General features: G+C 60.9%; 47 protein-coding genes, 2 tRNA genes, 1 other RNA gene and 4 pseudogenes (1 of these 54 running past the window's edge). 18 read left to right on the forward strand and 36 right to left on the reverse strand.

The window, feature by feature from the left end:
- Nucleotides 1–153 precede the first annotated feature (153 nt).
- From pnp to rlmE, 15 genes are all read right to left on the reverse strand, one after another.
- Nucleotides 154–2,259: a polyribonucleotide nucleotidyltransferase gene (gene pnp, locus FFS13_RS17225; protein ID WP_137820288.1), complete on the reverse strand. Its 2,106-nt coding sequence runs from the start codon at nucleotides 2,257–2,259 to the stop codon at nucleotides 154–156.
- A gap of 176 nt (nucleotides 2,260–2,435) precedes the next feature.
- Nucleotides 2,436–2,705, reverse strand: coding sequence for a 30S ribosomal protein S15 (rpsO, locus tag FFS13_RS17230; RefSeq protein WP_137820289.1), 270 nt, complete (start codon nucleotides 2,703–2,705; stop codon nucleotides 2,436–2,438).
- Between the two features lie 116 nt (nucleotides 2,706–2,821).
- On the reverse strand, nucleotides 2,822–3,739 hold the full coding sequence (gene truB / locus FFS13_RS17235; protein ID WP_137820290.1) for a tRNA pseudouridine(55) synthase TruB: 918 nt from the start codon (nucleotides 3,737–3,739) through the stop codon (nucleotides 2,822–2,824).
- Between the two features lie 4 nt (nucleotides 3,740–3,743).
- On the reverse strand, nucleotides 3,744–4,157 hold the full coding sequence (rbfA, locus tag FFS13_RS17240; RefSeq protein WP_137820291.1) for a 30S ribosome-binding factor RbfA: 414 nt from the start codon (nucleotides 4,155–4,157) through the stop codon (nucleotides 3,744–3,746).
- 124 nt (nucleotides 4,158–4,281) lie between these two features.
- Nucleotides 4,282–6,792, reverse strand: a complete 2,511-nt coding sequence (gene infB / locus FFS13_RS17245; RefSeq protein WP_137820292.1) for a translation initiation factor IF-2 — start codon at nucleotides 6,790–6,792, stop codon at nucleotides 4,282–4,284.
- A gap of 25 nt (nucleotides 6,793–6,817) precedes the next feature.
- Nucleotides 6,818–8,299, reverse strand: a complete 1,482-nt coding sequence (gene nusA, locus FFS13_RS17250) for a transcription termination factor NusA (RefSeq protein ID WP_137820293.1) — start codon at nucleotides 8,297–8,299, stop codon at nucleotides 6,818–6,820.
- Nucleotides 8,300–8,346: 47 nt separating this feature from the next.
- On the reverse strand, nucleotides 8,347–8,805 hold the full coding sequence (gene rimP / locus FFS13_RS17255) for a ribosome maturation factor RimP (protein WP_119956194.1): 459 nt from the start codon (nucleotides 8,803–8,805) through the stop codon (nucleotides 8,347–8,349).
- Between the two features lie 130 nt (nucleotides 8,806–8,935).
- A tRNA-Met gene (locus FFS13_RS17260) sits at nucleotides 8,936–9,010 on the reverse strand.
- Nucleotides 9,011–9,109: 99 nt separating this feature from the next.
- Nucleotides 9,110–9,195: transfer RNA gene (locus tag FFS13_RS17265), tRNA-Leu, on the reverse strand.
- A 10-nt stretch (nucleotides 9,196–9,205) separates the two neighbouring features.
- Nucleotides 9,206–9,589 carry a preprotein translocase subunit SecG gene (gene secG, locus FFS13_RS17270; protein WP_137820338.1) on the reverse strand — a complete coding sequence of 128 codons (384 nt, stop codon included), beginning with the start codon at nucleotides 9,587–9,589 and terminating at the stop codon, nucleotides 9,206–9,208.
- Nucleotides 9,590–9,593: 4 nt separating this feature from the next.
- Nucleotides 9,594–10,349, reverse strand: coding sequence for a triose-phosphate isomerase (gene tpiA / locus FFS13_RS17275; protein ID WP_137820294.1), 756 nt, complete (start codon nucleotides 10,347–10,349; stop codon nucleotides 9,594–9,596).
- A gap of 65 nt (nucleotides 10,350–10,414) precedes the next feature.
- Nucleotides 10,415–11,752: a phosphoglucosamine mutase gene (glmM, locus tag FFS13_RS17280; protein WP_137820295.1), complete on the reverse strand. Its 1,338-nt coding sequence runs from the start codon at nucleotides 11,750–11,752 to the stop codon at nucleotides 10,415–10,417.
- Nucleotides 11,753–11,768: 16 nt separating this feature from the next.
- Nucleotides 11,769–12,620, reverse strand: a complete 852-nt coding sequence (folP, locus tag FFS13_RS17285; protein ID WP_137820296.1) for a dihydropteroate synthase — start codon at nucleotides 12,618–12,620, stop codon at nucleotides 11,769–11,771.
- An 8-nt stretch (nucleotides 12,621–12,628) separates the two neighbouring features.
- Nucleotides 12,629–14,545, reverse strand: coding sequence for an ATP-dependent zinc metalloprotease FtsH (gene ftsH, locus FFS13_RS17290; RefSeq protein ID WP_171006508.1), 1,917 nt, complete (start codon nucleotides 14,543–14,545; stop codon nucleotides 12,629–12,631).
- A gap of 211 nt (nucleotides 14,546–14,756) precedes the next feature.
- Nucleotides 14,757–15,392, reverse strand: a complete 636-nt coding sequence (gene rlmE / locus FFS13_RS17295; RefSeq protein WP_137820298.1) for a 23S rRNA (uridine(2552)-2'-O)-methyltransferase RlmE — start codon at nucleotides 15,390–15,392, stop codon at nucleotides 14,757–14,759.
- Nucleotides 15,393–15,495: 103 nt separating this feature from the next.
- Between rlmE and yhbY the strand changes: the two genes are divergently transcribed.
- Nucleotides 15,496–15,804, forward strand: a complete 309-nt coding sequence (gene yhbY / locus FFS13_RS17300; protein WP_119956201.1) for a ribosome assembly RNA-binding protein YhbY — start codon at nucleotides 15,496–15,498, stop codon at nucleotides 15,802–15,804.
- Between the two features lie 18 nt (nucleotides 15,805–15,822).
- Here yhbY and FFS13_RS17305 read toward each other — a convergent pair whose 3' ends face one another.
- From FFS13_RS17305 to grpE, 8 genes are all read right to left on the reverse strand, one after another.
- Nucleotides 15,823–16,278, reverse strand: coding sequence for a DUF4149 domain-containing protein (locus tag FFS13_RS17305; RefSeq protein ID WP_137820299.1), 456 nt, complete (start codon nucleotides 16,276–16,278; stop codon nucleotides 15,823–15,825).
- Nucleotides 16,256–16,732, reverse strand: coding sequence for a transcription elongation factor GreA (greA, locus tag FFS13_RS17310; RefSeq protein ID WP_137820300.1), 477 nt, complete (start codon nucleotides 16,730–16,732; stop codon nucleotides 16,256–16,258). Before greA ends, FFS13_RS17305 begins: the two co-directional genes overlap by 23 nt.
- Nucleotides 16,729–19,950 carry a carbamoyl-phosphate synthase large subunit gene (gene carB, locus FFS13_RS17315; protein ID WP_137820301.1) on the reverse strand — a complete coding sequence of 1,074 codons (3,222 nt, stop codon included), beginning with the start codon at nucleotides 19,948–19,950 and terminating at the stop codon, nucleotides 16,729–16,731. Before carB ends, greA begins: the two co-directional genes overlap by 4 nt.
- A gap of 36 nt (nucleotides 19,951–19,986) precedes the next feature.
- Nucleotides 19,987–21,135: a glutamine-hydrolyzing carbamoyl-phosphate synthase small subunit gene (gene carA / locus FFS13_RS17320; protein ID WP_137820302.1), complete on the reverse strand. Its 1,149-nt coding sequence runs from the start codon at nucleotides 21,133–21,135 to the stop codon at nucleotides 19,987–19,989.
- 194 nt (nucleotides 21,136–21,329) lie between these two features.
- Nucleotides 21,330–22,130 (reverse strand): 4-hydroxy-tetrahydrodipicolinate reductase, encoded by an 801-nt coding sequence (dapB, locus tag FFS13_RS17325; RefSeq protein WP_137820303.1) that lies wholly within the window; start codon nucleotides 22,128–22,130, stop codon nucleotides 21,330–21,332.
- A gap of 77 nt (nucleotides 22,131–22,207) precedes the next feature.
- Complete coding sequence (dnaJ, locus tag FFS13_RS17330) at nucleotides 22,208–23,338, reverse strand: molecular chaperone DnaJ (protein ID WP_137820304.1); 1,131 nt, start codon at nucleotides 23,336–23,338, stop codon at nucleotides 22,208–22,210.
- Nucleotides 23,339–23,460: 122 nt separating this feature from the next.
- Nucleotides 23,461–25,377, reverse strand: a complete 1,917-nt coding sequence (dnaK, locus tag FFS13_RS17335) for a molecular chaperone DnaK (protein WP_137820305.1) — start codon at nucleotides 25,375–25,377, stop codon at nucleotides 23,461–23,463.
- A gap of 112 nt (nucleotides 25,378–25,489) precedes the next feature.
- Nucleotides 25,490–26,059 (reverse strand): nucleotide exchange factor GrpE, encoded by a 570-nt coding sequence (gene grpE, locus FFS13_RS17340; protein ID WP_137820306.1) that lies wholly within the window; start codon nucleotides 26,057–26,059, stop codon nucleotides 25,490–25,492.
- Between the two features lie 154 nt (nucleotides 26,060–26,213).
- Here grpE and recN point away from each other — a divergent pair, with 154 nt between their 5' ends.
- Nucleotides 26,214–27,902 carry a DNA repair protein RecN gene (gene recN / locus FFS13_RS17345; RefSeq protein WP_137820307.1) on the forward strand — a complete coding sequence of 563 codons (1,689 nt, stop codon included), beginning with the start codon at nucleotides 26,214–26,216 and terminating at the stop codon, nucleotides 27,900–27,902.
- Between the two features lie 95 nt (nucleotides 27,903–27,997).
- On the opposite strand, the gene fur is transcribed toward recN, so the two are convergent.
- A complete protein-coding gene (gene fur, locus FFS13_RS17350) occupies nucleotides 27,998–28,402 on the reverse strand; it encodes a ferric iron uptake transcriptional regulator (RefSeq protein ID WP_137820308.1) in 405 nt (134 codons plus the stop codon).
- Nucleotides 28,403–28,499: 97 nt separating this feature from the next.
- Between fur and FFS13_RS17355 the strand changes: the two genes are divergently transcribed.
- Complete coding sequence (locus FFS13_RS17355; RefSeq protein WP_137820309.1) at nucleotides 28,500–29,027, forward strand: outer membrane protein assembly factor BamE; 528 nt, start codon at nucleotides 28,500–28,502, stop codon at nucleotides 29,025–29,027.
- A gap of 61 nt (nucleotides 29,028–29,088) precedes the next feature.
- Here the strand turns inward: FFS13_RS17355 and FFS13_RS17360 are convergent, their stop codons facing one another.
- From FFS13_RS17360 to FFS13_RS17370, 3 genes are read right to left on the reverse strand one after another with little or no spacing between them, the layout of a single operon-like run.
- Nucleotides 29,089–29,409, reverse strand: a complete 321-nt coding sequence (locus tag FFS13_RS17360) for an RnfH family protein (protein ID WP_137820310.1) — start codon at nucleotides 29,407–29,409, stop codon at nucleotides 29,089–29,091.
- Nucleotides 29,402–29,836 carry a type II toxin-antitoxin system RatA family toxin gene (locus FFS13_RS17365; RefSeq protein ID WP_137820311.1) on the reverse strand — a complete coding sequence of 145 codons (435 nt, stop codon included), beginning with the start codon at nucleotides 29,834–29,836 and terminating at the stop codon, nucleotides 29,402–29,404. Before FFS13_RS17365 ends, FFS13_RS17360 begins: the two co-directional genes overlap by 8 nt.
- 7 nt (nucleotides 29,837–29,843) lie before the next feature.
- On the reverse strand, nucleotides 29,844–31,247 hold the full coding sequence (locus FFS13_RS17370; protein WP_137820312.1) for a sodium-dependent transporter: 1,404 nt from the start codon (nucleotides 31,245–31,247) through the stop codon (nucleotides 29,844–29,846).
- 264 nt (nucleotides 31,248–31,511) lie between these two features.
- Between FFS13_RS17370 and smpB the strand changes: the two genes are divergently transcribed.
- Nucleotides 31,512–31,994, forward strand: coding sequence for an SsrA-binding protein SmpB (smpB, locus tag FFS13_RS17375; protein ID WP_119956215.1), 483 nt, complete (start codon nucleotides 31,512–31,514; stop codon nucleotides 31,992–31,994).
- A gap of 88 nt (nucleotides 31,995–32,082) precedes the next feature.
- Here smpB and FFS13_RS17380 read toward each other — a convergent pair whose 3' ends face one another.
- On the reverse strand, nucleotides 32,083–32,850 hold the full coding sequence (locus FFS13_RS17380; protein WP_137820313.1) for an FCD domain-containing protein: 768 nt from the start codon (nucleotides 32,848–32,850) through the stop codon (nucleotides 32,083–32,085).
- A gap of 321 nt (nucleotides 32,851–33,171) precedes the next feature.
- Between FFS13_RS17380 and FFS13_RS17385 the strand changes: the two genes are divergently transcribed.
- The 6 genes from FFS13_RS17385 (at nucleotide 33,172) to FFS13_RS17410 (ending at nucleotide 41,101) form a co-directional block, all read left to right on the forward strand.
- Nucleotides 33,172–34,860 carry a lactate permease LctP family transporter gene (locus FFS13_RS17385; RefSeq protein ID WP_137820314.1) on the forward strand — a complete coding sequence of 563 codons (1,689 nt, stop codon included), beginning with the start codon at nucleotides 33,172–33,174 and terminating at the stop codon, nucleotides 34,858–34,860.
- Between the two features lie 132 nt (nucleotides 34,861–34,992).
- Nucleotides 34,993–35,817: a (Fe-S)-binding protein gene (locus FFS13_RS17390; RefSeq protein WP_137820315.1), complete on the forward strand. Its 825-nt coding sequence runs from the start codon at nucleotides 34,993–34,995 to the stop codon at nucleotides 35,815–35,817.
- Nucleotides 35,814–37,259: a LutB/LldF family L-lactate oxidation iron-sulfur protein gene (locus FFS13_RS17395; protein ID WP_137820316.1), complete on the forward strand. Its 1,446-nt coding sequence runs from the start codon at nucleotides 35,814–35,816 to the stop codon at nucleotides 37,257–37,259. The genes FFS13_RS17390 and FFS13_RS17395 overlap by 4 nt, the downstream gene beginning before the upstream one ends.
- A 1-nt stretch (nucleotide 37,260) precedes the next feature.
- On the forward strand, nucleotides 37,261–37,932 hold the full coding sequence (locus FFS13_RS17400) for a lactate utilization protein C (RefSeq protein WP_137820317.1): 672 nt from the start codon (nucleotides 37,261–37,263) through the stop codon (nucleotides 37,930–37,932).
- A complete protein-coding gene (locus tag FFS13_RS17405; RefSeq protein WP_137820318.1) occupies nucleotides 37,929–40,739 on the forward strand; it encodes an FAD-binding and (Fe-S)-binding domain-containing protein in 2,811 nt (936 codons plus the stop codon). Before FFS13_RS17400 ends, FFS13_RS17405 begins: the two co-directional genes overlap by 4 nt.
- A gap of 116 nt (nucleotides 40,740–40,855) precedes the next feature.
- Nucleotides 40,856–41,101 (forward strand): hypothetical protein, encoded by a 246-nt coding sequence (locus tag FFS13_RS17410; protein ID WP_137820319.1) that lies wholly within the window; start codon nucleotides 40,856–40,858, stop codon nucleotides 41,099–41,101.
- A gap of 17 nt (nucleotides 41,102–41,118) precedes the next feature.
- Here the strand turns inward: FFS13_RS17410 and FFS13_RS17415 are convergent, their stop codons facing one another.
- The gene (locus tag FFS13_RS17415) at nucleotides 41,119–44,034 is read right to left on the reverse strand and encodes an ATP-binding protein (RefSeq protein ID WP_137820320.1); all 2,916 of its coding nucleotides are present in this window, start codon (nucleotides 44,032–44,034) and stop codon (nucleotides 41,119–41,121) included.
- A 148-nt stretch (nucleotides 44,035–44,182) separates the two neighbouring features.
- Between FFS13_RS17415 and ssrA the strand changes: the two genes are divergently transcribed.
- The 3 genes and pseudogenes from ssrA to FFS13_RS17430 form a co-directional block, all read left to right on the forward strand.
- Nucleotides 44,183–44,541: a transfer-messenger RNA gene (ssrA, locus tag FFS13_RS17420) on the forward strand.
- 183 nt (nucleotides 44,542–44,724) lie between these two features.
- Nucleotides 44,725–45,364: pseudogene (locus FFS13_RS17425) on the forward strand (integrase arm-type DNA-binding domain-containing protein); the annotation flags it as partial.
- A 291-nt stretch (nucleotides 45,365–45,655) separates the two neighbouring features.
- Nucleotides 45,656–46,276: pseudogene (locus FFS13_RS17430) on the forward strand (DEAD/DEAH box helicase); the annotation flags it as partial.
- Nucleotides 46,277–46,363: 87 nt separating this feature from the next.
- On the opposite strand, the gene FFS13_RS17435 reads toward FFS13_RS17430, so the two are convergent.
- A complete protein-coding gene (locus FFS13_RS17435) occupies nucleotides 46,364–46,855 on the reverse strand; it encodes a type II toxin-antitoxin system YhaV family toxin (RefSeq protein WP_137820322.1) in 492 nt (163 codons plus the stop codon).
- Nucleotides 46,852–47,181 (reverse strand): type II toxin-antitoxin system PrlF family antitoxin, encoded by a 330-nt coding sequence (locus FFS13_RS17440; protein ID WP_137820323.1) that lies wholly within the window; start codon nucleotides 47,179–47,181, stop codon nucleotides 46,852–46,854. Before FFS13_RS17440 ends, FFS13_RS17435 begins: the two co-directional genes overlap by 4 nt.
- A gap of 527 nt (nucleotides 47,182–47,708) precedes the next feature.
- Between FFS13_RS17440 and FFS13_RS17445 the strand changes: the two are divergent.
- Both FFS13_RS17445 and FFS13_RS20410 read left to right on the forward strand, forming a co-directional pair.
- Nucleotides 47,709–48,011: pseudogene (locus FFS13_RS17445) on the forward strand (Arm DNA-binding domain-containing protein); the annotation flags it as partial.
- Nucleotides 48,012–48,741: 730 nt separating this feature from the next.
- Nucleotides 48,742–48,930, forward strand: a pseudogene (locus FFS13_RS20410) (ATP-binding protein); the annotation flags it as partial.
- Between the two features lie 228 nt (nucleotides 48,931–49,158).
- On the opposite strand, the gene FFS13_RS19820 reads toward FFS13_RS20410, so the two are convergent.
- Both FFS13_RS19820 and FFS13_RS20210 read right to left on the reverse strand, forming a co-directional pair.
- Entirely contained in the window at nucleotides 49,159–50,043 is an 885-nt protein-coding gene (locus tag FFS13_RS19820; RefSeq protein WP_171006509.1) for a DUF4145 domain-containing protein, read from the reverse strand.
- A 6-nt stretch (nucleotides 50,044–50,049) separates the two neighbouring features.
- The gene (locus FFS13_RS20210; RefSeq protein WP_256657938.1) at nucleotides 50,050–50,355 is read right to left on the reverse strand and encodes a hypothetical protein; all 306 of its coding nucleotides are present in this window, start codon (nucleotides 50,353–50,355) and stop codon (nucleotides 50,050–50,052) included.
- Between the two features lie 39 nt (nucleotides 50,356–50,394).
- Here FFS13_RS20210 and FFS13_RS17455 point away from each other — a divergent pair, with 39 nt between their 5' ends.
- Both FFS13_RS17455 and FFS13_RS17465 read left to right on the forward strand, forming a co-directional pair.
- Complete coding sequence (locus FFS13_RS17455; protein WP_256657939.1) at nucleotides 50,395–53,160, forward strand: DEAD/DEAH box helicase family protein; 2,766 nt, start codon at nucleotides 50,395–50,397, stop codon at nucleotides 53,158–53,160.
- 547 nt (nucleotides 53,161–53,707) lie between these two features.
- The gene (locus tag FFS13_RS17465) at nucleotides 53,708–54,751 is read left to right on the forward strand and encodes a sterol desaturase family protein (RefSeq protein ID WP_137820326.1); all 1,044 of its coding nucleotides are present in this window, start codon (nucleotides 53,708–53,710) and stop codon (nucleotides 54,749–54,751) included.
- 271 nt (nucleotides 54,752–55,022) lie between these two features.
- Here FFS13_RS17465 and FFS13_RS17470 read toward each other — a convergent pair whose 3' ends face one another.
- Nucleotides 55,023–55,925, reverse strand: a complete 903-nt coding sequence (locus FFS13_RS17470; protein WP_137820327.1) for a LysR family transcriptional regulator — start codon at nucleotides 55,923–55,925, stop codon at nucleotides 55,023–55,025.
- A gap of 134 nt (nucleotides 55,926–56,059) precedes the next feature.
- On the opposite strand from FFS13_RS17470, the gene FFS13_RS17475 reads away from it, so the two are divergent.
- A complete protein-coding gene (locus FFS13_RS17475) occupies nucleotides 56,060–56,818 on the forward strand; it encodes an SDR family NAD(P)-dependent oxidoreductase (protein ID WP_137820328.1) in 759 nt (252 codons plus the stop codon).
- Between the two features lie 164 nt (nucleotides 56,819–56,982).
- Here the strand turns inward: FFS13_RS17475 and FFS13_RS17480 are convergent, their stop codons facing one another.
- On the reverse strand, nucleotides 56,983–57,249 hold the full coding sequence (locus FFS13_RS17480; protein ID WP_137820329.1) for a DksA/TraR family C4-type zinc finger protein: 267 nt from the start codon (nucleotides 57,247–57,249) through the stop codon (nucleotides 56,983–56,985).
- A 93-nt stretch (nucleotides 57,250–57,342) separates the two neighbouring features.
- On the reverse strand, nucleotides 57,343–57,671 hold the 3' end of the coding sequence (locus FFS13_RS17485; protein ID WP_137820330.1) for an oxaloacetate decarboxylase. 535 nt of this gene lie beyond the right edge of the window; only the last 329 of its 864 coding nucleotides appear in the window; the start codon falls outside the window, past its right edge; the stop codon is at nucleotides 57,343–57,345.

Genomic DNA, 57,671 nt, shown 5'->3' on the forward strand with positions numbered 1-57,671 from the left:
TCCTGCCGCATCGGCGAGAAGAGCGTATTTATCCTCGGGCTATCAGGCTCAAATCCCCGAAATATCCGATCAGAAACAAAAATGCCAATCAGCTTAACTGACTGGCATTAGCCCGCAAGGGCCCTCTTTCATCGGCATCAGCGAAGTTCGGGATTAAACGCCCGAAGCCTCGGCTGCCGCTACGTCTTTGATCGACAGTTTGATACGGCCGCGGTTGTCCACGTCGAGTACCAGAACTTTGACTTCCTGACCTTCTTTCAACACGTCGGTGACTTTCTCGACCCGCTGATCGCTCAGCATCGAGATGTGCACCAAACCGTCTTTGCCCGGCAGGATGTTGACGAATGCGCCGAAGTCGACGATGCGCTCAACCTTACCGACGTAGATCTTGCCGATCTCGGCTTCCGCGGTGATGCCCAGTACGCGCTGACGCGCGGCCTCTGCAGCCTCCTTGGTTTCGCCGAAGATCTTGATGCTGCCGTCGTCTTCGATGTCGATCGAAGCCTTGGTCTCTTCGCAGATAGCGCGGATGGTAGCGCCACCCTTGCCGATGACGTCGCGGATTTTGTCCTGATCGATCTTCATCGCGATCATGGTCGGAGCATTAGCCGACAGCTCGGTGCGCGACTGAGCGATCACCTGGTTCATCTGACCGAGGATGTTCAGGCGAGCTTCCAGGGCTTGGCCCAGGGCGATCTCCATGATTTCTTCGGTGATGCCGTTGATCTTGATGTCCATCTGCAGCGCAGTAACGCCTTTAGCGGTACCGGCCACCTTGAAGTCCATGTCGCCGAGGTGGTCTTCGTCACCGAGGATGTCGGTGAGGATGGCGAACTTCTCGCCTTCTTTCACCAGGCCCATGGCGATACCGGCAACCGGCGCCTTCATCGGCACACCAGCATCCATCAACGCCAGGGAAGCGCCGCAGACGGAAGCCATGGAGCTGGAGCCGTTGGACTCGGTGATTTCCGAGACTACACGGATGGTGTAGGGGAACACGTCGGCGGCCGGCAACATGGCCGCGATGCTGCGACGGGCCAGACGGCCGTGACCGATTTCGCGGCGACCGGCACCCCCCATGCGGCCGCACTCGCCTACCGAGTAGGGCGGGAAGTTGTAGTGCAGCATGAAGGGGTCTTTGCGCTCGCCTTCGAGGGTATCCAGCAGTTGCGCGTCACGAGCAGTACCCAGGGTCGCGACCACCAGGGCCTGGGTTTCGCCACGGGTGAACAGCGCCGAACCGTGAGTCTTGCTCAGTACGCCGACTTCGATGGCCAGCGGGCGCACGGTGCGGGTGTCGCGACCATCGATACGCGGTTTGCCGTTGACGATGTTCTCGCGCACGGTGCGGTATTCGATTTCGCCGAAGGCGTCTTTGACTTCAGCCGCGGACGGCTGGCCTTCGGCACCGGAGAGCTTCGCAACCACCTGGTCACGCAGCTCGCCGAGACGACCATAACGCTCGTGCTTGACGGTGAGGGTGTAGGCCTGGGAGATCGCTTCGCCGAACTCGGCGCGGATGGCATCGAGCAGCACGGTGTTCTTGGCCTGGGCTTTCCAGTCCCAAGTCGGCTTGCCGACTTCGGCAGCCAGCTCGGCAACGGCCTTGATCACCGACTGGAACTCATCGTGGGCGAACAGCACTGCGCCGAGCATCTGGTCTTCGGTCAGCTCTTTAGCTTCCGATTCAACCATCAGCACGGCATCGGCGGTACCGGCCACGACCATGTCCAGGCTGGAAGCCTTGAGTTGCTCGTAGGTCGGGTTCAGCAGGTAACCGGTGCTTTCATGGAAGGCGACGCGAGCGGCGCCGATCGGGCCCTCGAACGGGATGCCGGAGATGGCCAGAGCGGCCGAGGTGCCGATCATGGCAGCCACGTCCGGATCGGTTTTCTTGCTGGTCGACACGACGGTGCAGATGACCTGCACTTCGTTCATGAAACCTTCTGGGAACAGCGGACGGATCGGACGATCGATCAGACGCGAGGTCAGCGTCTCTTTCTCGGACGGACGCGCTTCACGCTTGAAGAAACCACCAGGGATCTTGCCGGCGGCATAGGTCTTTTCCTGGTAATGCACGGAAAGCGGGAAGAAGCCCTTGCTCGGGTCGGCGGTCTTGGCGCCAACCACTGTTACCAACACGGTAACGTCGTCATCGACGGTGACCAGCACAGCGCCGGAGGCTTGACGGGCGATACGGCCAGTCTCGAGGGTGACGGTCGATTGACCGAACTGGAATTTCTTGATTACCGGGTTCACGGTGTCGTTACCTTCTATTTGCCTTGGGGAAATCTGTGTGTTGCGAAATTTGTGGGCAACGACGGGATTCGGACCCGAGGGCTGTCCAGATAAAACTTGAGGCTGGAAGCCTGCCACGCCCCATCAGGAAAACCCGACAAGCCGCAACAGACAACCAACCTCTAGCAACGTCGCTATTAGCGACGCAGACCCAGGCGCCCGATCAGGGTGCTGTAACGAGTGGCGTCCTTACCTTTCAGGTAATCCAGCAGCTTACGACGCTGGTTTACCATACGGATCAGGCCACGACGCGAGTGGTGGTCTTTACCGTTGGCCTTGAAGTGGCCTTGCAGCTTGTTGATGTTGGCGGTCAGCAGTGCAACTTGCACTTCCGGAGAACCGGTGTCGCCTACAGCTTGCTGGTAGTCGGTTACGATCTGAGCTTTTTCTTCAACGCTGAGTGCCATGTGGCTTCCTCTCAGTTAGGACACTGCGAAACGACGCAGTTCCAATAGGCCGAGGACAAATCCTCGTATCTTAAAGTGAGATGTGACCGTGCCTATTAACAGCCACCCTCGTTCGGTCATTCTGACCGAATCAATCGACGCGGCGCGATACGCCCGTCTTCGCTCACTTCACCGATACCGATAAAGCGACCGTTATGATCTTGCACCCGGACCATGCCGAACTTCGGCGCATCCGGGGCACGTACCGGCTGCCCATGCAGCCAATAAAACGCACTGTGTTCCGAGAACTGCAACAGTGGCCAATGCTCAAGCCCGCTGTCCGACGGCAGTAGGAACTGATCGACCGCCTCGTTACCACCTTCGGCGTGGGCTTGTTCCAGCTCGTCCAGGCTGACCGTCTGGGCCAGGCTGAAGGGACCGGCCTGAGTACGACGCAATTCCGCAACGTGGGCGCCACAACCCAGAATCTGGCCAATATCCTCGACCAGGGTGCGGATATAGGTGCCTTTGCTGCAGGCTACTGCCAGCCGCGCCTGCGCCGACTCGCAGACCAGTAATTCCAGGCGCGCAATAGTAACAGAACGCGCTTCGCGCTCCACTATCTCGCCAGCCCGCGCCAGCTTGTAGAGCGGCTGCCCATCACGCTTGAGCGCCGAATACATCGGCGGTATCTGACTGATTTCCCCACGAAAACGGGGTAAAACCGCCTCAATATCGGCGCGACCAACGGTCACTTCACGACGCTCCAGCACTTCGCCTTCCGCATCGGCCGTGGTGGTCGTGACCCCCAGTTGCATGACGGTCTCGTAACCCTTGTCGGCATCGAGCAAGTATTGCGAGAACTTGGTCGCCTCGCCGAAGCACAGCGGCAACACGCCGGTGGCCAGCGGATCGAGGCTGCCGGTATGCCCGGCTTTCTCGGCATTCAGCAGCCAACGCACCTTCTGTAGCGCCGCGTTGGAGCTAAAGCCCTTAGGCTTGTCGAGCAGGATGATGCCGCTGACGTTACGGCGAATACGCTTAACCTGAGCCACGCCTCTACTCCTTGACTTCGGCCTTGACCTCAGCCGCGGCGACGTCCCCAGGATGCTGGCCGTCCTCCGCCACTGCCCGCTCGATCAGCGCCGACAGGTGCGCACCGCGCATCACACTTTCGTCGTAGTGGAAATGCAGTTGCGGCACGCTGCGCAGCTTCATCGCCCGGGCCAACTGCATGCGCAGGAAGCCGGCGGCGTCGTTGAGCACCTTGATGTTCTGTGCGATGTCTTCAGCGCTGTCCTGGCCCATCACGGTGATGAAAATCTTCGCGTGGCCGACATCACGACTCACCTCGACGGCGGTGATGGTCACCAGGCCTACGCGCGGGTCTTTGATTTCGCGACGGATAAGCTGCGACAGCTCGCGCTGCATCTGATCGCCGATGCGTTGGGTACGGCTATATTCTTTTGCCATGGTGCTCTACACCTATCACTTCTAGCCTGTCACTCACCGCGCGGGCAAAACCCAGGCGGTCTGAAAGCGGCAAACGCCCGGCCAGGCAGAAGCCGGACCGGGCGTTGCGTATAACAGCTCGCGCTTAGAGGCTACGAGCCACCTGGATCTTCTCGAACACTTCGATCTTGTCACCGGCTTTGACGTCGTTGTAGCTCTTCACGCCGATACCGCATTCCATGCCCGCACGGACTTCGGACATGTCGTCCTTGAAGCGGCGCAGGGACTCCAGCTCGCCCTCGAAGATCACCACGTCGTCGCGCAGTACGCGGATCGGACGGTTACGGTGCACAACACCTTCCAGCACCATGCAACCGGCGATCGCACCGAACTTCGGCGAACGGAACACGTCACGCACTTCGGCAACACCCAGGATGTTCTCGCGAACATCGCTGCCGAGCATACCGGTGAGGGCTTTCTTGACGTCTTCGATGATGTCGTAGATCACGTTGTAGTAACGCATATCCAGACCTTCCTGCTCGACGAGCTTCCGTGCGCCCGCATCGGCACGCACGTTGAAGCCAAACAGTACGGCGTTGGAGGCCAATGCCAGGTTCGCATCGCTCTCGGTGATACCACCGACACCGCCACCGACTACGCACACCTGCACTTCGTCGTTACCCAGGCCACCCAAGGCGCCCTGCAAGGCTTCCAGCGATCCCCGGACGTCAGATTTGAGGACGATATTGAGCGTCTTCTTCTCTGCCTGACCCATGTTCTCGAAGATGTTCTCCAGCTTGCCGGCATGTGCGCGAGCCAGTTTGACTTCGCGGAACTTGCCTTGACGGAACAAGGCCACTTCACGCGCCTTCTTCTCATCGGTCAACACGCTGAGCTCGTCACCTGCATCCGGGGTGCCATCCAAGCCGAGGATTTCGACCGGGATCGACGGGCCGGCTTCTTTCACCGGCTTGCCGTTCTCGTCGAGCATGGCGCGGATGCGGCCGAAGTTCGAGCCGACCAGCACCATGTCGCCTTGGCGCAGGGTACCGTCTTGGACCAGAACGGTTGCAACCGGGCCACGACCTTTGTCGAGACGCGATTCAACCACGACGCCTCGTCCAGGAGCGGACGGGATCGCTTTCAGCTCCAGAACTTCGGCTTGCAACAGGACTGCTTCGAGCAGCTCGTCGACACCGGTACCCATTTTCGCGGAGACGGAAACGAACGGGTTGTCACCACCCCATTCTTCCGAGGTAACACCGTGGACGGACAGTTCGCTCCTGATGCGATCGAGATCGGCACCCGGCTTGTCGATTTTGTTGACTGCAACGACCAGCGGAACGCCCGCAGCCTTCGCATGCTGTACAGCTTCGATGGTCTGCGGCATCACGCCGTCGTCCGCCGCCACCACCAGGATCACGATGTCGGTGGCCTTGGCACCACGGGCACGCATGGCGGTAAACGCGGCGTGACCCGGGGTATCGAGGAAGGTGATCATGCCGCGTTCAGTTTCAACGTGGTAGGCACCGATGTGCTGGGTGATACCACCGGCTTCACCGGCGGCCACCTTGGCGCGACGGATGTAGTCGAGCAGCGAGGTCTTGCCGTGGTCGACGTGGCCCATAACGGTCACCACCGGCGCACGGGCAATGGCTTCACCTTCGAACTTCAAGGATTCAGCCAATTGCTCTTCCAGGGCGTTGTCGCTGATCAGCTTGACGTTGTGGCCGAGCTCTTCGGCAATCAGTTGCGCAGTTTCCTGATCCAGAACCTGGTTGATGGTCACCGGAGTGCCCATCTTGAACATGAACTTGATCACTTCAGCGGCTTTGACCGACATCTGTTGCGACAGCTCGCCAACCGTGATGGTCTCGCCAATCGCCACATCACGGACTACCGGCCCGGTTGGGCTCTGGAAGCCGTGTTGGTTACGCTTCTTCAGCTTGGCCTTGCCACGCCCACCGCGACGGAAGCTGTCGCTTTCCTCGTCAGTAGTACGCGGCGCCACACGCGGAGCCGGAACCTTTTCCTTCTCTTTGACCGACGGACGATGCGCAGTGTTCTTGCGGTCGCCACGGCGATCGCTATCATCATTGCGAGTCTTGTCCGGGCGGCGCGGCTCATCTTTCTTGCGCTCATCCGCCGCCGGCGCAACGACCGGCGGCAACTCAACGGCCGCAACCGCGGCCGAGACGTCGCGAACCACTTCAGCTTGGGCAGCGGACTGAGCCGGAGCGCTGGCCTGACGGCGCGCTTCCCCTTCAGCCTGGCGCTTGGCTTCTTCGGCAGCCTTCAGGCGCGCAGCCTCTTCCACAGCACGCTGCTCTTCCTGCTCACGCTTCTGTTCGGCTTCGATTTCTTCCGAGCTGCGCTTAACGAAGGTTTTCTTCTTGCGCACTTCAACACTGATAGTTTTGCTACCGGCGACGCGCAGCGTGCTGGTGGTCTTGCGCTGCAAGGTAATCTTGCGCGGCTCTTCAACCTTTTCGCCGTGACTTCCTTTGAGATGCGCCAATAAGGCCTGCTTCTCGTTATCGGTCACAACTTGCTCGGCGCTGGTGTGCGGCAAACCCGCCTCACGCATCTGCAGCAGCAGGCGCTCTAGCGGTGTGTCGACCACTTGGGCCAGTTCTTTCACCGTGACTTGCGTCATGCACTTCTCTCCTCAGGCCGCGAACTTACTCGAACCAATGGGCTCGGGCGGCCATGATCAACTTGCCGGCACGCTCAGCGTCGATACCGTCGATGTCGAGCAGGTCGTCAATCGACTGCTCGGCCAGGTCTTCGCGGGTAATCACGCCGCGCACTGCCAGTTCATGCGCAAGCGCCTTGTCCATACCCTCGAGTGAGAGCAGGTCGTCGGCGGGATGAGCGTCTGCCAGCTTTTCTTCTGTAGCGATGGCTTTAGTCAGCAAGCGATCCTTGGCGCGAGCGCGAAGTTCGGTGACGATCTCTTCGTCAAAACCCTCGATGCTGAGCATTTCTTCCATCGGCACATAGGCGATTTCTTCCAGGCTAGTGAAGCCTTCTTCCACCAACACCTGCGCCAACTCCTCATCGACTTCCAACTCGTCGATAAAGCGCTGCAGGATGTCGCCAGTTTCAGCTTGTTGCTTCGCCTGGATATCCGCTTCGGTCATCACGTTCAGCGTCCAACCGGTCAACTGACTGGCTAACCGCACGTTCTGACCGCCACGGCCAATAGCCTGAGCCAGATTGTCTTCGCCAACGGCGATGTCCATGGCATGGGCATCTTCGTCAACGATGATGGCTGCGACTTCGGCCGGTGACATGGCGTTGATCACGAACTGTGCAGGATTGTCATCCCACAGCACGATATCGACACGCTCACCGCCCAACTCACCCGACACGGCTTGCACACGCGAGCCGCGCATGCCGATGCAGGCGCCTTGCGGGTCGATGCGTTTGTCTTTGGAGCGCACGGCAATTTTGGCGCGCGAACCCGGATCACGGGAGGCGGCCATCACTTCGATCAACTCTTCAGCGATTTCCGGGACTTCGATGCGGAACAATTCGATCAGCATTTCCGGCGCAGTACGCGACAGAATCAGCTGCGGGCCGCGGTTCTCGGTGCGGATTTCTTTCAGCAAGGCGCGCACGCGGGCACCCACGCGGAAAGTTTCACGCGAGATGATGTCTTCACGCGCCAGCAGCGCCTCAGCGTTGTTACCCAGATCGACGATGACGTTGTCGCGGGTCACTTTCTTCACGGTGCCGGCAATGATCTCACCGAGCCGCTCACGATACGCCTCGACCACTTGAGCGCGCTCAGCCTCACGAACCTTCTGCACTATCACCTGTTTGGCGGTCTGCGCAGCGATACGGCCGAACTCGATCGATTCGATTTTCTCTTCGATCACGTCGCCAATCTGGGCATCCGGCTTTTGTTCCCGCGCTTCATCGAGCGTCAGTTCAGAAGCCAGGTTAAGCAGCGACTCGTCGTCGACCACGGTCCAGCAACGGAAGGTCTCGTAGTTACCGGTGTGGCGATTAATCTCCACACGCAACTCAACCTCAACGTCAAAACGCTTTTTGGTCGCAGTGGCCAGGGCCAGCTCCAGCGCCTCAAAAATAACGCCGGCCGGTACGCCCTTTTCGTTGGACACCGACTCAACAACCAGCAGTACTTCTTTGCTCATCGTACGCCTCGCCTTTCGCAATCCATTGGATCCGCGGGATCCGCGTCTCAGTCAAAACTGGGAACAATATTGGCCTTGTCGATCGAGTCGATCGGCAACAGATATTCGTGATCATCAACCAGCACCACGACGTCCTGCTCCTCTACTCCGCGGAGGAGGCCCTGAAAGTTGCGCCGCCCATCAAAAGGCGAACGCAGCTTGATCTTTACTTGCTCACCGGCATGCGCAGCGAACTGTTCAATAGTAAACAGTGGCCGATCCATACCCGGAGAGGACACCTCAAGGGTGTATTCGCTACTGACTGGGTCCTCGACATCGAGAACGCCACTCAACTGACGGCTGACCTTCTCGCAGTCTTCAACGAGAATGCCATTGGCATGATCGATATAGATCCGCAGCAGAGAATGCCGCCCCTGAGACAGGAACTCGATACCCCAGCATTGATAGCCAAGGGCCTCGACTACCGGGGCCAACAAGGCCTGCAACTCTTCTAGCTTGCTCGACACCTGAACCCCTCGTGCGCGCTGTGCAAATAAAAAATGGGCGAATCGCCCATCCCTTTGAAACCGCTTATAGATACAGCGGATCTAACTGTCCAGCTAGCAAAAAGCCCCTGAAAAGGGGCTCCGCTACAACTGGTTGCGGGGGCTGGATAAACCAACGACCTTCGGGCTATGGGCCCGACGAGCTACCAGACTGCTCCACCCCGCGCCAAAGCTGGGGCCGGATTATACGGCCTAACATGCTCAAGGGTCAATCCAACCCCTACCAACAAGAAAGCCCGCTTACAGCGGGCCTTCTTGTTAAATATGGTACCGAGGAGGGGACTCGAACCCCTACAGCCTATGGCCACTACCACCTCAAGGTAGCGTGTCTACCAATTCCACCACCTCGGCAAAACTCTTTTTACTTCTGCTCTGGAGCTTGAGGTACGCCAGCCGCGTTAGCCGCAGGCTTTTGCTCTTCGAGCACCGGCACATCTTCAGTGGCCGGCTTCTCTTGCTGCACTTCCAGAACCGCCGGATCAGGCAAACCAACCTGAGTCAGCGCTTCAGCCTTTTCCTTAGCAAAGAAGCCTAAGCCCAAGCTAGTAATGAAAAAAGCGACCGCAAGTATAGCAGTAAAGCGACTAAGAAAGGTAGAGGAACCTTGGCTACCAAACACAGTTGCCGAAGCACCAGAACCAAAAGAGGCACCCGCATCCGCCCCCTTACCCTGCTGCAGCAGAACTAGCGCAACAACACCCAGCGCCGCCAACAGATGCAAAACTACAACGACAGTTTCCAGCATTTCTTCAGCTTCCTGCGGCACGACAGATCGCACCAAACTCATCCGCATTCAGAGAGGCCCCACCAATGAGCCCCCCATCGATATCCGGCATGCCGAACAATTCAACCGCATTGGCCGCCTTAACACTGCCGCCATAAAGAATCCTTACACCGCGCGCCACTTCAGCATTTTCTGCCGCCAACTGCGCACGAATAGCCGCATGCACTTCCTGCGCCTGCTGCGGCGACGCCGTCAGCCCGGTACCAATCGCCCAGACCGGCTCATAAGCTACGACTGCGTGAGCGAAGGCACCGACACCCAACTCTTCGATGACACTGCCAAGCTGACGCCCTACCACCTCAAGAGTCTTACCCGCCTCGCGCTGCTCCAGAGTCTCACCGATGCACAGCACCGGGATCAACCCACAAGATTGCGCGGCGGCAAACTTACGACTCAACAACTCATCACGCTCGCCGAGAACCAGGCGCCGCTCCGAGTGACCGACCAACACCAAAGTACAGCCGGCATCAGCCAGCTGACTTGGCGCAACTTCACCCGTCAGCGCACCCTGCATTGGCTCAACCGCACAATTCTGCGCACCAACAGCAATAGACTTGCCGTCCAGGCCAGTCATCACCTGATTGATGTACAGACAGGGCGGGAAAACCGCAACTTCGACGCCACTCGGCAAAGCCAAAAGACGAAGGCCTTTGATCAGCTCAGCGACGCTGGCGCGGGTACCGTGCATTTTCCAGTTACCAGCAACCAAGGGGCGACGCATGCTCTACCTCGTCGATCAAAGTGGGCGCAGATGTTACCCAAGAGCTTCTGGGCTGGCAAGCCGAATCAGGCACAGACTTCTGTAACTACTTTAGCCAATTCATCGGCATAGCTACGCACCAGGGCCTCATCATCACCTTCCACCATGACCCTGACCAGCGGTTCGGTGCCGGATTTGCGCAACAGTACGCGCCCGCGCCCACCCATACGCTCGGTAACCCGAGCGCAAGCATCCTGGACAGCAACATGCTCGACTGGATTCTGGCCGCCTGCAAAGCGCACATTGACCAACACCTGCGGGCATTTGCGCAAACTCTGCCGCGCCTGCGCCAGGCTCTGCCCGTGCCGCTTGAGCGCCAGCAAAACCTGCAGTGCCGCGATAATCGCATCGCCCGTGGTGGTGTGCTGGAAGCACACGATATGCCCCGAATTCTCGCCACCCAACTGCCAATTACGCTCCAGCAACTCGCTGATCACATAGCGATCGCCCACTTTCGCCCGAACAAAGGGGATGCCCAGGTCGGCCAACGCCAACTCCAGACCCAAATTGCTCATCAGAGTACCGACCACCCCCCCCTGCAACTTGCCACGCTCCTGCAGGTCGCGCGCAATGATAAACAGCAACTCATCGCCATCCACCACCGCACCCGTGTGATCGACCATCAACACACGATCGGCATCGCCATCGAAGGCGATGCCCAAATCCGCCTGCTGCGCCACTACGGCGGCCTGCAAAGCCTGCATGTGGGTCGAACCGCACCCATCGTTGATATTCAAGCCGTTCGGCTGCGCAGAAAGCACCGACACCTGCGCGCCCAACTCGCGAAACACACTCGGCGCGACCTTATAGGCCGCACCATGGGCACAATCGATCACCAGTTTGAGGCCGGCGAAATCCGTGCTGCTGGGCACGCTGCTCTTGCAGAATTCTATATAACGACCCGCGGCATCGTTGATCCGCGAGACCTTGCCCAACTGCGCCGACTCGACCACGGTCATCGGAGCGTCGAGCAGCTCCTCGATCATCAGCTCCACCTCATCCGGCAGCTTGGTGCCCTGACCAGAGAAGAACTTGATGCCGTTGTCATGGTGCGGATTGTGCGAGGCGCTGATGACAATACCGGCCTCGGCATGAAAGGTACGGGTCAGATAAGCGATAGCCGGCGTCGGCATCGGCCCCAGCAGCATCACATCAGCCCCGGCAGCGGATAACCCCGCCTCCAGCGCCGACTCGAACATATAGCCGGAAATCCGCGTGTCCTTACCGATCAATACACGGCAAGCACCCTGACGGCGAAAAGCCATACCAGCAGCCCAGCCCAGCTTGAGCATGAATTCAGGAGTGATCGGAAATTCACCGACGCGCCCGCGAATACCATCGGTGCCAAAATATTTTCTACTCATAAACACTCCGCCTTTCTTATTCTGCCGTTTCCACAGCAGTGATCATGCGTACGACATCGACTGTCTCGGCCACATCATGCACTCGCAGGATGCGCGCCCCCTTGGCCACTGCCAAAGCGGCCAAGGCCAAACCACCGTATAAACGCTCGCCCACTTCACGACCCAGTGCCTGGCCGATCATGCTCTTGCGCGAAACACCGACCAACAGCGGCCGACCCAGCGCATGCAAGACCTCCAGATGCTTGAAGAGGCTCAGGTTATGCTCCAGCGTCTTGGCAAAGCCAAACCCCGGATCGAGGATCACCCGCTCGGCGCCAATTCCGACTGCCGCACAAGCTGCCAGGCGCTCGAGCAGAAAATCGCTGACCTCGCCCAGTAGATTCGCATAGTGCGGATTTTGCTGCATATTGCCCGGCTCACCGCGCATATGCATCAAACACACCGGTAAACCACTGGCCACCAGCGCCTCCAAGGCACCATCGCGCCGCAGCGCGCGCACATCATTGATCAGCCCCGCACCAAGCCGAGCGACTTCACGCATGACCGCCGGCGTCGAGGTATCCACCGAGACGATCACATCCAGCTCGCGCGCAATCGCCTCTACCACCGGCGCGACCCGCTCGAGCTCCTCGACCGGCGATACCGCGCGAGCTCCCGGCCGGGTGGACTCGCCACCTACGTCAATCAGAGCCGCGCCCGCGGCAACCATAGTTGCAGCATGCTTGAGCGCCGCATCTACGTGGCTAAAGCGCCCACCGTCGGAAAAGGAATCAGGGGTGACATTGAGGATGCCCATCACTTGCGGGCGACTTAAATCAAGAAACCGGCTGCCACACGGCAGCCGGTCTGGGTATTGCGCTAGAGTCATGTCAGGCCTTAATGCTCGGCGGCCGGCCCACCAATGGGCTTCTCGGGGAGCTCAACGTCATCTCGCTTGCTTAGCGACGCACCGGAATCGTCCCCACCATCTTGCCAGTCACGCGGCTCGCGCGGCACGCGACCATTCATGATGTCATCGATCTGCTCGGCATCGACGGTTTCATACTTCATCAGTGCTTCAGCCATCGCATTCAGCTTGTCGCGATTCTCTTCCAGCAGGCGCTTGGCCGTGCCATAGCACTGATCGATGATGCTACGAACTTCTTGATCGATCATCTTGGCAGTTTCGCCAGATATATTGCTGTGTTGGCTGCCCATGCTGCGTCCAAGGAACACTTCGCCCTCTTCTTCGGCATACATAAGCGGACCGAGTTTCTCGGACAACCCCCACTTGGTCACCATGTTCCGGGCTATCTGGCTGGCACGCATGATGTCGTTCGAAGCCCCAGTGGTGACGCCATCGAAGCCCAGCGTCATCTCCTCGGCAATACGACCACCGTACAGCGAGCAAATCTGACTGATCAGCGCACGCTTGGACAAGCTGTAACGATCCTCCTCCGGAAGGAACATCGTCACACCCAGAGCGCGACCGCGCGGGATGATCGAGACCTTGTAAACCGGATCATGCTCCGGCACCAAACGCCCAACAATGGCGTGGCCTGCTTCATGGAACGCGGTGTTGAGCTTCTCTTTTTCGGACATGACCATCGATTTGCGCTCAGCGCCCATCATGATTTTGTCCTTGGCCAACTCGAACTCTTTCATTTCAACCAGACGCTTGCCGGAGCGCGCAGCAAACAGCGACGCCTCGTTGACCAGGTTGGCCAAATCAGCACCCGAGAAGCCTGGCGTACCACGAGCAATCACTGCCGGTTTGACGTCTTCGCCCATCGGCACCTTGCGCATATGGACTTTCAGAATCTGTTCCCGACCACGGATATCCGGTAGACCGACCACGACCTGGCGGTCGAAACGGCCCGGCCGCAACAGCGCCGGATCCAGCACATCGGGACGGTTGGTGGCGGCGATCACGATGATGCCGTCATTCATCTCGAAGCCATCCATCTCGACCAGCAACTGGTTGAGGGTCTGCTCACGCTCGTCGTGACCGCCGCCCATACCGGCACCCCGATGGCGACCAACGGCATCGATTTCATCGATGAAGATGATGCAGGGCGCATGCTTCTTGGCCTGCTCGAACATGTCGCGAACCCGCGACGCGCCCACACCGACGAACATCTCGACGAAGTCGGAGCCGGAGATGGTGAAGAACGGCACCTTGGCCTCACCCGCGATAGCCTTGGCCAACAAGGTCTTACCGGTACCGGGGGGACCAACCATCAGCACGCCACGCGGAATCCGCCCGCCCAGACGCTGGAACTTGCCCGGATCGCGAAGGAATTCGACCAGCTCGCCGACTTCTTCCTTGGCCTCGTCGCAGCCTGCGACGTCAGCCAGAGTGGTCTTGACCTGATCTTCCGAGAGCAGGCGTGCCTTGCTCTTGCCAAAGCTCATCGGCCCGCCTTTACCACCTGCACCGCCCTGCATCTGGCGCATGAAGAACATGAAAACGGCAATGATCACCAGAATCGGGAAGCTGGCGACCAGCAACTGGGTCCAGATGCTCTGCTGCTCGGGCTTTTTGCCCTCAACGATCACGTTATTGTTGATCAGGTCACCGATCAAACCCCGATCCTCGATCATCGGTCGCACAGTGGTGAACGGCTTGCCATCGGTGCCAATGCCACTGATGGTGTAGCCTTCAACGGTCACTCGCTGAACCCCGCCATCCTTGACCTGCTCGATAAATTGCGAGTAGTTCAGCGTCTGCGGCTCGCTCGGGCTGGAGAAGTTGTTCATCACAGTCACCAAAACGGCGGCGATGATCAGCCACAGGATCAGGTTCTTTGCCATATCGTTCAATTAGCTACCCTCTGAAGCAGGCCCCGTCCTGGAACGTGCCTCGCATGACGGCTGGTTATTTACCGGCCTAACTTACTACACAACTCCCACCCCTGGCAGGAACCGTCTGTAACCCTTTATGAACCGCCGACCCCGCGGGCCGGTTACGGCAAACACGTATTATCACGGCAAAACGCTTTGTTTTTTGACCTCGCCCAGGGGCTTAAGTGCCACTCGGCGTACCACGGAAACCGCGGGCCAGCAGATATTGTTCGCGGGAACGGTCCCGAGAAGACAGGGGCTTGCGCATCTGCACCTTCTCGAACATGGCCCGAACCTGCTTGTGGTAAAGATCGAAGCCCTCGCCCTGGAATATCTTGATCAGAAAATCGCCGCCCGGACGCAACACCTGCCCGGCGAGATCCAGCGCCAGCTCGCACAGGTACATGGCGCGCGCCTGATCGGCCATCCTCACTCCACTCATATTGGGGGCCATATCGGAAATCACAAGGTCTACCGGATTATTGCCGACGGCCTCAAGAATCTGCGCTAGCACCTGCGCCTCGGTAAAGTCACCCTGAATAAAGGTGACATCCGGAATGCTGTCCATTTCCAGGATATCCGAGGCAATCAAGCGGCCCTTGTCGCCAATTACACGACTGGTGACCTGCGACCAGCCGCCGGGCGCCGCCCCCAGGTCGACCACGGTATTGCCAGGCCGCAGAATGCGGTCCTTCTCCTGGATCTCCAGCAATTTGTAACTGGCGCGCGAACGGTAGCCGTCCTTCTGCGCCATCTTCACGTAGGGATCGTTGAAATGTTCTCTGAGCCAGTTCTGGCTAGTCTTGGAACGTGCCACGGGGTACCTCAAGATTGACGGGGCGTGATTAACTGGGCGGTTGCGGGGTCGCTCGGGTAAACTGGCCGCCGCTTTTTACCAGATCAGACGCAGGGGTCAGATTATGCCGCTCACTCAGGAGCAGAAGAAACAGTACAAATCTATCGGCCACCATCTGAAACCGGTATTGATTGTGGCTGACAATGGTTTGACCGAAGGTGTGCTAGCCGAATTGGAGCGCGCACTGAGCGATCACGAACTGATCAAGATCCAGCTCAGGATCACCGAACGCGAAGATCGCCTCGCGGCGATTGCCGAACTGTGCAAAACCGCCAAGAGCGAGCTGGTACAAGTCATTGGCAAAATGGCGCTGATTTATCGCAAGAACCCCAAAGCCAATAAACAGCTGTCTAACGTCAGCCGCCACAGCTAAGGGCCTGCGCTTCAGCCATCAGCGGCGCGCTTGGCGCGCCCTGTCACCCTCTCCGCCCGGCACCGGCTGCAACACCAGCAGCAAACCGCACAGGGCCAGCACCAAATAATTAAACAGTAGCCAGCGTACAGCCTCGGGCCTCCATTCGTGCAGCGCCAAATAACTCGCCGCCATCAGCAAGATGGTCAGCAGCAGTTGGCCTCGCATATCGCGCCAAAGGCTGGACCAGCGCTCGGCCTGCAGCAGAACCAACAGCTGCAGGAAGGCGCAGAAGGCCGCCAGGCCAACCAGCAACGGGCCTAGCGTGCCGGCGATCTCCTCGATCAACAGCGGCGCCAAGCCCATCTTGCCCAGCGCGGGAAGCAGGATGAAGTGCAGCAACCACAGGCCACCCACCCAGAAGGTCTGAGCCAGTTGCCAGCTGATCGCCCCCGCCTTAAGCGGCTGACGCTTAAAGATGACGGACTTCGACAATCTCGTACTCGATCACACCGCTTGGGGTTCTCACGGTCACCACGTCGCCCTCTTCCTTGGCGATCAAGGCACGAGCGATGGGTGAGCCGACGGACAGCTTGCCGAGTTTTATGTCGGCTTCGTCCTCACCAACGATCTGATAGGTCACACGATCATCGGTTTCGACATTGGCGATCTCGACCGTCGTGCCGAAGATCACTTTTCCAGTATGCGCAATCGTCGTGACATCGATGACCACTGCGTTCTGCAGCCGGCCCTCGATATCGCGAACACGCGCCTCGACCATCCCCTGCTGCTCACGGGCGGCGTGATATTCGGCGTTCTCCTTCAAATCACCCAACTCACGCGCGGTGCCAATATCCTGGCTGAGTTTCGGACGGACGACCTTGGTCAGGTGAGTCAATTCTTCTTCCAGGGCGCGAGCGCCCTGGACGGTCATTGGGTATTTGGTCATGCCTTCAATCCTGCGTGGAGATCCTGCAAGCGGCGCACGGTCTTCTCGGGACCGAACTTCAGCGCTTCGCAGATAGCTTCGCCAGCAGCAATGGTCGTGGTGCAATAGATCTTGTGCTGCAGGGCATTGCGACGAATGGAGTAGGAGTCGGCGATCGACTGACGGCCTTCAGTGGTGTTGATGATCAGCGTGACTTCGTCATTCTTGATCATGTCGACCACGTGCGGACGCCCTTCGGTCACCTTGTTGACGCGACGGACTTTCAGCCCGGCCGCCTCGATCAGCTTGGCAGTACCAGCGGTCGCGACCACTTCAAAGCCCAGGCTGATCAGGTCGCGGGCAACACCGGCAACCAGTGGCTTGTCGTCGTCACGCACGCTGATGAACGCGGTACCGCCGGTCGGCAGCACTTCGCTGGCGCCCATCTGGGCCTTGGCGAACGCCTCACCGAAGGTGTCGCCGACGCCCATCACTTCACCGGTGGACTTCATCTCCGGCCCGAGGATCGGGTCAACGCCAGGGAATTTGGCGAAGGGGAACACCGCCTCTTTCACGCTGTAGAAGTTCGGAATGATTTCCTTGGTGAAGCCGATTTCCTTCAGGGTTTTACCGGCCATGACGCGAGCCGCGATCATGGCCAGGGAAACACCGATGCACTTCGACACGAACGGCACGGTACGCGAGGCGCGCGGGTTGACTTCGATGACGTAGATGTCTTCGCCTTGCAGCGCCAACTGCACGTTCATCAGGCCGACCACACCCAGCTCGAGGGCCATTTTCTTGACCTGCTCGCGCATCTCGTCCTGGATATGCGCCGGCAGCGAGTACGGCGGCAGCGAGCACGCGGAGTCACCGGAGTGCACGCCAGCCTGTTCGATGTGCTGCATGATCGCGCCGATCACCACGTCGGTGCCGTCGCAGACCGCGTCGACATCCATTTCGATGGCGCAGTTGAGGAAGTGGTCCAGCAGCACCGGACTGTCGTTGGACACTTGCACCGCTTCGCGCAGGTAACGCTTGAGTTCTTCTTCTTCGTAGACGATCTCCATCGCCCGGCCGCCCAACACGTAGGACGGACGCACCACCAGCGGGTAACCGATCTTGCTCGCGGCACGAATCGCCTCGTCTTCGCTGCGCACGGTGGCGTTTGGCGGCTGACGCAGATTCAGGCGCTCGACCATCTGCTGGAAGCGCTCGCGGTCTTCGGCGCGGTCGATGGCGTCAGGGCTGGTGCCGATGATCGGCACGCCGGCTTCTTCGAGGGCACGCGCCAGTTTCAACGGAGTCTGGCCGCCGTACTGGACGATCACGCCTTTCGGCTTCTCGACGCGGACGATTTCCAGCACGTCTTCCAGGGTCACTGGTTCGAAGTACAGGCGATCGGAGGTGTCGTAGTCGGTGGACACGGTTTCCGGGTTGCAGTTGACCATGATGGTCTCGTACCCGTCTTCGCGCAGCGCCAGTGCCGCGTGAACGCAGCAGTAGTCGAACTCGATGCCTTGCCCGATCCGGTTCGGCCCGCCGCCCAGAATCATGATCTTGTCGCGCGTTGACGGGTTGGCCTCGCACTCTTCCTCGTAGGTCGAGTACATGTAGGCGGTATCCGTGGCGAACTCGGCAGCACAGGTGTCGACGCGCTTGTAGACCGGGTAGACCTCGAGCTTGTGACGATGGCGACGCAGACTCTTCTCGGTGACGCCCAGCAGCTTGGCCAGGCGCGCATCGGAGAAGCCTTTACGCTTGAGGCGGAACATCAGGTCGCGGTCGATGGTGGCCAGACCCAGGGTCTTGATCCGCTCCTCTTCCTTGATCAGGTCCTCGATCTGTACCAGGAACCAGGGGTCGATCATGTTCATGCCGAAGATGTCTTCGACCGTCATGCCGGCGCGGAAGGCGTCCGCCACGTACCAGATACGCTCGGCGCCCGGCACGGTCAGCTCACGCTTGAGCACGCTCAGGCTTTCCGGGTTACTCAGATCGAGTTTCGGGTCCAGACCGCTGACACCCACTTCCAGGCCGCGCAGGGCTTTCTGCAGGGATTCCTGGAAGGTCCGGCCGATGGCCATGACTTCACCGACCGACTTCATCTGGGTGGTCAGGCGTGCGTCGGCCTTGGGGAATTTTTCGAAGGCGAAGCGTGGCAGTTTGGTGACCACGTAATCGATCGAAGGCTCGAAGGACGCCGGGGTCTTGCCGCCAGTGATCTCGTTCTGCAGTTCGTCGAGGGTGTAGCCGATCGCCAGTTTGGCCGCGACGCGGGCAATCGGGAAACCGGTGGCTTTCGAGGCCAGCGCCGAGGAACGCGACACCCGCGGGTTCATCTCGATCACCACCATACGCCCGGTTTCCGGGCAGATACCGAACTGCACGTTGGAACCGCCGGTTTCCACGCCAATCTCACGCAGCACCGCCAAGGAGGCGTTGCGCATGATCTGGTATTCCTTGTCGGTCAGCGTTTGCGCTGGCGCAACCGTGATCGAGTCGCCGGTATGCACGCCCATCGGGTCGAAGTTCTCGATGGAGCAGACGATGATGCAGTTGTCCTTCTTGTCGCGGACCACCTCCATCTCGTATTCCTTCCAGCCGATCAGCGACTCGTCGATCAGCAGCTCTTTGGTCGGCGACAAGTCCAGACCGCGGGCGCAAATTTCCTCGAACTCTTCACGGTTGTAAGCGATACCGCCACCGGTGCCGCCCATGGTGAAAGACGGGCGGATGATGCACGGGAAACCCAGCTTGTCGAGCACCGCATAGGCTTCGTCCATGCTGTGGGCGATACCGGAACGCGGACAGGCCAGACCGATGTCTTTCATCGCCTTGTCGAAACGCGAACGATCTTCGGCCTTGTCGATGGTGTCGGCATTGGCACCGATCATCTCGACGCCGAATTTCTCCAGCACCCCGTGATGCTCCAGGTCCAGCGCGCAGTTCAACGCGGTCTGGCCGCCCATGGTCGGCAGCAACGCGTCCGGGCGCTCTTTTTCGATGATCTTGGCAACGGTCTGCCATTTGATCGGCTCGATGTAGGTCGCATCGGCCATCGCCGGGTCGGTCATGATGGTCGCGGGGTTGGAGTTCACCAGAATGACCCGGTAACCCTCCTCGCGCAGGGCCTTGCAGGCCTGGGCGCCGGAGTAGTCGAACTCACAGGCCTGGCCAATTACGATGGGGCCAGCGCCGAGGATCAGGATGCTTTTAATGTCTGTACGTTTTGGCATTTTCTCTCACTCGAATCCGTAGGTCAGTCGGCAGGCTTAGCGGCGCGCGGCCATGGCTTCGATAAAGCGGTCGAACAGTGGCGCGACATCCATCGGGCCCGGGCTGGCTTCCGGGTGCCCCTGGAAGCTGAAGGCCACCTTGTCGGTACGTTCGATGCCCTGCAGGGTGCCATCGAACAACGACTTATGGGTTGCGCGCAGATTGGCCGGCAGGCTTGCTTCGTCTACCGCAAAACCGTGGTTTTGACTGGTAATCATCACCACACCGCTGTCCAGATCCTGAACCGGGTGGTTAGCGCCGTGGTGGCCGAGTTCCATCTTCACGGTCTTGGCACCGGAGGCCAGGGCCAGCAACTGATGACCGAGGCAGATGCCGAACAGCGGAGTCTCGGTTTCGAGGATGTCGCGAATCGCGGTGATGGCGTAATCGCACGGCTCCGGGTCACCCGGGCCATTGGACAGGAACACGCCATCCGGCTTCAGCGCCAGCACTTCGCTGGCCGGAGTCTGCGCCGGCACCACGGTCAGGCGGCAACCGCGCTCGACCAGCATGCGCAGGATGTTCAGCTTGACGCCGTAGTCGTAGGCAACCACATGATACGGCAGCTCGCTAGCGGCGATTTCCGGGTGATTGTCGGTTTTCAGGTTCCAGACACTCGAGCGCCACTCGTAACGCGTGCTAGCGCTCACGACCTTCGCCAGGTCCATCCCCTTCAGCCCCGGGAAACCGCGGGCCGCGGCCAGTGCCTGCTCATCGGAGATGTTGTCGCCCGCCAGGATGCAGCCGTTCTGTGCGCCTTTCTCACGCAGGATGCGGGTCAGGCGACGGGTGTCGATACCGGCAATGGCCACCACCTTGTTGGCCTTCAGGTAATCCGACAGCGACAGGGTGCTACGCCAGTTGCTGGCCACCAGGGGCAGATCGCGAATCACCAGGCCGGCGGACCAGACGCGATTGGATTCGGCGTCTTCCGGCGTAGTGCCGGTGTTGCCGATATGCGGATAAGTCAGGGTAACGATTTGCTGGGCATAGGAAGGATCGGTAAGGATTTCCTGATAGCCGGTCATGGCGGTGTTGAACACCACCTCTCCAACGGTTTGGCCGTCGACTCCAATGGCTTCGCCGCGAAAAATGCTGCCATCAGCAAGGGCCAAAATGGCTGGTTTAAGGGCTGGCTTAGTCAAGAAAACCTCCGTTCAATCAAGCCTGACAGGGCGTACGCAGGTTGTAAAAAAGCGGGATGACGCTTGGACACGTCACCCCGCTTTTTTCGAATCACTTTTTCAAGTTCCCGCGCGCTTTTAGTGGACACACTAAAGCTGTAGCTTACAGAAAAAGGCCTTTTTGGTCTACCCGCGATTGCGACCCTTTTGTTGCCTCAGCGCAGATCCAGCACATCCTGCATGTCATACAGCCCCGGCTGCCGCCCTTCCAACCACAACGCCGCACGCACCGCCCCCCTGGCGAAGGTCATGCGACTGGAGGCCTTATGGGTGATTTCCACGCGCTCACCCTCCGCCGCGAACAGCACGGTGTGGTCGCCGACCACATCCCCCGCACGCACGGTGGCGAAGCCGATGGTCTGCCGCTCACGCGCACCGGTCTGACCCTCACGACCATAGACCGCGACCCTCTGCAGATCACGCCCCAACGCACTGGCCACCACCTCGCCCATGCGCAGCGCCGTGCCGGACGGCGCATCGACCTTGTGCCGGTGATGCGCTTCGATGATTTCGATATCGACCTCATCGCCCAGTACGCGAGCGGCGGTATCCAGCAGCTTCAGGCAGAGGTTGACGCCAACGCTGAAGTTGGCGGCGAAGACGATCGGAATCTCCTTGCCCGCCTGCGCCAGCACCAGCTTCTCTTCGGCACTGAAGCCCGTGGTACCGATGATCATGGCCTTGCCCGCCTGCCGACACAGCGCCAGGTTCTGCAAGGTCACGGACGGGTGGGTGAAATCGATCAGCACATCGAAGCGGTCCAGCACCGAGGCCAGATCCCCCGACAACGGCACCTCCAGCTTGCCAAGCGCCGCCAGCTCACCAGCATCCGCCCCGATCAGGCTGCTGTCCGGGCGATCGACCGCCGCCGTCAAGCGGGCACCGGCCTGCTGTATCGCTTCGATCAGGGTCTTGCCCATGCGCCCAGCGGCGCCCACTACGGCTATACGTCGCATAAATCCAGCTCCCAGCTACCAGCCCAAAGCTGCAAGGTGCAGGCAGCGCCCGCCGCCTGACGCCTGCAACTGGTTAGTTATACATCCCCGAAGAAGCGCTTCACGCCCTCGAACCAGCCACTGGCCTTGGGCGAGTGGCTGGTATCGCCCAGCAGCGACTTGCGGAACTCTTCGAGCAGTTCACGCTGGCGCTTATCCAGATGCACTGGTGTCTCCACCGCAACCCGGCACATCAGGTCGCCAGCCCCGCCACCACGCACCGGGGCAACGCCCTTACCGCGCAGACGGAACAACTTGCCAGTTTGCGTGCCTTCCGGAATCTTCAGCTTGACCCGGCCATCCAGGGTCGGCACTTCCAACTCACCACCCAGCGCCGCATCGGCGAAGCTGATCGGCACCTCGCAGTACAGGTGCTTGCCGTCACGCTGGAAGATCGCATGCTCGCGCACATTCACCACGACATACAGGTCGCCCGCCGGGCCACCCATGGCGCCCGCCTCGCCCTCACCGGAGAGACGAATGCGGTCGCCGGTGTCGACGCCTGGCGGCACCTTGACCGACAAGGTCTTGTGCTCTTCCACCCGACCATGACCGTGACAGGCGCCACAGGGGTCGGCAATCATCTTGCCGCTGCCATGGCAACGCGGACAAGCTTGCTGCACCGAGAAGAAGCCCTGCTGCATGCGCACCTGACCGATGCCGCCACAGGTGGTACAGGTCACCGGGCTGGTGCCTTTCTTCGCCCCGGAACCCTCGCAGATTTTGCAATTGACCAGGGTCGGCACGCGAATGGTTACGGTGGTGCCCCGCACCGCCTCTTCCAGATTCAGCTCCAGGGTGTAGCGCAGATCACTGCCGCGCTGCGCACCGCCGCGCGAACCGCCGCGAGCACCCCCGAAGAAGTCACTGAACACATCACCGAAGATGTCGGAGAAGTTCGCCCCGCCAAAGCCTGCACCGCCCGCGCCGCCGCCCATGCTCGGATCGACCCCGGCATGCCCGTACTGGTCGAAGGCCGCACGCTTGTTCGCGTCGGACAGCACTTCGTAGGCCTCGTTGGCCTCCTTGAACTTCTCTTCCGAGGCTTTATCGCCAGGATTGCGATCCGGGTGGTGCTTCATCGCCAACCGGCGATAAGCCTTCTTCAGCTCCGCCTCGCTAGCGCCGCGCTCGACACCCAGCACTTCGTAAAAGTCACGTTTAGACATAATTGTTCAGCACTCTTAAATCGCCTTCTCCAGACACGCCAACGCGGGAGCAAGCTCCCGCGCGACGGACAACACCTGCCTGCGCTTTAGCCAGGCAGGTTGGAGCGCAAGCAAGCGGACGCTTACTTGTTTTCCTTGACCTCTTCGAACTCGGCATCGACCACATCGTCAGCACCGCCTTTCGCTTCGTCATGAGCATGCGCCGCTTCGCCAGCCTGCGGCTGCTCGGCATACATCTTCTGCGCCAGCGGCGTGGTCGCTTCGGACAGGGCGTTGATCTTGGCTTCGATAGCCGCCTTGTCGTCGCCCTTCACCGCCACTTCGAGTTCGCCCAAGGCCTTTTCGATGGCCGCCTTCTCGTCCGCCGTGGCTTTGTCGCCCGCCTCGGTAAGCATTTTGCGAGTGGCATGCACCAGCGCATCGCCCTGGTTACGCGCCATCGCCAACTCTTCGAACTTGCGGTCTTCCTCGGCATTCGCCTCGGCGTCACGCACCATCTGCTGGATCTCTTCCTCGGACAGACCCGAGTTGGCCTTGATCACAATGGACTGCTGCTTGCCGGTGGCCTTGTCCTTCGCGCCCACATGCAGGATGCCGTTGGCATCGATATCGAAGGTCACTTCGATCTGCGGCACGCCACGCGGCGCCGGCGGAATCTCGGCCAGGTCGAACTTGCCCAGCGACTTGTTCTGCGCGGCTTGCTTACGCTCGCCCTGCAGCACATGGATGGTCACGGCGCCCTGGTTGTCGTCGGCGGTCGAGAACACCTGCGACTTCTTGGTCGGGATGGTGGTGTTTTTCTCGATCAGCGCGGTCATCACGCCACCCATGGTTTCGATACCCAGGGTCAGCGGGCTAACGTCGAGCAGCAGCACGTCTTTCACGTCGCCAGCCAACACCGCACCCTGAATCGCCGCGCCCATGGCCACGGCTTCGTCCGGGTTGACGTCTTTACGTGCTTCTTTACCGAAGAAATCGGTCACCAGCTTCTGCACCAACGGCATACGGGTCTGACCACCGACCAGGATCACGTCATGGATAGCGCCGACGTCGATACCGGCATCTTTCAGCGCGATACGGCATGGCTCGATGGTGCGCTGCACCAGGTCTTCCACCAGCGATTCCAGCTTGGCGCGGGAGATCTTCACGTTCAGGTGCTTCGGACCGGTTGCATCGGCGGTGATGTACGGCAGGTTAACGTCGGTCTGCTGGCTGGAGGACAGCTCGATCTTGGCCTTCTCGGCGGCCTCTTTCAGACGCTGCATGGCCAGCGGGTCACCCTTGAGGTTCATGCCGCTTTCTTTCTTGAATTCATCGACCAGGTAGTCGATCAGACGAATGTCGAAATCTTCACCACCGAGGAAGGTGTCACCGTTGGTCGCCAACACTTCGAACTGGTGCTCACCATCGACTTCGGCAATCTCGATTACCGAGATGTCGAAGGTGCCGCCGCCCAGGTCATAAACGATCACGGTGTGGTCGCCCTTGGCCTTGTCCATGCCGTAGGCCAGCGCAGCGGCGGTCGGCTCGTTGATGATGCGCTTGACGTCCAGACCGGCGATGCGGCCGGCGTCTTTAGTGGCCTGGCGCTGGCTGTCGTTGAAGTACGCCGGCACGGTGATCACCGCCTCGGTGACGGGCTCGCCGAGGTAGTCTTCGGCGGTCTTCTTCATCTTCTTCAGCACTTCCGCGGAAATCTGCGGCGGAGCCATTTTCTGGTCCTTCACTTCCACCCAGGCGTCGCCGTTATCGGCCTTGACGATTTTGTACGGAACCATCTGGATGTCTTTCTGGACGACGTTCTCTTCGAAACGACGACCGATCAGACGCTTCACCGCGTACAGGGTGTTGTGCGGGTTGGTCACCGCCTGACGCTTGGCCGACTGGCCGACGAGGATTTCGCCATCGTTGGTGTAAGCGATGATCGACGGCGTGGTGCGCGCACCCTCGGCGTTCTCGATGACCTTGACGGTACCGTTTTCCAGAATCGAGACGCAGGAGTTGGTGGTTCCCAGGTCGATACCGATAATTCTGCCCATCTTCATTCTCCCGAAATTTTGCCTTAAACCTTGATTGCGCCGCGCCCTGGCTTTACCGGTCGCGGCAGCTCTGAATCGCTTGCCTTAATAGATTGGGGCCTGACGCCGAATTTCAAGCCTGCTCATCAATCGAAGGCGGCGCCTCGACCGGGGGCTTGCTGACCACGACCATGGCCGGACGCAACAAGCGACCGTGGAGCAGATAACCCTTCTGGAACACCTTGAGCACGCTATTGGGCTCCAGATGGGCGCTTTCCTGCATGGCCATGGCCTGATGGTGTTCGGCATTGAACGGTGCGCCATGCGGGTCGATGACTTCCAGCTGATAGCGCTTCAGCGTGTCCTGGAACAGCTTGAGCGTCAGCTCCATGCCTTCACGCACCGGCTTGATCGCCTCGTCATCCGGATTGGACAGCTCCAGACCGCGCTCGAGGCTGTCGACGACCGGCAACAGGTCATTGGCAAATCTTTCCAGGGCGAACTTGTGGGCTTTCTCCACATCCTGATCGGCGCGGCGGCGCACGTTCTGCAAGTCAGCCGCAACCCGCAGAGCCTGATCTTGAGCGGCCGCCAGCTGCTCTTCCAGCGCTTGCACGCGGGCAGCCAGATCTTCGCTCGATACAGCCTCGGCAGCAGTTTCCGCGTCGGGGTTCTGGGAATTCAGGGTCTGTTCGTCAGCCATGCGTCTCTCCTCTCAAAAACGACCGCGAGCCTTAACTCACGTTTCTGCCGCTTATATGGGGTCGCATTCTGCCGATTCAAGAGCCGCCAAGGATTGTCAGGCACAAAACAAACACTGTATAAATAACCAGACTTTACGCCTGGGAGCCTCCGCCATGCTGGTACACCTATCCGTGCACAACTACGCCATAGTCGAACATCTCGACCTCGAGTTGAATGGCGGAATGAGCGTAATTACCGGCGAAACCGGCGCCGGCAAGTCGATCATGCTCGACGCCCTCGGCCTGTGCCTCGGTGATCGCGCCGACAGCGGCGTGGTGCGGCCCGGCGCCGACAAGGCGGATATCCTCGCCAGCTTCGATCTCAGCGATATTCCGGAAGCACGGGCCTGGCTGGCCGAGCGCGACCTGGGCCAGACCCAGGATCAGGACGGGCCGTGCATCCTCCGCCGGGTGATCACCGCCGAAGGTCGCTCGCGCGGCTACATCAACGGCTCACCCTGCCCGCAAGGCGACCTGAAAGCCCTCGGCGAACTGCTGATCGACATCCACAACCAGCACGAACACCAGTCGCTGCTCAAGCCCGAGACCCACCGCCGCCTGCTCGATGAGTACGCCGGCAGCCAGGAACTGGCGCGCCAGGTGCAACTCGCCGCACAGCGCTGGCGGCAAACCCGCCAAGAACTGGAACGCCTGTCCAGCGCCGGCGATGAACAGCGCGCGCGCCATCAATTGCTCAGCTATCAGCTTGAGGAGCTCGATAATCTGGCACTCGGCGACACCGAACTGATGCAGCTGGAACAGGAGCACAAGGCCCTGGCCAATGCCGAAAGCCTGCTGAGCGCCTGTCGCCTGGTGCTGGAACAATGCAGTGAAAACGACGCCGGCAACGTCTTGTCCGCGCTAACCAGCAGCCTGCAGCGGCTCAGCTCGCTCAACAGCTCGCAGGGCGCCCTTGGCGAAGCCGTCAACCTGCTGGCCAGTGCACAGATCCAGGTGGAAGAAGCAGTCGGCGAACTGAACCGCTTTCTCGATCACTTCGACGCCGACCCCGCGCGCCAGCAACTGCTCGAAGAGCGCCTCGATACCATCTACACCCTGGCACGCAAGCACCGGATCCAACCGAGCGAACTGGCCACCCTGCAACAACAGCTGTTTGAAGAGCTGGAAAGCCTCAACGCCGACGACCAGGCCACCGAGCGGCTGAGCGAAGAACTTTGCGCCTACGCCCGCCATTACCAAGAAAAGGCCCACGAACTCAGCACGCTCCGGCAGAGCGCGGCGGGGCAACTGGCCAGCTCAGTCGAACTCGAGATGCAGCGCCTGGGCATGCCTGGCGGGCGCTTCAACATCCAACTGTACGGCACCAACGCCGCCGATCCGCACCCGCAAGGCCTGGAGCACGTGGAGTTCCTGGTCAGCGCCAACCCCGGCCAGCCGCTCAAAGCCCTGGCGAAAGTCGCTTCCGGCGGCGAACTGTCACGCATCAGCCTGGCCATCCAGGTGATCACTGCGCAGACCTCGCGAGTCCCCACACTGGTCTTCGATGAAGTCGACGTCGGTATCGGCGGCCCTACTGCCGAAGTGGTAGGCCAACTGCTGCGTCGCCTCGGTTCACGCGGCCAGGTGCTGACCGTGACCCACCTGCCGCAGGTCGCGGCGCAAGGGCACCAGCATCTGTTCGTGCACAAAGCGCGCGGCAGCGACGCCACCCGCACCGCAGTAGCGAATCTGGATGGCCCAGCCCGGGTTGAAGAAATCGCCCGCATGCTCGGCGGCGTCGATTTGACCGAGGAATCCCTCGCGCACGCCCGGCAGATGGTTAGCACCGCCGCCAATGCCTGACTCAGGCTGCTGATTCTGGCTTAAAGCCCAAAGCAAAAAGGCGACCCTCGGGTCGCCTTTTTTACCAGCCTAGCGATTACTCGCGCAGGCAAGCCTTACTTCTTCTTACGCACGTAGAGCACCAGATTGTGATCCACCAACTCGAAACCATGCTCACGCACTATCTCTTTTTGGCGTTTCTCGATCTCGGTATCGAAGAACTCGATCACCTCACCGGAATCGACACAGACCATGTGATCGTGGTGACCACCATCGGCCAACTCGAACACCGCATGGCCGCCATCGAAGTTGTGTCGCACCACCAGACCGGCGGCCTCAAATTGGGTCAGTACACGGTACACCGTGGCCAAGCCCACATCTTCGCCAGCCTCCATCAGCGCCTTGTACACATCTTCCGCACTCATGTGACGCTGCTCTGCATGGTCGAGCATCTGCAGAATTTTGACCCGCGGCAGGGTCACTTTAAGGCCAGCTTTTCGTAGTTCGCTATTTTCAACCATGGTCAGCTTTCTCGCGGTTGCTGCTTCGCAGCTCCCTTCAATGCAGGTATGATCGGACGTCAAGTTGCCCAGCCAAGATAGTGGAAGTCACCCACCGATGCAAAACACCAAGCTCTTGCTGACCAGCCTCACCCTTGTGGGACTGTTCGCACTCGCCGGCTGTTCATTCCCCGGGGTTTATAAAATCGACATTCAACAGGGCAATGTCGTGACGCAGGACATGATAGACCAGTTACGCCCAGGAATGACCCGTCGCCAAGTGCGTTTTATCATGGGTAACCCACTGATTACCGATACCTTCCACGCCGACCGCTGGGACTATCTGTACAGCATCCAGCCGGGCGGCACGCAGCGCCTGCAGGAACGCGTCAGCATCCTGTTCGATGGCAAGGATCAACTGGTTGGCTTGGCGGGCGACTTCATGCCCGGCGTCAGCCGCGACGAAGCGATCCTCGGCCAGGATAGCGGCAGCTCCGCAGTTGCCGCGCCCAAGCCCAGCGAACAAGCCAAACCTGAAGAGCCGCCCAAGCCTGGCTCACTGCTGGAAAAGATCCAGCGCGAAGTGGACAACGTCGAGACCGTCCCGATCCCGACTCCCGCACCACTGGAAACCTCGCCGCAGTAACCGCTGCGCCGAGACGAAAAAGCCCGGAGATTCCGGGCTTTTTTCTGCACGCAAAACGACCTCAAGCGCCCTCTTGGCCCGCCTTGGCCTGCGCCGCCTTCGCCGCACGCTGCTTGCGCACCTCTTTCGGGTCCGCAATCAGCGGCCGATAGATCTCCACCCGCTCACCCTCTTCCAGCACGCGCTCGTCCGGCTTGGCGACGGCCTTGCCGAAGATACCCAGCGGGCAGTTCGCCAGATCCAGCTCCGGGAAATGCATCGCCATCCCGGACTGCTCGGCGGCCTGCCGCAACGTGGTGCCGTAGGGCAGGTTCAGGCACAACAGCTGCTGCTTGTCCGCCAGGGCATAGACCACTTCCACCCTGATGCTTGGCTTATCCATGCAGATGCTTGGCTCTTTGGCAGAAGGCATCGACCAAGGTATTGGCCGCCTGGTTGAACAAGGGCCCGAGGGTCGCCCGAACCAGCGGCCCGGCGTAGTCGAAGGACAGATCCAGACTGATCTTGCAGGCCTTGTCCGTCAGGGCCCTGAACTCCCAGATGCCATGCAGATGGGTGAAGGGCCCCTCCTCCAGCTGCATTTCGATGCGCTGCCCGGGAATCAGCTGATTGTGGGTCATAAAGCGCTGGTGCAGGTGTGCCTTGCTCACTGACAGGCTGGCGCGCATATGGCTGTCGCTAACCTCCAGCACCTCGGTCGCCGAACACCAGGGCAGAAACTCCGGATAGCGCGCCACATCATTGACCAGATCGTAGAGTGCCTGCGCCGGATAGGGCAGCAGGGCCGAGCGTTGAATATGCGTGGTCATGCGGATCTCACTTCCATAACTGCGCGGCAAACACGATGAGAATACCCAGCGGCGCGACATAACGCATGAGCAAGAAGGTCAGGGCGAACAGTTTCGGACTGCGCATGGCCAGCTCATCACGCACCGCCTCACGGCCCATCACCCAACCGGCGAAGATCACGAAGGTCAGCCCACCGAGCGGCAACATGATGCGCGAGGTAAAGAAGTCGATCACCCCGAAGAAGTCCAAACCGCCTGCCGCGCCCCACTGATAGAGCTGGAAGCCGCCGGCATCACTGACGAAGAACTTGGCCTCCTTCCAGATATTGAAGGAGAACACCGTGCCCAGACCGACGAACCAACAGATAAACGCCAGCCCAGTAGTGACCCAGACCCGGCTCACTCGAGTGCGCTCGACCAGGTAAGCCACCATCGGCTCCAGCAGAGAAATGGCCGAACTCCAGGCCGCCACCGCCACCAGCACGAAGAACACCACGCCCATCAACTGACCGAAGACCACGTTACCGAAGGCCAGCGGCAGGGTGACGAACATCAGCCCCGGCCCCTCCCCCGGATTCAAGCCAGCGGCGAACACAATCGGGAACAGCGCCACACCGGCCAGCAGCGAAACGAAGGTATCCAGCAACGCCACGCCGACTATGGTGCCGGAGATCGAGGAATTCTTCGGCATATAAGCGCCGTAGATCAGAATCGAACCGACCCCGACACTGAGCGAGAAGAACGCATGGCCCATGGCGGGTAACAGGCCATCGAGCAGGCGCGAGGTGTCAAAGTTGAACATGAAGTGCACGCCCTCCATGAAATGCCCGGTGGTCAGGCTGTAACCCAGCAAGATCAGCAGCAGCAGGAATAACAGCGGCATCATGATCCGCAGGCTGTGCTCCAGGCCTGCGACCACTCCACGCGCGATCACATAGGCCGACAGCAGCATAAAAATGCTGTGCCATAGCGTCAGCCGCCAGGGATCGCTAATCATCCGGGCGAAATACGCCCCAGCCTGTTCGGGCGCCACGCCCTGGAAATCGCCGCGGCCCATGTCGATGATGTAATCCAGCGACCAGCCACCCACCACGCTGTAGAACGACAGGATCAACAGCGCCGTGATCATTCCGGCAAACGCCGCCCACGACCACTTAGCCGAGTGCCCGGCCTCGACCGCCAGATCGCGCAGGGCGTTCGCCGGGCTTTGCCGGGCCCGTCGACCGATCAAGGTTTCCGCCAGCATCACCGGCAGACCGAGCAGCGCGATGCACAGCAGAAACACCAGGACAAAGGCTCCGCCGCCGTAGACGCCGGTCATATAGGGGAACTTCCAGATACTCCCCAAGCCCACCGCCGAGCCCGTGGCCGCCAGGATGAAGACCCAGCGACTAGCCCAGGAACCGTGGATCGAAACCTTGTCGCCCGCCATGTAGATACCCGTGGTGCCTGCAAAAGAGCGCGCATTCTCCGAGATTCATCCAAGCCCCTCAAGCCTTTACGCCGCTAGGCCTTGGCCGAGACGAGCGCGCCTGTGGGACTCGTCAGTTTTTTGAGGCGCAGGACAAACCGCGGCAACCGCAAACAGGCGACCCAGAACAACAAAAAGCCCGTCACGCCCGAGGCCCAAGATCAAAGCTCGACAGACGCCTAAACTGTCGCCAGCCGGCCGGCGACTCCCTATAATGCCGCGCCTATGGCTAAGCAAAAGAAACACCCTCAGGGCACCATTGCCCAAAACAAGAAAGCCCGGCACGACTACTTCATCGAACACAAGTTCGAGGCGGGTATGGTCCTGGCCGGCTGGGAAGTGAAAAGCCTGCGGGCCGGCAAGGCGCAGCTGGTCGACAGCTATGTGCTGCTCAAGAATGACGAAGCCTGGCTGATCGGTTGCCACATTGCGCCACTGACCGCCGCCAGCACCCATGTCATCGCCGACCCCGTGCGCACGCGCAAACTGCTGCTCAACAAGCGCGAGCTGGAAAAGCTGACCACCTCAGTGCAGCAGAAGGGTTACGCCTGCGTGGCCTTGTCGATGTACTGGAAGCAGCACTTGATCAAGTGCGAAATCGGCCTAGGCAAAGGCAAGAAGGAATACGACAAGCGCCATACCGAACGCGAGCGCGACTCCGATCGCGAGCTGCAGCGCGCAGTGCGCAACAAGGGCAAGGACGAGTAAGCGGATTTCTGGAGCCCCGCCTGCGCAGGGATTAACGGTGCAGGGCGCACTATCGGTCGTGCGCTTCCGATAGTGCAGCAGCTCCCTTCTAAAAGCCCTGCCGCCGCTCCGCTCGCGCCACCCGTTGCGCCTCCTGCAAGCCCTCCGCCAGCACCTCCTGCACGTAATGGATGTGCCGATTGGACACTTCCCGCGCCGCCTCGGCACGCCCCTCGATGATCGCCCGATACAACTCGCCATGCTGTTGCATCAGCATCTTGCGGGTCTCGGTGCGCAGGGCGTACATGCCGCCGATATTGGTCACCACGTTGCGCTTCAACAGGTCGAACAGGCCGCGAATGGTGTGCAGCAGCACCGCGTTGTGGCTGGCCTCGGCGATCGCCAGGTGAAAGCGCGCATCGGCGGCGCCCTCTTCGGCGCGACTGACCTTGCCCTCACGCGCATAACAGTCCTGCAGCGCCTCGAAGGCTTCGCGCAGCCGCCGATGATCCAGCTCGGTCGCCCGTTGCGCGGCGTAATAGGCACAGGAACCTTCCAGCGTGTGGCGAAACTCCAGCAAATCACGCTGCGCCTCGGGGTTGCTCTCCAGCAAATGCAGCAGCGGATCGCTGAAAGTCGAGCCCAAGGACTCCGCGACATAGTTGCCGCCGCCCTGGCGACTGACCAGCAAACCCTTGGCCGCCAGCTTCTGGATCGCCTCACGCAATGAGGGTCGCGACACGCCGAACTGTTCCGCCAGCGCGCGCTCCGCGGGCAGGCGCTCGCCGGCCTTGAGCGTGCCTTCGAGAATCATCCCCTCGAGCTGCGCAACGATATCGTCCGACAAACGGCGCTGCTGTACCTGACCGAAGCCCATAACCCTCTCCACCCTGCCCGATCATCGACCGAGCTGTCTAAATCCGTGCATTGCCACCTGTTCGCCGCAGCCTAACCAGCCGCCGACGGCGCGACAAGAACAACCAAGCGCAACCAGCCTCGACCAAAGTCGCAGGCCGACAAATTGACAGACTCGCTGCAAGGCTTTTACCCTGAGCCGTCGAAATTGTAAATTGGTATTACCAATTAAGTCGACATCCGAGTCGCGGTCACTATTTTGCCTGGCTGGACGCCACAAGCGCCCCGGCCCAAATGACCCGACATAAGGCACACCCAACAAAAATCAGGGAGCCAACCCACGATGCAAACCTGGCAACAGCTATACACCCCACTCGGCAGCCTTGGCCTGTCCGCACTGGCGGCCGTTATCCCCATCGTCTTTTTCTTCCTCGCCTTAGCGGTATTCCGCCTCAAGGGCCATGTCGCCGGCACCGTCACCCTGGCGCTGTCGATACTGGTCGCCATCTTCGCCTTCCAGATGCCTGCCGACATGGCGTTTGCCGCCGCCGGCTATGGCTTCGCCTATGGTCTCTGGCCGATCGCCTGGATCATTGTCGCGGCGGTATTTCTCTACAAGCTGACGGTGAAAAGCGGGCAGTTCGAGGTGATCCGCAGCTCGGTACTGTCGATCACCGACGACCAGCGCCTACAGGTCTTGCTGATCGGCTTCTCCTTCGGTGCCTTCCTCGAAGGCGCCGCCGGCTTTGGTGCGCCGGTGGCGATCACCGCGGCTCTGCTGGTCGGCCTCGGTTTCAACCCGCTGTACGCCGCCGGTCTGTGCCTGATCGCCAACACCGCACCGGTGGCCTTCGGCGCGCTGGGCATTCCGATCATAGTCGCCGGCCAAGTCACCGGCATCGACGCGTTCAAGATCGGCGCCATGGCCGGCCGCCAGTTGCCGCTGCTGTCGATCATAGTGCCATTCTGGCTGGTGTTTATGATGGATGGTTTCAGAGGCATCAAGGAAACCTGGCCTGCCGCCCTGGTGGCCGGCGCCAGCTTTGCCGTCACCCAGTACTTCACCTCCAACTACATCGGCCCGGAACTGCCGGACATCACCTCGGCGCTGGTCAGCCTGGTGTCGTTGACGCTGTTCCTCAAGGTCTGGCAACCGCAGCGCGCCGCCGCGGCGCAAGTGCTCGGCGTCACGGCCGGCGGTGCCGCGCTAGTCGGCGGTTTCGGCGGGCCGCGCAGCAGCACGCCCTCGCCTTACAGCCTGGGCGAAATCCTCAAAGCCTGGTCACCCTTCCTGATTCTCACCGTGCTGGTGACGATCTGGACCCTGAAACCGTTCAAGGCCCTGTTCGCCACGGGCGGCGCGCTGGAAAGCTGGGTGTTCTACTTCGCCATTCCGCACCTGGATCAACTGGTGCTGAAGGTCGCGCCGATTGTCGCCAGCCCGACCGCGATGGCCGCCGTGTTCAAACTGGACCCGGTATCGGCCACCGGTACGGCGATCTTCTTCTCGGCACTGATCTCGATGCTGGTTCTGGGCATCCACGCAAAAATTGGTCTGACCACCTTCAAGGAAACCCTGGTCGAGCTGCGCTGGCCGATTCTGTCGATTGGCATGGTGCTGGCTTTCGCCTTCGTCACCAACTTCTCCGGTATGTCGACCACCCTGGCGCTGGTTCTCGCCGGCACCGGTGCGGCCTTCCCGTTCTTCTCGCCGTTCCTCGGCTGGCTGGGGGTATTCCTGACCGGCTCGGACACCTCATCGAACGCACTGTTCGGCTCGCTGCAAGCGACCACGGCGCACCAGCTCGGGGTCAACGACACCCTGCTGGTGGCGGCCAACACCAGCGGCGGCGTGACCGGCAAGATGATCTCGCCGCAGTCGATCGCCGTGGCCTGCGCCGCCACCGGCCTGGTCGGCAAGGAGTCGGACCTGTTTCGCTTCACCCTGAAGCACAGCCTGATGTTCGCCACCCTCGTCGGCCTGATCACCCTGGCGCAGGCCTATGTGCTCACCGGCATGCTGGTCCATTGATTGCCATGACCGCGTAAGAACTTGGTGTCGGGCTTGCCCGCTGCCAGCTATTCACCACCCGCCCGGCAAGGCTGCTGAAAGCTTCGGCCGCTAAGCTGGGCGGATAACCGGGCCAACCCGGAGAAACGCCTGATGAGCGAGTTATTCCATAACGCCGTGCCCAATGCGACCCGCGTCGCCCCGCCACTGCCAAAACCGCGCCAATACCCCGCGCGCAAGCCCGCGCAGGTCTATCTGTTCGGCACCTGTGTGGTGGATGTGTTTTTTCCCGAAGCGGGGATGGCTGCCATCCACCTGCTGGAACGCGAAGGCATCCGGGTGCACTACCCGCAGGGGCAGAGTTGCTGCGGGCAGCCGGCCTACACCTCGGGTTACACCGAGCAGGCACGGGAAGTCGCGCGCGCGCAGCTGGCCTTGTTCGCCGGCGATTGGCCGCTGGTGGTGCCGTCCGGCTCCTGCGCCGGGATGCTGCGCGAGCACTACGCCGAGCTGTTCAAGGACGAGCCGGCCACCCTCGAGCAGGTGCAGGCCCTGGCCGAGCGCACCTATGAGCTGGCCGAGTTTCTGTTGCACGTGTGCAAGGTACAGCTGCAGGACCGCGGCGAGCCGGTCAAGGTGGCGCTGCACACCTCCTGCTCGGCCCGCCGCGAGATGCACACCCACCTGCACGGTCGCGCCCTGCTCGCGCAGTTGGCCCAGGTGGAGCGAGTGGAGCACGATCACGAGAGCGAATGCTGCGGTTTCGGCGGCACCTTCTCGGTGCGTATGGCGGATATTTCCGGCGCCATGGTCGCGGACAAGACCCGCGCACTGCAGGAATCCGGCGCGCACCAGGTGATCAGCGCCGACTGCGGCTGTTTGCTGAACATCAACGGCGCATTGGAGAAACAACAGCAAGCGCTACGCGGGCATCATTTAGCGAGTTTCCTCTGGCAACGCACCGGAGGTGGGGAATGAGCAGTCAATCACTGATCCCCAGCGTGCAACTGCACGCAGACTTCAAGACCCGCGCCCACCAGGCGCTGGGCGACGACCAACTGCGGAGCAACTTCCGCAGCGCCATGGATTCGCTGATGAGCAAGCGGGCGGCGGCCTTCGGCGATGCCGATGAACGCGAACGGCTGCGTGCCCTGGGCAACAGCATCCGTGCCCGCGCGCTATCCAAGTTGCCCGACCTGCTCGAGCGACTGGAACAGAACCTGGCCCGCAACGGTGTGAAGGTGCACTGGGCGGAAACCGTGGACGAGGCGAATGCCATCGTCCTCTCGATCATCCGTGCTCACGAGGCGCGGCAAGTGATCAAGGGCAAATCGATGGTCAGCGAAGAGATGGAGATGAACCATGTCCTCGCCGAACAGGGCATTGAATGCCTGGAGTCGGACATGGGCGAGTTCATCGTCCAGCTCGACCACGAGAAGCCTTCCCATATCATTATGCCGGCGATCCACAAGAATGCCGGCCAGGTCGCGTCCTTGTTCCACGACAAACTCGGCGTGGAGTACACCAAGGACGTCGACCAACTTATTCAGACCGGTCGCCGCGTGCTGCGACGGAAGTTCTTCGAGGCCGATATCGGCGTCTCGGGCGTCAACTTCGCGGTGGCCGAAACCGGCTCCCTGCTGCTCGTCGAGAACGAGGGCAACGGCCGCATGTCGACCACGGTGCCGCCGGTGCATATCGCCGTGACCGGCATCGAAAAGGTCGTCGAGCACCTGCGCGACGTGGTGCCGCTGCTCTCGCTGCTGACCCGCTCGGCGCTGGGCCAGCCGATCACCACCTACGTCAACCTGATCTCCGGCCCACGCCAGGCCCACGAACTCGACGGCCCGCAGGAAGTGCATCTGCTATTGCTGGATAACGGCCGCAGCCAGGCCTTCGCCGACGGCGAGCTGCGTCAGACGCTCAATTGCATCCGCTGCGGCGCCTGCATGAACCATTGCCCGGTCTATACCCGCATCGGCGGCCACGCCTACGGCGAGGTCTACCCCGGACCGATCGGCAAGATCATCACCCCGCATCTGGTCGGCCTGGCGAAGGTTCCGGATCACCCCAGCGCCTCGTCGCTGTGCGGCGCCTGCGGCGAAGTCTGCCCGGTGAAGATTCCGATCCCGGCCCTGCTGCGGCGTTTGCGCGAAGAGAACGCCAAGGCGCCGAACGCCCCGCACCCCGCCATGCGTGGCCAAGGCAGCCAGTATTCGCCCATGGAGCGCTGGCTGTGGAATGCCTGGCGCCACCTCAACCGCTCGCCGCGGCTGTATCGCGGCTTCCTGTTCCTCGCCACGCGTCTGCGCGGCCTGACACCGAGCAGGATCGGCCCCTGGACGCAAAACCACAGCGCCCCGAAACCCGCCGCCCGCTCGCTGCACGAACTGGCCCGTGAACACCTGGGGGACGAATGACATGAGCGCCAAAACCAACATCCTCGCCAAGCTGCGCAACAGCCTGAGCGGTACCACGCCGCTGGCCGATGACTTCGACGAAAGCCTGGTCACCCAGCCCTGGCGCTATCCGCCGGAGCAGCGCATCGCCCGCCTGCGCGAGTTGATGGAGGCCGTGCATACGGAAATCCACCTGACCGGTAGCGCCGCGTGGCCGGCGCTCCTGCAGCGCCTGCTGGTGGAACGCGGCCTGCCCAGCCTGCTGATCGCCCCGAATACCGAGCACGGCCAGCAACTCCAGGCGCACTGGAAGACGAGCGCCTGCACCATCACCTTAAAGGCCTACGACCGGCCCATCGAGGAGTGGAAAGCCGAGCTGTTCGACGAGACTCCGGCCAGCCTCACCGGCACGCTCGGCGCCATCGCCGCCACCGGCAGCCTGATCCTCTGGCCAAGCCGTGAAGAGCCACGCCTGATGAGCCTGGTGCCACCGGTGCATTTCGCCCTGCTCAAGGCCAGCGAGGTCTATGACAACCTCTATGAGGTGCTGCACCAGCAGCAGTGGGCCGCCGGCATGCCGACCAACGCCCTGCTGATTTCCGGCCCGTCGAAGACCGCCGACATCGAGCAGGTGCTGGCCTATGGCGCCCACGGCCCGAAAGACCTGGTGGTGCTGATCCTGGAGGACGCATGAGCCTGCCGGCCGCCTTTCTGCGTGACGCGCAACGCCTGATCCCGCCTGCACGGCGCTTCGATGACCCGCTGTCGACCCTGGCCTTCGGCACCGATGCGAGCTTCTATCGGCTGATTCCCAAGCTGGTGCTGCGCGTCGAATCCGAAGCGGAAGTCATCGCCCTGCTCAAGCTGGCCCACGCCGAACGGGTGCCGGTGACCTTCCGCGCCGCCGGCACCAGCCTATCGGGCCAGGCCATCAGCGACTCGGTGTTGATCGTCCTCGGCGATAACTGGAATGGCCGCGATATCCGCCACGGCGGGAGCCAGATTCGCCTGCAACCCGGCGTGCTCGGCGCCCAGGCCAACGCCTGGCTGGCACCGTTCGGGCGCAAGATCGGCCCCGACCCGGCCTCGATCAATGCCTGCAAGATCGGCGGCATAGTCGCCAACAACGCCAGTGGCATGTGCTGCGGCACGGCGCAGAACACTTACAACACCCTGGCCGGCATGCGCCTGGTGCTGGCCGACGGCACGGTGCTGGACAGCGAAGACGCCGCCAGCGTCGACGCCTTTCGCAGCAGCCATGGGCACCTGCTGGAACAGCTCGCCGAGCTTGGTCGCGCAACCCGCGCCAACCCCGAGCTGGCGGCAAAGATCCGCCACAAATACCGACTGAAGAACACCACCGGCCTGTCGCTGAATGCACTGGTCGACTACGACGAGCCGCTGGATATCCTCACCCACCTGCTGGTCGGCTCCGAAGGCACCCTCGGTTTTATCAGCGCAGTGACCTACGACACTGTGCCCGACCACCCGCACAAGGCCTCGGCGCTGATCGTCTTCGCCGATGTGGAGACCTGCTGCACCGCCGTCACCGCACTGAAAAGCCAGCCGGTCTCGGCGGTGGAGCTGCTGGATCGCCGCAGCCTGCGCTCGGTGCAAGACAAACCGGGGATGCCGGCCTTCGTGCGTGAGCTGTCGGCCCATGCCTGCGCGCTGCTGATCGAATCGCGCGCGGCTTCGCAGTCGCTGCTGCAGGAGCAACTGGCGCTGATCATGGCGACCCTAGCGCCCTTCCCGGTCGAGCAACGGGTCGACTTCAGCACCGACCCGGTGGTCTACAACCAGCTCTGGGCGATCCGCAAGGGCACCTTCCCGGCCGTCGGCGCGGTACGCCAGATCGGCACCAGCGTGATAATCGAAGACGTGACCTTTCCGATCGAACACCTGGCCGCCGGCGTCAACCGCCTGCTCGCGCTGTTCGACAAGCACCGCTACGACGAGGCGATCCTGTTCGGCCACGCGCTGGAGGGCAACCTGCACTTCGTCTTCACCCAGGCGTTCGAAACGCCCGAGCAAATTGCCCGCTACTCGGCCTTTATGGACGACGTCGCCCAGTTGGTGGCGGTGGAGTTCGGCGGCTCGCTGAAGGCCGAGCACGGCACCGGCCGCAACATGGCGCCCTTCGTCGAACTCGAATGGGGCCACGACGCCTATCAGTTGATGTGGCAGCTGAAACGCCTGCTCGACCCGCGCGGCATCCTCAACCCGGACGTGGTTCTGAGTGAGGATACCGAGATCCATCTGAAGCACCTGAAACCGCTGCCGGCCGCCGACGAAATCGTCGACAAGTGCATCGAGTGCGGCTTCTGCGAACCGGTCTGCCCATCCCAGGGGCTGACCTTGAGCCCGCGCCAGCGCATCGTGATCTGGCGTGAAATTCAGGCTAAGAAACGCGCCGGCCTCGATACCTCGGCGCTGGAGCGTGACTATCAGTACCAGGGCCTCGACACCTGCGCCGCCACCGGCCTCTGCGCCCAGCGCTGCCCGGTCGGGATCAATACCGGCGATCTGGTGCGCAAGCTGCGTGCCCGCACGGCGAGCCATCAGGGCGGCGCCAACTGGCTGGCCGAGCACTTCGCCACGGCCCTGAAAGGCGCGCGCTTCAGCCTCTTGGCCGCCAATGGCCTACGCAAAGTGCTCGGTGCCCCGCTGCTCGAGAAAGCCTCGACGAACCTGCGCAAGGCCTCCGGCAACCGCCTGCCGCAGTGGACACCGGCCATGCCCCAGGCCGCGCAGCCGATCCGCTTCACCCCGCCGGCAGCCGATCAACGCCCACGGGTCGTGTATCTGGCCGCCTGCGTGTCCCGCGCCATGGGCCCCTCGTTCAGCGACGAGGAACAGGTCCCGCTGATCGACAAGACCCGTGCGCTGCTGGAGAAGGCCGGTTATCAGGTGGTGTTCCCGGACCATCAGGACAACCTCTGCTGCGGCCAGCCGTTCGCCTCCAAGGGCTATGCGGCACAAGCCGAGGGCAAGCGCCGGGAGCTGATCGGCGCCCTGCTCAAGGCCAGCCGGGGTGGCCTCGATCCGATCTACTGCGACACCAGCCCGTGCGCCCTGCGCCTGCTGCAGGACGGGCTGGATGAGCGGCTGAACCTTTACGACCCGGTGAAGTTCATCCGCCTGCACCTGCTGGAGCGCCTGGAGTTCCAGCCGCAGGACAAGCCGGTGGCGGTGCATGTCACCTGCAGCACCCAACAGCTGGGCGAAGCCCAGGGGCTGATCGACATAGTCCGCCGCTGCACCAGCCAAGTGGTGATCCCCGAGGGCATCCACTGCTGCGGCTTCGCCGGCGACAAGGGCTTCACCACCCCGGAGCTCAACGCCCACTCGCTGCGCACCTTGAAAGACGCGGTGCAGAGCTGCGCGGAAGGCATTTCCACCAGCCGCACCTGCGAAATCGGCCTGAGCCAGCATGGTGGCATCGACTATCACGGCCTGGTTTATCTGGTCGATCGGGTCACCACGGCCAAGGCCGTCTGAAGCTGCAGCGCACACTGCCGTGCGGGGCTTTTTATCGGGAGAAAATGACCGGCGGCCATGGTCGCGGTGGATGACTTCCTATACTGGGAACATCAGCCAAAACTCGGAGACCTGCCATGCGCCGCCTCGCCCTATTCCTCGCCGCCAGCCTGCTCTGCACCCCGCTCTGGGCCATGCACTGCCCGCAGGATATGGCGCAGATCGATGCCCTGCTGAAGAGCGACCCGCCCAGCGATCCGACGGTACTGGCGCAAGTGCAGAAGCTGCGCGCCGAAGGCGAAGCGCTGCACAAGGCCGGCGACCACAGCCAGTCGGTGAAGGTGCTCGGCGAAGCCTTGGACTTGCTGCAGGCCAGCGAGTAAACCGCCAGACGCTGCCCCTACAGCGCCTCACCGAGCAACGACAAGGCCAGCCGGCGTACCTGCTGCAGGTCGACCGGCTTAGCCAGGCAGGCTTGGGCGCCTCGTTTGCGGGCTTCGGCAAAGATCGCTTCATCGGCCGCTGCGCTGACCACCAGCACCGGCACAACGCATAAACGCGGGGTGCGCCGCAGCATGTCGAGTACCGCCAAGCCGTCGCCATCCGGCAGGTCGAGGTCGAGCAGCAACAACGCCGGGGTAAAACTTTCCAGCTCCGCCAGGGCGCGTTGCACCGAGACAGCGCCGCGCACCTCGGCGAACTCGCGCAAGCCTTCCTGCAGCACCTTCAGACACGCCGGGTGATCCTCGACACAGAGCACCGCGGCCAGCGTTTTCGGCTCGGGCTGGCTATCCGGCCGCGGCTCGGTTGCCGCAGTCTCGGGTGGCGCGGCACTCGGCAGGTCGATCCAGAAGCGGCTGCCCATGCCGGGCGCACTGCGAAAACCAATCTCGCCGCCCATCAGCTCCGCCAGCTCGCGGCTCAACACCAGACCGATGCCGGCACCGGGGGTATTCGAATTCTCCCAGCCCAAGCGCTGGAACGGCTGGAACAGCTGGGCCTGCTGCTGCTCGCTGAGCCCCGGACCACTGTCATCGACCCACAAACGCACGCAGTTCGAACGCACCTCATAGCCCAGGCTGACCAGGCCTTGCGGGCTGTTGTACTTGATCGCGTTGGACAGCAGATTGAGCAGCACCTGGCGCAGTCGGCGAATATCCGCCAACACATACAACGCTGGCTCGGCCGCCGCCATGACCTGCAACTGCTGTCGGCGTAGCTGCGCCTCCGGCTGCACCAGCTCGGCACAACCGGCGAGCAGCGCACCGACCTCGACCGCGTTGAGTTGCAGCTGCTGGCGCCGGCTCTCGATACTGGACAGGTCGAGAATGTCATCCACCAACGAGGTGAGGTGGCGGCTGGCATTGACGATTTCCCGCGCATAATCGGCCTGCTGCTCTGTACCGGGTTGCTCCTGCGCCTCCAGCTCGATCAATTGGGCGAAGCCATAGATGGCATTCAGCGGCGTGCGCAGCTCATGGCTCATGCTGGAGAGAAAACGGCTCTTGGCTTGGCTCGCCGCTTGCGCTTCCAGGCTGGCGCGGCGCAAATCTTCCTGCACCAGCTTCAGGCCGGTGATATCGACATGGGTGCCGGCCACCCGCAGTGCCTGCCCGTGTTCATCGCGCTCCAGCACCTTGCCACGGCTGAGCAGCCAGGCGTACTGGCCCTGCGCATCGGCGAAGCGGTACTCCGCATCGAAATGCTCTCCACCGCTGACGGCAAAGCATTTGCGCAGGCGCCGCAGCCGATCGAGATCATCGGGATGCACCCGCTGGTTAAACTCGCTGACCGTCAGGCACTCATCGCGGAGGCCGAAACGCTTAACCGCACGCCCGCTGATCTTGATCATCGAGCTCTCGGTCTCGACCTCCCAGAGGCTTTCCGTGGTGCTTTCCAGCACCAGTTCCAAGTTGCGCTGGGCCTGGAACCGCTCGCTCTCGCTGGCCTGCAACTGGGCACCGGTTTGCTGGACCGCCGTCGCCATACTGACCAGCTCATCGATCTGAGTCGTGGGCGCGCTGGGCTGGTAATCGCCCTGGCCGAGACGGCGCATCATCGCCATGACCCCCGCCATCGGTTGTGCCAGCTCGGCGCTCAGACGCCGTGAGCGGCGCCACATCCAGGCGAAAAACAACAGGTAGAAGAACAGCAGCCCGCCGATCAGCAGATAGCCAATCTGCCGATAGCGCTCGGCCAGGTTGTTGGTCTCGCGAAAGATATTCGCCTCATCCACCACCAACAGCAGGCGCCAACCGGTTTGCGGAATCTCGCTCCAGGCCACCAGTTGCTTGCGCCCGCCCAGCAGCACCTCCTGCACGCTGCCCGGACTCGCCGCCATCGCCTGCAACAGTGGCTGCAGGTCGCGGCGCTTGCTCAGGTTGAAGTCATCCGGCTTGAGCACCTCGCGGCGTACCGCCTCCTCGTAGCTGTACTGGGTCAATTCGTTCAGACCGAAGTCGTGCTCGCCAGCCTCAGGCAAGGCGATGACCCCGTGGTCGCGGCTGACCAGCATGGCGTAACCCTGCCAAGGCACCTGCAGACTGCCGATCTCGGCCAGCATCTGCCCGACTGTGATATCCACCCCGACCACCCCCTCGAGGAAGCTCTCCCGGTAGATCGGCGCCACCGCGGACATCATCCAGCCCTGTCCGGCCGGATCGAGGTACACATCCGTCCAGGCGACCTTGCGCCCGGGGTTGTGCTGGGCGTCGGCCAGGTAATAGAAGTTGTAATCGGGTATCACCATGTCATGGGGATACTGCTCGGGGGTCATGAAGAAGGGGTAGATGCGGTTGTAGCTGTCCCAACTGTTGAAATAGAGCGCCGAGACCAAGGGGTTAGCGCTGCTGATCCAGCGCATCAGGGGGTCGACCTGCGACAGGCGCAGGGCCTTGGCGTGATCCTGCTGCGCCAGCGGCGTGCTGTTGGCATAGAAAGACGCCGCCCGCCCATCATCGCTACGGCTGTAGAACACCCCATCGGCGCTGACCGCATGCCGCGCCCGCTCCAGCGCATCCGGCTGGTAGGCCACATCGCTCAGGGCCCGAGCAGTCGCCGCCCGATAGATCTGCAGCTGCGCCTCGATGCCCTGTAGGCGGCTGTCGATGACCTGCCCCTCGCGCTGCACCGCCCCCGCCAGATCCTGCACGGCGCTCTGCTGCAGATAGTCCAACTGCGAATCGCGAATGGCGTTGTTGCTCAGCAGGTACACCGCAATCAACACCGACTCCACCAAAATCAGCGGGATCAGCGCGCTTTGCACAAAGGCGCGCCAGATCCACTGGCGCAAGGGATAACTCGACGGACGCGACATAGCGACGACTCTTAGAGGGTTGCGGCGACAACAACAGAATCGCCATGATATCGCCAGTTGGCCAGCATAACCTTAGCCAACGGCGAGTCGACGCGTGGGAACCTTTGCCGTACACTGGGCGTGCCAACTGTGTCACCACAGTGGTTTTGGGGCCGATTAGGATTCGACGCCGGTAACAAAACTCGAGGGGCATGCCGAGCTGGTAGCAGAACTCGTTAATTAGCTGCTGCAAACTTATAGTTGCCAACGACGACAACTACGCTCTAGCCGCCTAAGTGCCGCTAGCTGTCCATAGGGGATGCCTGTAAACCCGAAGATTCTGGACAGTCATATAGAACAGGATCGCCGCCAAGCTCGCTGCAGGTGTAACGGCTAAAACTTATGCAGCTCGCTCAAAGCACCCTGCCACTCGGGTCGCGATGAGTTAACTCAATAGAGATGGCTACGCATGTAGAACCGACAGCGGAGAACTGGCGGACGGGGGTTCAAATCCCCCCGGCTCCACCATTACAACATCTAGAGACGTCCACGGACGTCTTTTTTTGTGCCTGAAACCCAGCAAATCCGCGGCTTTCAGCGCCACCAGCGTCCATGAGCATCCATCGACATCCGCGAGGATTGGTATTCCAAGTGGTATTCCAAGCAGCAGATGCTAATTTTTGGAATACCGAACGCTTTCTTGGAATACCAATGTGCGCTCAAGCCACCCGCCTCTCTGAACTCAAAATCAAAGCTGCCAAGCCCAAAGATAAGGATTACGTCCTAGTTGACGGCGACGGCCTTCAATTGAGAGTGAGAATCAATGGATCCAAGCTTTGGAACTTCAACTATTACCACCCCATAACCAAAAAGCGCATCAACATGGGGCTTGGTACTTATCCTGAGCTGCCTCTGACGCAAGCAAGGAAAAAGACAGTTGAAGCGAGGGAGCTACTTGCCGCCGGCATTGATCCAAAAGAGCAGCGAGACACTCTGGAGCAAACCAGACGAGCGATCACTGAGCATACGTTCGAGAACGTGGCCACAGCCTGGTTTGAGCTCAAGAAGGACGCCGTAACTCAGGCGTATGCCGAGGACATATGGCGCTCTCTCGATCTGCATGTCTTCCCAAAACTCGGGACAACGCCTATCTCGCAGATCAGCGCCCCGACGGTCATCGAGTTACTGCGCCCCCTAGAAACCAAAGGCAGCCTGGATAGGGCCTATCGTCACGTTGGCAGGCGGTAAATGTGTAGGTGTAAACCCACCCTCGCGGTCTGGCAGCCTTTTTGCGAGCCTCCTCTGTCAACTTGGCTCGATTTTCGTAGGCCGCAAGCCAAGCAACATGAGCTTCGCTAACAGGCGGCTGGGGCAACTGGGGCGTCCAGGACGGCTGCGCGGAGACTTTTTTCTACTCCGAAGCCAGGTAGTGAAGGCATCGAACATATTTATGGCCACGCCGCATCCCACAAAAGCGACCGCTGCGAAAACTATCATTTTTTAACTCTGATTCTGAGATCAATTAACGATCCTCACTGGAGCACGCAGCTGCGAGTTGCATTTTGCCGGAAGGCATTTTCAGCAGCATCCCGCAAAGCGCTAAGTCTCCTTTGCTTTCGCATAGGTTGTCGAGTGACCGTATAACCGACCGGAAGGCGCCCCGAATGATCTGGAGGTAGTGGCCCGGTTGCGACCAAACAGGATCAGCTTGTCCGATGAGGCCGGTATCCAGGATGTGTTTCGGCACCTTGCTACCGATGCCGAACGCACCGCTGCTGTCACAGCCGAAGTGGCGGCTGCCTTCAACCAGGGTCGTAAGGTGCTGGTACTTACCGAGCGCACCGATCATCTGAGCGCTATCGAGGCAAACCTTGCTGGACGCATTCAGAACCTGTTTGTGCTACATGGCCGGATGTCGAAGAAACAGCGCTCCACGCTGATTACCGAACTCGACGCGCTGGCACCTGAGGCGCCTCGGGTATTGCTGGCCACTGGCAAATTGGTGGGCGAAGGCTTTGACCATCCACCACTGGATACCCTGGCATTGGCAATGCCTATTTCCTGGAAAGGCACACTCCAGCAGTACGCTGGACGGCTGCACAGGGAGCACGCCAGCAAGGCCCACATACGCATCATCGACTTCATCGACGCTGGACATCCGAGCTTGCTAAGGATGTGGGACAAGCGCCAACGTGGGTATAGGGCGATGGGCTATCGAATCGTGGAGGCGACCAGTCCGATGGATCTTTTCGAGCAGGCGTGAAGTGCAGCGGGAATCTTCACACAGCCTAGGTCGGATTGAGCCGGTCACCCATCCAGCGTTTTCGTCTGATCATGAATCTCTGGACTGCTAAATAGCCTTGTGCAATCGACCAGACTCAGCACTAGCCTCTCCCAGAAGCGAAGCCCAATCATCTGGCGGATGACCGCTCTGCAGCATCTTGCGAAACACTCTGTAGGCATCATCGCCACTGTCGTACGCCCGCTTCGTATCCTCATCGTTCACCCACGCATAGACGATGATCTTGCTCTCGGCGTGATAGCGAAACAACAGACGGTACTGCTGAAAGAATTTGGCTCGGAACCAGTGCTTGTGTTCGTCACCGAGTGTACCGCCCTGCCGGTACTCAACACGCCCTGGATCCTGGGGGATGACCTCGAATGCCAGCTTGGTGATAGCAGCAAGACGTTTGCTGGCATTTTTTCGGACGTAGCCCGAAGGGTCTTTCTTACGTAAAGCTTCGACTTGCTTAGTCAGGCCCTCGACCTGATCAAGAAACAGCGAATGAGCAAAAATCGTCCAACCATTCACAACCAATGGAGCGGTTGAAGACTTTGTCATTCGTCATCCGCCGAAAGCGGGGCATCCAGATCAAGCTCTACGTGCCCGACAAGCGATTGGACTCGCTTCAGCAGGCCAGCATCAATGCTTTGAAGGCGCTCGGGATGACGTGCGATATCGTTCGCCAGAAAACTCAAAAACCGCCCAAGGACGGGATCCTCATCCTTTGATTCATCGGCACGCGTCATCACCACAGCTCCATCGGGACGGATCGAGTAGTGGATTTTGTCGCGCTTGCCCAGCTTGAGCGCACGCCGAACGGTTTCAGGCACGGTGGTCTGATAGCGGTCGGTGAGTGTGGATTCGACTTCGAGAGCGGCGGCCATGACTGCCTCCATTGATAACGGTTAAGCACACAGCGAAGGTAATGCATTTGCATTGCCTGGTCAATGCACCACGCCCACCAACTGATCGATTAGACGCATCTCTGTGCAACCTTGCGGCATGCGTTCAAATCCTCTCTAGGGATTTGAACTCAACTCCTAGTCGGTCACCCGACCTGCCATCACGCATCGCGAACCAGGAGGATTGGATACGCCGGAAAACGCTTTACAAAACCCTAGTGATGCTTAGACTTCTGGCCAACCGCACGATATCTACCAAATCCAAGTGATCTGCGAATAGCGCTGAAAACACTGGGGTTTGCGGGGTTCAGAGGGGTTAGGCCACATCTCCCCCCGGCTCCACCAAATGCAAGTTTCCACATGTTCCCACATGACTGGAAACACCCCAAGAAGCCCGCCCCGTGCGGGCTTTCTTGTTTCTACACATCCCCCTATAGATACACACAGCACGCACCGCCGTGCATCCTCTGCTGTACCCGACAAATAAATTGAAACTGAGGGGTACACGGATGAAGCGCAGCGAAATCAAGCGTCGCCCGCTGGCAGACACAGTGGTTGCCACCCTGGAGCCAGAGGACAAGAAATACCGCGAGCACGACGGCAACAGCCTGTATCTGCGCGTCAAACCGGATGGCCGCAAGTCATGGCAACTGCGCTACAAGAAACCCGATGGCAAATGGTCATGGATCGGCCTCGGTGGGTATCCCGAAGTCGGCGGCTCACTGGCTCGCCAGAAGGCGGCGGGAATGCGCGGCGATGTATCCCAGGGCCGCAATCCGCTAGCGATGAAACACACCAGGAAAGCAGCAGAGGCTGCTAAGTGACGATACGGTGCGCGAGGTCGAGCTGGACGGGCGCACCTTGCTGGTCGTGGAGATTCCTCGCGCCAATCGCAAACAGCGCCCGGTTCACCTGACGCCCAACCCCTTCGGTCATACCTACCGCCGACTCAACGAGGGCGACCGGGCCGTGCCCAACGAAGAGGTGAAGCGGATGCTCGCCGAGCAGGTGGAGGACAGTCGAGACGACCGTATCCTTCAGGGCTACGACTTTACTGACCTGTGCCAGGAAACCTTCCGCGCCTACCGCCAGGTGTTCGCCAACCGCGAGCCGGCGCATCCCTGGAATGCGCTGGACGATCAAGAGTTCCTGCGCCAGATCGGCGGCTGGCGTCGCGACCGCGAAACCGATACGGCAGGCCTGACCCTAGCGGGGCTGCTGATGTTCGGCTGGATGAGCACCATCCAGGAGGAGCTGCCGAACTACATGCTCGACTATCAGGAGCGCCCGGAAGCCCGCGCCGAGCTGCGCTGGGTAGACCGCGTCACCCTCGACGGCAAATGGTCGGGCAACCTCTATGACTTCTATCGCAAGGTCTATCTCAAGCTCACCGCCGATTTGAAGGTGCCGTTCAAGCTGGAGAAAGGTGAACGCCAGGACGAAACGCCCGTGCATGTAGCCCTGCGTGAAGCGCTGGCCAATGTGCTGGTGCATGCGGATTATTCGGATCGGGCCTCGGTGCTGGTGGTCAAGCGGCCGGATATGTTCGGCTTCCGCAACCCCGGCCTAATGCGCGTACCGCCGGAAGTGGCCATCCGTGGCGGCGAGCACGATTGCCGCAACCGCACGCTGCACAAGATGTTCCGTTTCGTCGGGGTCGGCGAGCAGGCCGGCTCGGGAATTCCGAAGATCTATTCCGGCTGGAAGGATCAGCACTGGCGTGCGCCCGCTCTTTTCGAGCGTAACGAGCCTTACAATCAGACGCGGCTCGAGCTGCGTATGGTCGATCTGCTGCCGGAGGAGGTGCTGGAGGCCCTGCGGCTGCAATTCGGCCCGGCTTTCGATCAGCTATCCCATGACGAACGCCTAACGTTGGCGGCCGCCGCTTCCGAGCGCACTGTCAGCCATGCGCGGATCATGGAAATGACCGGGATGCAGTCGGTGGAAGCCTCGCGTTTGTTACAAGGGCTGGTGCGCGCCGGATTTCTGGAAAGCCACAACCCCGGCCGAGGCGCGGTCTATTGTTTGCCCGGTGCCGCATTGCCAACACCGGAAGATGTGTTCGGTAGCTCCGGACATTTGGCTGGTAGCTCCGGGCATTTGCAAGACACCGGAGGAGACAATGCCTGCCGTCGCGATCCTCAAGGCCGAAGGCTGACAGAGAAGCTGGATGCCCCCCTGATCGACGACTTGGCGCTTTTGGACGAGGAATTCCACAGGACTCTCATTGGGGACACCTTGTCTGCACGCGCCTACCGCAAGCTGGATGCCGACGAGATGCAACGGATCATTCTCGATGTCTGTCGCGGTCATTACATTACCGGCAGCTGTCTCGCTGATCTGTTGCTGGAACTTGGCTTCCTGCTTCCTCAGCTCCTCGCGGGTGAAGGTGGCGGCGTCGCTGGTGCTGACCAGCTGCGGCACTCGCTTCTCATCGAAACTGGCGGCGATGGCCTTGGGATCACTGGCGCGGGTGTAGGTGCGCGCCAGCCAGAACAGCACATGGAACAGCTCGCGCAGCAGCTTCATGGCATCGCTGAAGCTGATGGTGCCGCTGCCATGTACGGCCTGGTTACCGGCCTTCTGGATCAGCCGCATCTTCTGCAGCACCTGCGGCGGCGGCAGGTCTTCGAATTCGCGGTTGGTGAGCAGCGCATTCAGGCTGCGGTCGTAGGGCATGTGCAGGTCGCGGTCATGCTCGTACAGCCAGTGCACCGCCTGTTCCAGTGCATGGCGGGTGCGCATGCAGCAGGCACGCGGGTCGGAATAGACCAGTTGCTCGGCACCTTTCGCGGGCTCAAGGAGGGCTTTGAACTCGAGAGCGAGAAACTGGAAGTTACTCATAGATGACTACTCACTTTCCGTTGTGCGATAGGCCTGCATCTGGTGCGTGGGCGTGGTGGGGAAGGCCAGGCGCAAACGGCCCGCTTGCACCAATTGTTTCAAGTGCTGCTTGCGCAAGGAGTCGGCATTGCGGTTTAGCAGTTCACCGACCAGCACGCAGCACTGGAAAAACGCGAGGCTGCCATTGCCGAGCAGGCCGCGACGCTGGCCGAACGCGAGGCGCTGCTGGCCCAGGTCAATGCCGACCTGGCCGCCGCCCGTGCCGAACTGGCCAAGGCCAAGGCCGCCAATATCGCCGTACCGGATACCCACGACTACGACGAGGCCGATACCCGCCGCTTCTTTATCGACGTGCTGCTGCGCGAAGCCGGCTGGGAAGCCGGCAAGAACCTCTCCATCGAAGTCCCGCTCAAGGGCATGCCCAATACCCAGGGCGAAGGCTTCGCCGATTACGTGCTCTGGGGCTCCGACGGTAAGCCGCTGGCGGTGGTGGAAGCCAAGCGCAGCCTGAAAGATCCGGACGTCGGCCGGCAGCAGGCCAAGCTCTATGCCGACTGCCTGGAAGCAGAGAAAGGCCAGCGTCCGCTGATTTTCTACACCAATGGCAACCACACCTGGCTGTGGGACGATCGCCGCGCACCGCCGCGTGAGGTGCAGGGTTTCTACACCCGCGAGGAACTGGAGCTGGCCGTGCAGCGCCGGCAGCTGCAGACCAATCTACAAACCCTGCCAATCAACAAAGACATCGTCGAGCGCCCCTATCAACACCGCGCCATCCGCGCCATGGCCGAGGCCTTGACGGGTGGTCGCCGGGCCGGCCTGCTGACCATGGCCACCGGCACCGGCAAGACCCGCACCGCCATCGCGCTCGTCGAATTGCTGATGCGCGCCAACTGGGTCAAGCGTGTGCTGTTCCTCGCCGACCGCGTGGCGCTGGTCAACCAGGCAGTGGGCGCCTTCAAGGCTCACCTGCCGGATTCCAGCCCGGTCAACCTGGTCACCGAGAAAAACGGCCAAGGCCGTGTCTACCTGTCCACCTACCCGACCATGATGGGCCTGATCGACGAGATGGACGGCGAGCAGCGCCGCTACGGCATCGGCCACTTCGATCTGGTGATCATCGACGAGGCGCACCGCAGCGTGTACCAGAAGTACGGCGCGATCTTCCGCTACTTCGACAGCTACCTGGTTGGCCTCACCGCCACCCCGCGTGATGAGGTGGATCGTGACACCTATCACCTGTTCGGCCTAGAAACCGGCGTACCCACCGACGCCTACAGCCTCGACGAAGCCGTGGCCGCCGGTTACCTGGTGCCACCCAAGGCCCATTCGGTGCCGATCAAGTTTGTCCGCGAGGGCATTCGCTATGACGAGCTCAGCGACGAGGAAAAGGAGCACTGGGAATCCCTGGACTGGGGCGACCGTGCCGCCGAGGATGGCGACGCGCCGGCCGAGGTACTGGCCTCGGAAGTGAACAAGCAGCTGTTCAACGAGCACACCGTAGACCTGATGCTGCAGCACCTGATGCAGGACGGCCTGAAGGTGGACGGCGGCGAGAAGATCGGCAAAACCATCATCTTCGCCGTGAACAAGGAGCACGCCAAGTTCATCGCCCGCCGCTTCGATCACCACTACCCGCAGTACAAGGGTGAATTTGCCCGCGTCATCGTGCATGGCGAGCCCTATGTGCAGACGCTGATCGACGCCTTCGGCGCCAAGGACAACCGCCTGCCGCAGATCGCCATCTCGGTGGACATGCTCGACACCGGCATCGACGTGCCGCAGGTGCTGAACCTGGTGTTCTTCAAGGCGGTGCGCTCGAAGGTGAAGTTCCTGCAGATGATCGGTCGCGGTACGCGCCTATGCGAGAACCTGTTCGCGCCGGGCGTGGACAAGACCGAGTTCTACATCTTCGACTTCTGCGCCAACTTCGAATACTTCAACGAACACCCGAAAGGCGCCCTGGGCGGCATGGCCGAACCGGTCGGCAAGCGCCTGTTCAAGGCGCGCCTGGATCTGCTCTCGCTGCTCTCCGGCAAGGACACCCGCGTACCCGATGGCATCGCCGAAACCATCGGCGGCTACGACAGCCTGGCCACCCTGCGCCAGGGCGTAACCGATGAGCTGCATGGCGAAGTAGCAGCGATGAATCAGGACAACTTCATCGTGCGCAGCGAGCGCGAACACGTCATCCGCTTCACCGACCGCAATGTCTGGAACGACCTGGATGACGCCGCACTGGGCGACCTGCGCGCCCACGTCGCCGGCCTGCCCAGCGAGCGCGAGGCCGAGCACATCACCGCCAAGCTGTTCGACCTGCTCTGCCTCAGCCTGCAGCTCGCGGTGCTGCGCTCCAGTGGCGACTTCATCGCCTACCGCGACCGTATCCGCGAGCTGGCCAGCCAACTGGAAACCATGGAGAGCATCCCGGCCATCCGCGCCGAGCTGGCGCTGATTCAGGATCTGCAGACCGAGGAATACTGGCAGGACATCACCCTGCCGATGATCGAGCAGGTGCGCCGCAAACTACGCGGGCTGATCCAGCTCATCGAGCGCCGCCCATCCAACCCTGTGTACACCATGCTCACCGACCAAATCGGCGAGGCCACCGAGGTCGTGCTCAAGGATTTCAGCACCGGCATCAACCTGGCCCAGTACCGCAAGAAGGTCGAAGCCTACATTCGCGCCAACGAAAACCACGTGGCCATCGCCAAGCTCAAGCACAACAAGCCGCTAACGCCGACCGATCTGGGAGAGCTGGAGCGCTTCGTCTACCAGTCCGAACCGGTAGAAAGCCGCGAGCGTTTCATCGAATGCTTTGGCGACGACAGACCCCTGCCGCTGTTCATCCGCTCACTGGTCGGCCTGGATCGCAATGCCGCGCTGGAGGCCTTCGGCAAATTCCTCGACGGCAGCCGCTACAGCAGCCAGCAGATCCGCTTCGTCGAGATGATCATCGAACGCCTGACCAAACACGGCACCATCGAGCCAGGACAGCTTTACGAGCCGCCATTCACCGCCGTGCACCACGAAGGCCTGGATGGGGCCTTTGGAGACTCCGACGCCGACCGAATCGTGGCCGTGATCGCCGAGATTAACCAAGGGGCTGCGGCCTAATACATGGGCCAATGGTAGGAACGGTTAGGGTGTTTTTGCTGCCAGCAGCGGGGATGCTGTATCCCAACCTGTATCCCTTGAATATTTTAATCACACAAAACATTTATAAATCAGTATCTTACAGAACACGCTCAAACGACCCCGATTACTGAAGTGGCGTGCTGGCGGGCTGCCTACATCTTTCAGGCAGTTGCAGCATTGGAGTGGACTACCCCCGGAACGATAGACATCCCCGGCCTATGATTTGAGCATAGGAGGAAGTCCACTTCGTGAAATCCGAGCTAGCTGACCTCGACACCAAGCGCAGATTTCTACCTCGAATGGGAGTTTTCTTGTAGCTGAAATCCCCGTCAAGTTTTTCGACAGAATTGGCCAAGAGCGGACGGTCTGATTATGAAAAATAAATATGTCTCCATTTCACCCACGTTTGGTCGGATTTCCACTGCATCAGCGGAGGCCACACTTTCAACTGAACACCACGCATAAAAAGGTTTGGCCATTCCTATCTGATTTACAATGTCCTCCCTTTGGCGGAGGCTAGTCTTTCGTGGATGTTTTCTCGCTTATCTATGGCCATCTGACCGACTTGGTGATCGAGCCAGTCACCGACCAGTTTCTCGGTATTTTCGATCTGAACGGTCGCCTCGGTGTACTGTTTCTCTTCACGTCCTACAGCATCGCCTACAGCCTGTTCCGATTCAGGAAGCATCGCGGGCTGACCGACGCGCGCTCGTTTGGGCAGTTCATCGGCGGCAGCCGGGTAAATTTCCATCGCTCGGCGTTGCTGGATTACCGGTACTACTTCGTGCGGGCCATCCTGAAAGTCGCGCTGGTGCTGCCCATCGTCGGCCTGGTTGACCCCTACATCCTGCGCTCCGGGGATTACATCTCTTTTTTCACCAACCTCTGGGGCGCGCGCCCGCAACTGAATGAAAACCTCTCACTCTCCCTTCTCTACGGGCTGGGGGTATTTCTTGTGAAAGATTTTACGCATTACTGGGCCCACCGGGCCTTTCATTCCCGATGGCTTTGGGCGTTTCACAAGGTTCATCATTCGGCGCCCGTCCTGGTACCGGCGACTGCGAGCCGGGTTCACTTTGTGGAAAAGATCGTCGAGAAACTGACTACCGCCGTCTGCCTCAGCGTCTACGCCGGTGTCTTCTGGTACGCCTGTGGTGGGGAGATCAGCCGTTACACCCTGTTCGGCGTGACCTATCTGGTATTTTTCTTCAATGGACTGGCGGCAAACCTGCGTCACAGCCATGTCTGGCTTTCGTTCGGGCCAGTATTCGAGCATGTGCTGAACAGCCCGGCCCAGCACCAGATTCACCACAGTGACGCTTCCTGCCACTTCCACAAGAACTTCGGTACAAACCTGTCACTCTGGGACTGGATGTTCGGTACGCTCTATGTCACCACCTCGAAGCCCGAGATCATCCGATTCGGCACCGGGGAACAGGATCACGACCGTTACCTGACGATCTACAGCCTGATCGTCACCCCCTTTGTGGAAACAGCCCGCAAGATCCTCCTGGCGAAACTTCCGCAGACGGTTCCGCCCGGAGCTTCCGAAACGCCCTACTCGTCGTAATGGGCGGCGCTACATGCTGCATCCAGCGCCTGCTGCTGATTTTCTAACTGGCGTATAGGCTGCGGATTGCCCGCTCTTGGCCGAAGACGGACACGAAGACATCTTAGACAGATGAGCCTATATCCAGGTATCTGTTACTGCCCCCCCATGGCACCTACTACTTCCGCCTACTTCCGCATGGTGATTCCGGCACCGTTACGGGCGCTCAGCAACGGCCGAAGGGAGGTTCGGCGCTCACTCAAAACCGACAGTCATCCGCCTGGCCTTCCTATTAAGCGCTCGCTTCACGCTCAATCAGCTCTTCCAACCATTGCATGAAGACTCTCACCCGTTGAGGCAGATAGCGGCGATGCGCATACAGCACGGAGACCTCCAGCGGCGGCGGCAAGTAGTCCGGCAAGACCGCTATCAAACGACCGGTCGCCAGATACTCGCGCAGACCGGCAATCGGCGCTTGGATCAACCCCAAGCCGCCGAGGCACGCCGCCTCATACGCGTCGGTGTTATTGACCGTGACGGTGCCCGCCATCGGCAGCTGACGTGGCTTACCGTTCGCGAGATATTCAAAGCCAGCCGGGCGCGCGCCAAGTACCGACACGTAGTGAATGAGGCGATGCTGAGAAAGGTCATCAAGCGTGCGCGGGGTGCCATGGGCCCTCAGATAGGCGGGGCTCGCGCAGTTCACCATTGCGAACGTGCCGAGCGGGCGCGCCACGAGTGACATGTCTGACAGCTCACCGATACGGAGCACGCAATCGAAACCTTCACGCACGAGGTCGACACGTCGGTCCGTACTGCTGATCTCAAGCTCGACGTTAGGGTGACTGGCAACAAACTCGGCCAGGCGGGGCATGACCACCTTCCTTGCCACAGCGGTCGGCATATCGACCCGCAGCCGTCCGGCCAGAACTGCGCCATCCTGCCGAAACAGGCCCTCCAATTCGTCCATATGAGCAAGCATGTCCTTGCAGCGCTCGTACAACACCAGGCCGTCTTGTGTGGCTTGCACTTTGCGCGTCGTACGGTGCAAAAGCCGAGCGCCAAGCAGCTCTTCCAGGGCCTGCACATGCTCTGAGACTGTCGACTTCGGCAGGCCGAGACTCTCCCCCGCCTGGGTGAAGCTCGACAGCTCCGTCACACGTACGAAGGTTCGCAGTAATTCCAGCTTGTTCACTTGGTTTGGCGCCTTGGAGTTTAACTGTTCGGTTTGCCCGACCAGTATTTCCGTAAACGGCTTATTTATCACGCCTCAATCGGACAATAAACTCCACATCAAGCTCTTCAACCCAGGCACCAAGGAGTAAAGACATGAGCCGTAAAATCGCACTCATCACCGGCGCCAGCCGCGGTCTCGGGAAGAATACAGCCCTGCATCTGGCCGCGCAGGGCATCGACATCATCGGCACGTACCACAGCAAGGCCGCCGAGGCGCAAGTCCTGGTGAGCGAGATCGAAAGCCTTGGTGGCCGCGCGGCCATGCTGCAGCTCGACGTGAGCGACAGCAGCACCTTCGAAGCTTTTGCGGCGCAAGTCACCAATGCGCTGCACAAGGTGTTCGGCCGTGAGCGCTTCGATTTCCTCATCAACAACGCCGGTATAGGCACCCACGCAAGCTTTGCCGAAACGACCGAAGCGCAGTTCGATCAACTGGTGAATATTCAGCTGAAAGGGCCATTCTTCCTCACCCAGCAGCTGCTCCCCTTGCTCGCCGACCAAGGGCGCATCATCAATATCTCGACCGGGCTGGCACGTTTTACCCTGCCAGGGTATGCCGCCTACGCGGCGATGAAGGGCGGCATAGAAGTCTGGACGCGTTATCTCGCCAAGGAGCTTGGCCCACGTGGCATTACCGCTAATGTTCTCGCCCCTGGTGCAATCGAGACCGACTTCGGCGGCGGCGTTGTACGCGATAACGCAGAGGTGAACGGCTACATCGCCTCGAACACCGCACTTGGGCGCGTTGGGTTACCGGATGACATCGGTGGGGCGATCTCCGTGCTGCTGGCCGACGGTGGCCGGTGGATCAACGGACAACGCATTGAAGCTTCCGGGGGCATGTTCCTCTGACCAGTAGCTGCACGACAGCGTTACGGGCGCTCCGCAATGGACCGCCGGCGAAGGCATGCGCCTCTCCGCCGGCGGTATCGTCAGGTGAGCTACACCTCTGTGGCGACTGAACAACCGTTGTCATGTTGAGCGTCGCTACGCTCAATGCAACCTACGCGTGCCCCTCAACGCAACTGACTGTCCTTGCTCCCCCGCCGGTTGTAACCGCTGGCTGCCTTCTGCTGTTTATCCAGCTCAGACTGGCAGGCGACGCACAGGCGCACACCCTTGACCGCTTCGCGGCGGGCCTGGGGGATTGCCGCGTCGCACTCTTCGCAATGGCTCAGGCTTTCGCCCGTCGGCAGCTGGCTGCGGGCCCGCTGGATGGCGTCCTCGATGCTGCTGTCGATCTGTTCTTGTACCGCACCGTCACTTGCCCAGCCACCGGCCATGACAACCTCCCACTCGCTATCTGCCTGTTCGACAGATATGAGCACCTGCGTGGTGTTTTACAAGCGCTGGTCGTCGGCTGAATAACCGGAGCGCTACTCCTTCACATCCATAAACTCCTCGGCCCAGACGAAGTATTCCTCGGGCAGGGTGTATTTATGCGCCAGTTCGGAGGCGCTGAGGTCGCTGGCGGTGATTCCGCGCTGCTCACGCAGGCAGTCGTAGGTGGCCTTGATCGCGGCGAAGTAGGCGGCGTGGCCGTTGACCACGATGCGTACGCCGAGGCGGGCCAGGCGCTCGTTGTCACGCAGCTTCGGGTTGCCGTAGGTGACCAGCATCAGCGGGATGCTCAGGTGCTCGGCGATCGTCTCCAGGTGCTCGAAATCGGCGATGCCGACCATGCAGATGCCGTCGGCGCCGGCGG

This window comes from Pseudomonas sp. 2FG, from assembly GCF_005502935.1.
In the GTDB taxonomy this organism is placed as follows: Bacteria; Pseudomonadota; Gammaproteobacteria; order Pseudomonadales; family Pseudomonadaceae; genus Aquipseudomonas.

Coding starts and splice junctions, on each gene's coding strand:
- rpsO (WP_137820289.1), bottom strand. CDS start 2,705: ATGGCACTCAGCGTTGAAGAAAAAGCTCAGATCGTAACCGACTACCAG.
- rbfA (WP_137820291.1), bottom strand. CDS start 4,157: ATGGCAAAAGAATATAGCCGTACCCAACGCATCGGCGATCAGATGCAG.
- infB (WP_137820292.1), bottom strand. CDS start 6,792: ATGACGCAAGTCACGGTGAAAGAACTGGCCCAAGTGGTCGACACACCG.
- nusA (WP_137820293.1), bottom strand. CDS start 8,299: ATGAGCAAAGAAGTACTGCTGGTTGTTGAGTCGGTGTCCAACGAAAAG.
- secG (WP_137820338.1), bottom strand. CDS start 9,589: ATGCTGGAAACTGTCGTTGTAGTTTTGCATCTGTTGGCGGCGCTGGGT.
- tpiA (WP_137820294.1), bottom strand. CDS start 10,349: ATGCGTCGCCCCTTGGTTGCTGGTAACTGGAAAATGCACGGTACCCGC.
- glmM (WP_137820295.1), bottom strand. CDS start 11,752: ATGAGTAGAAAATATTTTGGCACCGATGGTATTCGCGGGCGCGTCGGT.
- folP (WP_137820296.1), bottom strand. CDS start 12,620: ATGACTCTAGCGCAATACCCAGACCGGCTGCCGTGTGGCAGCCGGTTT.
- ftsH (WP_171006508.1), bottom strand. CDS start 14,545: ATGGCAAAGAACCTGATCCTGTGGCTGATCATCGCCGCCGTTTTGGTG.
- yhbY (WP_119956201.1), top strand. CDS start 15,496: ATGCCGCTCACTCAGGAGCAGAAGAAACAGTACAAATCTATCGGCCAC.
- greA (WP_137820300.1), bottom strand. CDS start 16,732: ATGACCAAATACCCAATGACCGTCCAGGGCGCTCGCGCCCTGGAAGAA.
- carB (WP_137820301.1), bottom strand. CDS start 19,950: ATGCCAAAACGTACAGACATTAAAAGCATCCTGATCCTCGGCGCTGGC.
- dapB (WP_137820303.1), bottom strand. CDS start 22,130: ATGCGACGTATAGCCGTAGTGGGCGCCGCTGGGCGCATGGGCAAGACC.
- dnaJ (WP_137820304.1), bottom strand. CDS start 23,338: ATGTCTAAACGTGACTTTTACGAAGTGCTGGGTGTCGAGCGCGGCGCT.
- dnaK (WP_137820305.1), bottom strand. CDS start 25,377: ATGGGCAGAATTATCGGTATCGACCTGGGAACCACCAACTCCTGCGTC.
- grpE (WP_137820306.1), bottom strand. CDS start 26,059: ATGGCTGACGAACAGACCCTGAATTCCCAGAACCCCGACGCGGAAACT.
- recN (WP_137820307.1), top strand. CDS start 26,214: ATGCTGGTACACCTATCCGTGCACAACTACGCCATAGTCGAACATCTC.
- fur (WP_137820308.1), bottom strand. CDS start 28,402: ATGGTTGAAAATAGCGAACTACGAAAAGCTGGCCTTAAAGTGACCCTG.
- FFS13_RS17355 (WP_137820309.1), top strand. CDS start 28,500: ATGCAAAACACCAAGCTCTTGCTGACCAGCCTCACCCTTGTGGGACTG.
- FFS13_RS17360 (WP_137820310.1), bottom strand. CDS start 29,409: ATGGATAAGCCAAGCATCAGGGTGGAAGTGGTCTATGCCCTGGCGGAC.
- FFS13_RS17365 (WP_137820311.1), bottom strand. CDS start 29,836: ATGACCACGCATATTCAACGCTCGGCCCTGCTGCCCTATCCGGCGCAG.
- FFS13_RS17370 (WP_137820312.1), bottom strand. CDS start 31,247: ATGGCGGGCGACAAGGTTTCGATCCACGGTTCCTGGGCTAGTCGCTGG.
- smpB (WP_119956215.1), top strand. CDS start 31,512: ATGGCTAAGCAAAAGAAACACCCTCAGGGCACCATTGCCCAAAACAAG.
- FFS13_RS17380 (WP_137820313.1), bottom strand. CDS start 32,850: ATGGGCTTCGGTCAGGTACAGCAGCGCCGTTTGTCGGACGATATCGTT.
- FFS13_RS17385 (WP_137820314.1), top strand. CDS start 33,172: ATGCAAACCTGGCAACAGCTATACACCCCACTCGGCAGCCTTGGCCTG.
- FFS13_RS17390 (WP_137820315.1), top strand. CDS start 34,993: ATGAGCGAGTTATTCCATAACGCCGTGCCCAATGCGACCCGCGTCGCC.
- FFS13_RS17395 (WP_137820316.1), top strand. CDS start 35,814: ATGAGCAGTCAATCACTGATCCCCAGCGTGCAACTGCACGCAGACTTC.
- FFS13_RS17400 (WP_137820317.1), top strand. CDS start 37,261: ATGAGCGCCAAAACCAACATCCTCGCCAAGCTGCGCAACAGCCTGAGC.
- FFS13_RS17405 (WP_137820318.1), top strand. CDS start 37,929: ATGAGCCTGCCGGCCGCCTTTCTGCGTGACGCGCAACGCCTGATCCCG.
- FFS13_RS17410 (WP_137820319.1), top strand. CDS start 40,856: ATGCGCCGCCTCGCCCTATTCCTCGCCGCCAGCCTGCTCTGCACCCCG.
- FFS13_RS17415 (WP_137820320.1), bottom strand. CDS start 44,034: ATGTCGCGTCCGTCGAGTTATCCCTTGCGCCAGTGGATCTGGCGCGCC.
- FFS13_RS17435 (WP_137820322.1), bottom strand. CDS start 46,855: ATGACAAAGTCTTCAACCGCTCCATTGGTTGTGAATGGTTGGACGATT.
- FFS13_RS17440 (WP_137820323.1), bottom strand. CDS start 47,181: ATGGCCGCCGCTCTCGAAGTCGAATCCACACTCACCGACCGCTATCAG.
- FFS13_RS19820 (WP_171006509.1), bottom strand. CDS start 50,043: ATGAGTAACTTCCAGTTTCTCGCTCTCGAGTTCAAAGCCCTCCTTGAG.
- FFS13_RS17475 (WP_137820328.1), top strand. CDS start 56,060: ATGAGCCGTAAAATCGCACTCATCACCGGCGCCAGCCGCGGTCTCGGG.
- FFS13_RS17480 (WP_137820329.1), bottom strand. CDS start 57,249: ATGGCCGGTGGCTGGGCAAGTGACGGTGCGGTACAAGAACAGATCGAC.